Source organism: Nostoc sp. CALU 546 (assembly GCF_048836525.1).
This window is the reverse complement of record NZ_JAWJTF010000014.1, coordinates 1-57,671: the sequence shown is the minus strand read 5'-3', so window position 1 is coordinate 57,671 and position 57,671 is coordinate 1. Positions and strand designations below refer to the sequence as shown.

41 protein-coding genes and 1 CRISPR repeat array are annotated in these 57,671 nt (G+C 42.2%); of the genes, 17 read left to right on the top strand and 24 right to left on the bottom strand.

Annotation, left to right across the window (positions count from 1 at the left end; genetic code table 11):
- The first annotated feature begins 55 nt into the window (after nucleotides 1-55).
- Together RRG12_RS09705 and RRG12_RS09700 are read left to right on the top strand one after the other, a co-directional pair.
- Nucleotides 56-895 (top strand): sulfurtransferase, encoded by an 840-nt coding sequence (locus tag RRG12_RS09705; RefSeq protein WP_420759111.1) that lies wholly within the window; start codon nucleotides 56-58, stop codon nucleotides 893-895.
- A gap of 161 nt (nucleotides 896-1,056) precedes the next feature.
- Nucleotides 1,057-2,181 (top strand): site-2 protease family protein, encoded by a 1,125-nt coding sequence (locus RRG12_RS09700; protein WP_420759110.1) that lies wholly within the window; start codon nucleotides 1,057-1,059, stop codon nucleotides 2,179-2,181.
- 468 nt (nucleotides 2,182-2,649) lie between these two features.
- On the opposite strand, the gene RRG12_RS09695 is transcribed toward RRG12_RS09700, so the two are convergent.
- From RRG12_RS09695 to RRG12_RS09675, 5 genes are all read right to left on the bottom strand, one after another.
- Nucleotides 2,650-4,863, bottom strand: coding sequence for a tetratricopeptide repeat protein (locus RRG12_RS09695; protein ID WP_420759109.1), 2,214 nt, complete (start codon nucleotides 4,861-4,863; stop codon nucleotides 2,650-2,652).
- A 437-nt stretch (nucleotides 4,864-5,300) separates the two neighbouring features.
- On the bottom strand, nucleotides 5,301-5,480 hold the full coding sequence (gene psb34, locus RRG12_RS09690) for a photosystem II assembly protein Psb34 (RefSeq protein WP_181931693.1): 180 nt from the start codon (nucleotides 5,478-5,480) through the stop codon (nucleotides 5,301-5,303).
- 235 nt (nucleotides 5,481-5,715) lie between these two features.
- A complete protein-coding gene (gene thiO, locus RRG12_RS09685) occupies nucleotides 5,716-7,707 on the bottom strand; it encodes a glycine oxidase ThiO (RefSeq protein ID WP_420759108.1) in 1,992 nt (663 codons plus the stop codon).
- 217 nt (nucleotides 7,708-7,924) lie between these two features.
- Nucleotides 7,925-8,320 carry a hypothetical protein gene (locus RRG12_RS09680; protein ID WP_069071025.1) on the bottom strand — a complete coding sequence of 132 codons (396 nt, stop codon included), beginning with the start codon at nucleotides 8,318-8,320 and terminating at the stop codon, nucleotides 7,925-7,927.
- A gap of 17 nt (nucleotides 8,321-8,337) precedes the next feature.
- The gene (locus RRG12_RS09675; RefSeq protein WP_069071031.1) at nucleotides 8,338-8,676 is read right to left on the bottom strand and encodes a 2Fe-2S iron-sulfur cluster-binding protein; all 339 of its coding nucleotides are present in this window, start codon (nucleotides 8,674-8,676) and stop codon (nucleotides 8,338-8,340) included.
- A 75-nt stretch (nucleotides 8,677-8,751) separates the two neighbouring features.
- Between RRG12_RS09675 and cimA the strand changes: the two genes are divergently transcribed.
- From cimA to RRG12_RS09660, 3 genes are all read left to right on the top strand, one after another.
- Nucleotides 8,752-10,443, top strand: coding sequence for a citramalate synthase (gene cimA / locus RRG12_RS09670; RefSeq protein WP_420759107.1), 1,692 nt, complete (start codon nucleotides 8,752-8,754; stop codon nucleotides 10,441-10,443).
- A 781-nt stretch (nucleotides 10,444-11,224) separates the two neighbouring features.
- Nucleotides 11,225-12,094, top strand: a complete 870-nt coding sequence (locus RRG12_RS09665; RefSeq protein WP_420759106.1) for a bile acid:sodium symporter family protein — start codon at nucleotides 11,225-11,227, stop codon at nucleotides 12,092-12,094.
- Nucleotides 12,095-12,132: 38 nt separating this feature from the next.
- The gene (locus RRG12_RS09660; protein WP_420759105.1) at nucleotides 12,133-14,487 is read left to right on the top strand and encodes an arylsulfatase; all 2,355 of its coding nucleotides are present in this window, start codon (nucleotides 12,133-12,135) and stop codon (nucleotides 14,485-14,487) included.
- A 280-nt stretch (nucleotides 14,488-14,767) separates the two neighbouring features.
- Here the strand turns inward: RRG12_RS09660 and RRG12_RS09655 are convergent, their stop codons facing one another.
- The 3 genes from RRG12_RS09655 to RRG12_RS09645 all read right to left on the bottom strand — a co-directional run bounded on the left by RRG12_RS09655 (nucleotide 14,768) and on the right by RRG12_RS09645 (nucleotide 19,068).
- Nucleotides 14,768-15,019 (bottom strand): hypothetical protein, encoded by a 252-nt coding sequence (locus RRG12_RS09655; RefSeq protein WP_141699737.1) that lies wholly within the window; start codon nucleotides 15,017-15,019, stop codon nucleotides 14,768-14,770.
- Nucleotides 15,020-15,067: 48 nt separating this feature from the next.
- Entirely contained in the window at nucleotides 15,068-17,998 is a 2,931-nt protein-coding gene (locus tag RRG12_RS09650; protein ID WP_420759104.1) for a tetratricopeptide repeat protein, read from the bottom strand.
- 836 nt (nucleotides 17,999-18,834) lie between these two features.
- Nucleotides 18,835-19,068, bottom strand: coding sequence for a hypothetical protein (locus RRG12_RS09645; RefSeq protein WP_069071020.1), 234 nt, complete (start codon nucleotides 19,066-19,068; stop codon nucleotides 18,835-18,837).
- A 161-nt stretch (nucleotides 19,069-19,229) separates the two neighbouring features.
- On the opposite strand from RRG12_RS09645, the gene RRG12_RS09640 reads away from it, so the two are divergent.
- The gene (locus RRG12_RS09640) at nucleotides 19,230-21,374 is read left to right on the top strand and encodes an NAD(P)/FAD-dependent oxidoreductase (RefSeq protein WP_420759103.1); all 2,145 of its coding nucleotides are present in this window, start codon (nucleotides 19,230-19,232) and stop codon (nucleotides 21,372-21,374) included.
- A gap of 140 nt (nucleotides 21,375-21,514) precedes the next feature.
- Here RRG12_RS09640 and RRG12_RS09635 read toward each other — a convergent pair whose 3' ends face one another.
- Entirely contained in the window at nucleotides 21,515-23,038 is a 1,524-nt protein-coding gene (locus RRG12_RS09635) for a hypothetical protein (RefSeq protein WP_420759102.1), read from the bottom strand.
- Nucleotides 23,039-24,049: 1,011 nt separating this feature from the next.
- Between RRG12_RS09635 and RRG12_RS09630 the strand changes: the two genes are divergently transcribed.
- From RRG12_RS09630 to RRG12_RS09620, 3 genes are all read left to right on the top strand, one after another.
- Entirely contained in the window at nucleotides 24,050-25,504 is a 1,455-nt protein-coding gene (locus RRG12_RS09630) for an aminotransferase class V-fold PLP-dependent enzyme (protein WP_420759101.1), read from the top strand.
- Nucleotides 25,505-25,812: 308 nt separating this feature from the next.
- Complete coding sequence (locus RRG12_RS09625) at nucleotides 25,813-27,108, top strand: sulfite oxidase (protein ID WP_420759100.1); 1,296 nt, start codon at nucleotides 25,813-25,815, stop codon at nucleotides 27,106-27,108.
- A 67-nt stretch (nucleotides 27,109-27,175) separates the two neighbouring features.
- A complete protein-coding gene (locus RRG12_RS09620) occupies nucleotides 27,176-28,027 on the top strand; it encodes a sulfite exporter TauE/SafE family protein (protein WP_420759099.1) in 852 nt (283 codons plus the stop codon).
- A 319-nt stretch (nucleotides 28,028-28,346) separates the two neighbouring features.
- On the opposite strand, the gene RRG12_RS09615 is transcribed toward RRG12_RS09620, so the two are convergent.
- From RRG12_RS09615 to RRG12_RS09590, 6 genes are all read right to left on the bottom strand, one after another.
- The gene (locus RRG12_RS09615) at nucleotides 28,347-29,846 is read right to left on the bottom strand and encodes a hypothetical protein (protein ID WP_420759098.1); all 1,500 of its coding nucleotides are present in this window, start codon (nucleotides 29,844-29,846) and stop codon (nucleotides 28,347-28,349) included.
- A gap of 80 nt (nucleotides 29,847-29,926) precedes the next feature.
- Nucleotides 29,927-30,700: a TIGR03943 family putative permease subunit gene (locus RRG12_RS09610; RefSeq protein WP_069071015.1), complete on the bottom strand. Its 774-nt coding sequence runs from the start codon at nucleotides 30,698-30,700 to the stop codon at nucleotides 29,927-29,929.
- Nucleotides 30,701-30,763: 63 nt separating this feature from the next.
- Nucleotides 30,764-31,816 (bottom strand): permease, encoded by a 1,053-nt coding sequence (locus tag RRG12_RS09605; protein ID WP_069071014.1) that lies wholly within the window; start codon nucleotides 31,814-31,816, stop codon nucleotides 30,764-30,766.
- A gap of 849 nt (nucleotides 31,817-32,665) precedes the next feature.
- Entirely contained in the window at nucleotides 32,666-33,673 is a 1,008-nt protein-coding gene (locus tag RRG12_RS09600; protein WP_420759150.1) for a WD40 repeat domain-containing protein, read from the bottom strand.
- 136 nt (nucleotides 33,674-33,809) lie between these two features.
- A complete protein-coding gene (locus RRG12_RS09595) occupies nucleotides 33,810-34,103 on the bottom strand; it encodes a hypothetical protein (RefSeq protein WP_420759097.1) in 294 nt (97 codons plus the stop codon).
- Between the two features lie 375 nt (nucleotides 34,104-34,478).
- Nucleotides 34,479-34,649 (bottom strand): chlorophyll a/b-binding protein, encoded by a 171-nt coding sequence (locus RRG12_RS09590; RefSeq protein ID WP_012410338.1) that lies wholly within the window; start codon nucleotides 34,647-34,649, stop codon nucleotides 34,479-34,481.
- Between the two features lie 436 nt (nucleotides 34,650-35,085).
- Between RRG12_RS09590 and ald the strand changes: the two genes are divergently transcribed.
- Together ald and RRG12_RS09580 are read left to right on the top strand one after the other, a co-directional pair.
- On the top strand, nucleotides 35,086-36,177 hold the full coding sequence (gene ald, locus RRG12_RS09585; RefSeq protein ID WP_420759096.1) for an alanine dehydrogenase: 1,092 nt from the start codon (nucleotides 35,086-35,088) through the stop codon (nucleotides 36,175-36,177).
- A 273-nt stretch (nucleotides 36,178-36,450) separates the two neighbouring features.
- Nucleotides 36,451-36,582: a hypothetical protein gene (locus tag RRG12_RS09580; protein ID WP_420759095.1), complete on the top strand. Its 132-nt coding sequence runs from the start codon at nucleotides 36,451-36,453 to the stop codon at nucleotides 36,580-36,582.
- Nucleotides 36,583-36,993: 411 nt separating this feature from the next.
- Here the strand turns inward: RRG12_RS09580 and RRG12_RS09575 are convergent, their stop codons facing one another.
- The 3 genes from RRG12_RS09575 to RRG12_RS09565 all read right to left on the bottom strand — a co-directional run bounded on the left by RRG12_RS09575 (nucleotide 36,994) and on the right by RRG12_RS09565 (nucleotide 41,478).
- Complete coding sequence (locus tag RRG12_RS09575) at nucleotides 36,994-37,821, bottom strand: IS982 family transposase (protein WP_069074888.1); 828 nt, start codon at nucleotides 37,819-37,821, stop codon at nucleotides 36,994-36,996.
- Between the two features lie 459 nt (nucleotides 37,822-38,280).
- Nucleotides 38,281-39,558, bottom strand: a complete 1,278-nt coding sequence (locus RRG12_RS09570; protein WP_420759094.1) for a sensor histidine kinase — start codon at nucleotides 39,556-39,558, stop codon at nucleotides 38,281-38,283.
- Between the two features lie 30 nt (nucleotides 39,559-39,588).
- Nucleotides 39,589-41,478, bottom strand: coding sequence for an ATP-binding protein (locus RRG12_RS09565; RefSeq protein WP_420759093.1), 1,890 nt, complete (start codon nucleotides 41,476-41,478; stop codon nucleotides 39,589-39,591).
- Nucleotides 41,479-42,209: 731 nt separating this feature from the next.
- Between RRG12_RS09565 and RRG12_RS09560 the strand changes: the two genes are divergently transcribed.
- A complete protein-coding gene (locus tag RRG12_RS09560) occupies nucleotides 42,210-43,037 on the top strand; it encodes an IS982 family transposase (RefSeq protein WP_069074888.1) in 828 nt (275 codons plus the stop codon).
- A 190-nt stretch (nucleotides 43,038-43,227) separates the two neighbouring features.
- A CRISPR array of direct repeats spans nucleotides 43,228-43,553; the repeat unit is 37 nt; unit sequence ATTGCAATTCAACAAAATCCCTATTAGGGATTGAAAC.
- An 81-nt stretch (nucleotides 43,554-43,634) separates the two neighbouring features.
- Here the strand turns inward: RRG12_RS09560 and dusB are convergent.
- From dusB to RRG12_RS09540, 4 genes are all read right to left on the bottom strand, one after another.
- A complete protein-coding gene (gene dusB, locus RRG12_RS09555; RefSeq protein WP_420759092.1) occupies nucleotides 43,635-44,690 on the bottom strand; it encodes a tRNA dihydrouridine synthase DusB in 1,056 nt (351 codons plus the stop codon).
- Between the two features lie 201 nt (nucleotides 44,691-44,891).
- Nucleotides 44,892-45,725 (bottom strand): Rpn family recombination-promoting nuclease/putative transposase, encoded by an 834-nt coding sequence (locus RRG12_RS09550; protein WP_420759091.1) that lies wholly within the window; start codon nucleotides 45,723-45,725, stop codon nucleotides 44,892-44,894.
- A 121-nt stretch (nucleotides 45,726-45,846) separates the two neighbouring features.
- The gene (locus RRG12_RS09545) at nucleotides 45,847-46,266 is read right to left on the bottom strand and encodes a hypothetical protein (RefSeq protein WP_420759090.1); all 420 of its coding nucleotides are present in this window, start codon (nucleotides 46,264-46,266) and stop codon (nucleotides 45,847-45,849) included.
- 97 nt (nucleotides 46,267-46,363) lie between these two features.
- On the bottom strand, nucleotides 46,364-47,221 hold the full coding sequence (locus RRG12_RS09540) for an acyl-CoA desaturase (protein ID WP_069074576.1): 858 nt from the start codon (nucleotides 47,219-47,221) through the stop codon (nucleotides 46,364-46,366).
- Between the two features lie 173 nt (nucleotides 47,222-47,394).
- Between RRG12_RS09540 and RRG12_RS09535 the strand changes: the two genes are divergently transcribed.
- Nucleotides 47,395-48,624, top strand: a complete 1,230-nt coding sequence (locus tag RRG12_RS09535) for a TetR family transcriptional regulator (RefSeq protein WP_420759089.1) — start codon at nucleotides 47,395-47,397, stop codon at nucleotides 48,622-48,624.
- Between the two features lie 81 nt (nucleotides 48,625-48,705).
- Here RRG12_RS09535 and RRG12_RS09530 read toward each other — a convergent pair whose 3' ends face one another.
- Nucleotides 48,706-50,625 carry a DUF1565 domain-containing protein gene (locus RRG12_RS09530; protein ID WP_420759088.1) on the bottom strand — a complete coding sequence of 640 codons (1,920 nt, stop codon included), beginning with the start codon at nucleotides 50,623-50,625 and terminating at the stop codon, nucleotides 48,706-48,708.
- Nucleotides 50,626-50,760: 135 nt separating this feature from the next.
- Here RRG12_RS09530 and RRG12_RS09525 point away from each other — a divergent pair, with 135 nt between their 5' ends.
- From RRG12_RS09525 to RRG12_RS09510, 4 genes are all read left to right on the top strand, one after another.
- Complete coding sequence (locus RRG12_RS09525) at nucleotides 50,761-51,507, top strand: TIGR04283 family arsenosugar biosynthesis glycosyltransferase (protein ID WP_069074579.1); 747 nt, start codon at nucleotides 50,761-50,763, stop codon at nucleotides 51,505-51,507.
- 278 nt (nucleotides 51,508-51,785) lie between these two features.
- On the top strand, nucleotides 51,786-52,544 hold the full coding sequence (locus RRG12_RS09520) for a TVP38/TMEM64 family protein (RefSeq protein ID WP_420759087.1): 759 nt from the start codon (nucleotides 51,786-51,788) through the stop codon (nucleotides 52,542-52,544).
- Nucleotides 52,513-53,307 carry a TVP38/TMEM64 family protein gene (locus tag RRG12_RS09515; protein WP_420759086.1) on the top strand — a complete coding sequence of 265 codons (795 nt, stop codon included), beginning with the start codon at nucleotides 52,513-52,515 and terminating at the stop codon, nucleotides 53,305-53,307. The genes RRG12_RS09520 and RRG12_RS09515 overlap by 32 nt, the downstream gene beginning before the upstream one ends.
- 440 nt (nucleotides 53,308-53,747) lie before the next feature.
- Entirely contained in the window at nucleotides 53,748-55,298 is a 1,551-nt protein-coding gene (locus RRG12_RS09510; protein ID WP_069074581.1) for a mercuric reductase, read from the top strand.
- Between the two features lie 53 nt (nucleotides 55,299-55,351).
- Here the strand turns inward: RRG12_RS09510 and RRG12_RS09505 are convergent.
- On the bottom strand, nucleotides 55,352-57,671 hold a 2,320-nt coding region (locus RRG12_RS09505), incomplete at its 5' end, for a Calx-beta domain-containing protein (protein ID WP_420759085.1).

Genomic DNA, 57,671 nt, shown 5'->3' with positions numbered 1-57,671 from the left:
TTACTGAGTAAATATAACTTTCAATTCTTTTCGCACTATTACAGGAGAAATACAAGTGTCTCAATACGCTGATTCATCTTCATCTGTTCTCGTTGATACCCAGTGGCTTGCAAATCATCTCCACGATCCAAATGTCCGTATTATTGAAGTGGATATCAGCCCAAAGCCATACAAAAATGCTCACATACCTGGTGCTGTCTTCTGGAACTTCTTTAGAGATTTACTATTGCCTGATTTGAAGGTGAATTGGTATGCGATCGCTTTTGAGAGGCTAATGGCACGTTCAGGCATCACCAATGACACTACAGTGATTGCCTATGGCAGTTATCCTGGAACCGGAGCCTGGATTTTCTGGTTGTTACAAGTCTTTGGGCATAAAAATGTAAAAGTTTTCAATGGCGGCTATCAGAAATGGAAGTCAGAAAGTCGTCCGCTAGCAACTGAGTTATCCACGTTTTCTGCTACTGATTACCGTGCCAAAGCTACTGATCCTAGTCTGAGAGTATTACATGATGAAGTTAAAGCATCAATTGGTCGAAGCGATTGCGTGTTGTTAGATGTCCGAACACTTCAAGAATACTGTGGTGAGTGGTTTTTCGATCAACCACCAAAAGAAGGTGAACGTACTGGACATATTCCAGGTGCAGTCCATCTTGAGCATATCTTAACTCTCAACGAGGATGGAACTTTTAAATCATTCAACGAATTGAAAAATCTTTATCACAGTAAGGGGATTACGGCTGATAAAGAAGTGTTTCCCTACTGTGCCATCGGCGGGCGTTCTGGATATACCTGGTTTGTCTTAAAGTATTTATTGGGCTATCCGAATGTTCGGAATTACGATGGCTCTTGGAATGAGTGGAGTCGCCTGCCTGATGTAGCGATCGAGAGGTAGTGAGAGTTAGTTGGATGATCCCAATATTACCAATAACCGCACCTTTACAGACGGACACCACTACCGTCACGAAGATTAAAATATCTTAACCTTTCGTTACACTAGAGACATCGAGAAGAACGAAAACGAACTTCTCAAAGCTGAAATCAAAGGTGAACGACATGAATGGCACAATTCGCGTTGGCAATCTCTTCGGAATTCCCTTCTATATCCATCCGTCCTGGTTTTTAGTTCTGGGTTTAGTAACTTGGAGTTATAGCGGTGGACTGGCGGCACAATTTCCCCAATTATCTGCGGGATTAGCTTTGCTACTAGGATTGATGACAGCGCTGATGTTATTTGCCTCTGTCGTCGCCCATGAATTAGGCCACAGTTTCGTTGCTATTCGTCAGGGGATTGATGTCAAATCCATCACACTGTTTATATTTGGCGGTTTGGCGAGTTTAGAAAAAGAGTCGAAAACCCCAGGTGAGGCTTTCTGGGTTGCGATCGCAGGGCCTCTAGTAAGTTTACTATTATGCGGTATCGTTACAGCGATTGGTGTTACTACTACTGCATCAGGGCCGTTAGCTGCAATTCTTGGTGTTTTAGCTTCTGTTAACTTGGCATTAGCTCTATTTAACCTGATTCCTGGCTTACCTTTAGATGGCGGAAATATACTGAAAGCCATCGTTTGGAAAATTACAGGTAATCCTTATAAAGGTGTCACCTTTGCTAGTCGAGTTGGGCAAATCTTTGGTTGGGTAGCAATTCTTTCAGGTATAGTTCCCCTACTATTGTTTGGCAACTTCGGTAACATCTGGAATTTGTTAATTGGCTTCTTCTTGTTGCAAAATGCTGGTAATGCGGCTCAATTTGCCAGAGTGCAAGAAAAACTCACAGGTTTGACAGCCGAAGATGCTGTAACTCATGACAGCCCGATTGTATCTGGTAGTCTTAGCTTAAGAGAATTTGCCGATGAGCGAGTCATCAGTGGGCAAAACTGGCATCGATTCTTAGTGACTGATGATGATGGACAATTAGTAGGTGCGATCGCAGTTGATAATTTACGAAGCATCCCAACAGGAATGTGGTCAGAAACTCAAGTTAAGGAAGTCATGCGACCAATTACTGAATCTACCACAGTTCAATCCGATCAACCTCTGCTGGAAGTCATGCAACTACTCGAACAACAAAAGCTATCTGTACTTCCCGTAATTCGTGAAAATGGCGTTCTAGTTGGAATCTTAGAAAAAGCTGCAATTATCCAGCTACTTCAAAGCCGAACTCAACCTAACCCTGCATAGTTATAGCAGGAGGCAGGAGGTAAAAGTATTACTATTCCTAGCCTTGGGGTTTTCAAAATGTCCTAACCTATGTGGCTACGGCTATATCTCAAAAAAATAACAAACCTTTGTAGAGAAGCGATAAATCAATCGCTTCTCTACATTTTTATCGAACAGAATTCAGAATTCAGAATTCAGGAGTCAGGAGTCAGGACAATACGGTTCGATTAAGGTTTTTTGATGAAAATTCTAGATCCAAAGACGCGATAAATCGCCGTCAATACGAAAGATTGATCCTTGTAGAGACAGCGATTTATCGCGTCTATTGCCTTAACCGAACCCTATTCGGAGTCAGGAGTCGGAATGAATTATATACGACTGGCTGTGCTTCGCAGCTTTAGCGAGTATTTTCGAGTCACGTCTTGATTCTGAATTCTGTTAGCGATAGCGGGGCGTTTAGCCCATTCTGACTCCTGAATTCTTCTTAAATTATAATTTTGACAAAATCTCTGGTAACAACTGACTAGGAACTTTAGATAAAGCTAGATTTTGTCCCTGTATCCCTAATTCATTATGAAAAGCACGAATAGTTTTCACTACATAAGCGAAGGTTGTTTGATAAGCCTCTGGTTGTTTACTTAATCCCTTTAAGGCTTGCAAATGGTTATCTAATGCTATTTCTAAGTGTTGAGAACGTACTGCTTTCTCGCCATTAAAAGACTTATCTATTACTAGCTGATAATGGGCTAGACCCAAATTATTATAAGAGGCAAGCAAATCAAAACTTAAAGAAGTACCGCTAAGAGAGTGAGCTAAAGCTATAGCTTCTTCATAAGCACTGATACATAATTTCAGATACTTTTGCCGTGCCTCTTTAGTTGTCTGAGATAGGTTTGCTAGATGCCAGTAGGCAGTACCCAGATTATTTTGTGTAGCGGCGCAAGCACTAGGAACGTTAGCTGGAGTGCGATACTTGAGAGCATCGCTGTAGACAACTATAGCTCGCTGGAGATTTTGGGCAGGTTGTTCGTATTGTGCCAGATTCCAACAGGCAGTACCGATATTATTTTGAATCATGCCATACTTGAGCGGCTCCTCTTCGGGGTTGTAGTGTACAAGTGCTTCATTGTAAGCTGCGATCGCTTTCTTTAAATGCACAATCGGTTGATTATATTGACCCAGATGCCAATAAGCAGTACCCAAATTGTTCTGGCAAGCGGCATACTTTAATGAATCCATATCGGCTGTACGATAGCTGAGTGCTTCACTGTAAGCTAAAATTGCTTGCTGCCAATTTTCAGATGGGTGAGAAAAACGAGCTAAGTCACCATAAGCCGTCCCCAAATTATTTTGCACACGAGCGTAAGTTTCCAAATGTGTCTGGGGCGAAATCATCTTTAACGCCAACTGATAAAATTCTATTGCCTGGTCTATATAAGTTTGTCCTTCCTCCGAATTGGGTGGTGTACGGTATAACATCCAGTAAAGTGTACCCAAATCATTCAAGATATCTGGGAGTTGCGGTGAGCTTTCGTCATAGCTTATTGCCTCCTGATAGGCAATAATTGCTACCATCAGGTTTTCTAAGGTTGACTCTCCTTGCTCAATCCGAAGACGGTATAAAGTACCCAAGCGATGATAAGCTTCTGCCAGTATCTCCGCCGAAACTTCCTTTTCGTGTAATTTTTCAATCTCCAACAAAATCTGCTGCGGTTGTAAGTAACCCTCAGTATTTTGAGCAGTATTTGTGTTGATTGTTGCGATTACTAGCTCCGTTAACTCGCTGCTAACATAAGATAAAGACGACAGCGATTGATTATTACTCCCACCACCATATCTAGTAGTAGCTTCCTGCTGTTGTGGCGCAACCTTCAATAAATCTGCTGTTGATGGCGAAACTTCCTGAGTTTTATGTATGCCATTCCCTTGTATCTCTGCGGAAAAATCGGAATTACTCTCAAAGTTTAACCCGGTGGTTGCGGTTCTAAGTTCTTCTTGGTTAACTGATTCATCTAAAATCGACTGCTCAATATTTCCTAAATCCAAACTTCCAGAACGTGAAAAACGTTCTGGATAGCCGGAATTCTGAGTTGCTGGTGTGGGTTCTCCAGCAAACACAAATACACCAGTCCGGGAACGCCAAAATTGTGGTGCTGATTGCTTAATAGCAGATAACCAAGGACGCGGTATCCACAACAGCAAGTTAGATTCTAAGAATCGACCGGATTCTTGTGTAGAAAAATATTGTTCGCTTGAGCGGAGATAGTGCAGAAATAACCGCTGTGTCGCAACTGGTTCCTTGGTGAGATGCTCCACGCCTACAATCTGAAATGCTGGTACTGGAAAAGGTCTTCCAGGCGTATCTTTTGATGCCCCAACAATTGGCGGTGGATAGTTAGCCAACCATTGATTAATCTGGACTATGGGATCAGGATCATTTAAATTCAAACGCAACGTGACTAATCTCGGATAAGCTGGAGTGCTATTTTCCTGAGCATTTGATGACTGATATAGCACCTGTCCAACAGGATAAGCCAATGTAGAATGCAAACGGGCTGCTACCTGATTTCTTAAGTGTAAATCATCACATACAGCTAAAAAAAGTTGTCGTCGTAAGCCAAGACTTAGGGCAAGTTTCAGGCGGTGGTATACTTGCCGATTCCAAGTAGAATTATTGTTGTGTACAGTATCATTCACGCTCATAGCGGCTAAAGAGCCAAAACACAGTATATATCACCTTTCTGGGTGCATCCAAGCGGGCTAAACTCATAATAAAAATTATTTTTAAGTAGATATTGTGCTGCTCAGGATAAACTGAGCCTTCAGGTCTACATAAATAATAAAGTATGCAATTATACTTTAATTGCTAATTCAATTTTAACAAAAAATAAAACAGGAGTCAGAATACAGAATTCAAAATACTCTACCCATAAAGGGATAGAGTTTTAAGGCGAGAATATTTTAATTTTTTTTCGCGCCACTTGCGGGCAAGGTTTTAAACCAATATTCATTACCCAGTTGAACTCCAATTCAATTCTGAATTCTGACTTCTGAATTCTTCTTATAAAAAAGCAGGCCCCTCTTAAGAACGGAACCTGAAAAACTATAAAAAAGTTGAAATTTTATTAAAGTGGTTATTTTCAACTGCTTTTAGAAACAAAGAAGGCGACTAGAATCAAGCCGACAACCAAAGCTGTAGCAGCGATTCCTAGTAGGATGTAAGTTCGTTTTTGCCCTTCTGTGGGAGGTTCTGCTTGATAAATCTTTGGTTCACGGGCAAAATTATTCAGAAGACCGCCTTCTTCATTCGTATAGGGCATGAATTAATTCCTTTATCTTTATCGTTCATTTAATGTTACATAAATGCTAAATCCGCTCTTAAACTGCTAGATAAATCGTTACATTGGGGACTGGGGACTGGGCATTGATTGGGCATTGGGCATTGAAAAGAGGCAGAGGGGCGGGGTGCGGGGGAAAGAGGGGAAAAAACTCTTTCCCTCCTCCCTTGCTTCTTCCCCATTCCCCATTCCCCATTCCCCATTCCCCATTCCCTAACTAACTAGTAATCGTCCCAGTTAGAGGTGAACTAGGACTGGCGTAATCTTTGATTGGCATTCTGCCAGCAAGGTATGCTAGACGACCGGCAACTGTTGCTAAATTCATAGCACGAGCCATTGCTGCTGGGTTTGGGGAAAGTGCGATCGCACTATTAATCAACAAGGCATCTGCTCCCAATTCCATTGCCTGAGCGGCTTCTGAGGGTGAACCAATACCGGCATCTACCACCACTGGTACACCTGCATTTTCGATAATTATTTGAATATTGGCTGTTGTTTTCAGCCCTTGTCCAGAACCAATCGGCGATGCCAAAGGCATTACCGTAGCACAGCCTACTTCTTCTAAGCGCTTGGCTAACATCGGGTCAGCGTTGATATAAGGCAATACTGCAAAACCTTCTTTGACTAATTGTTCTGCTGCTTGCAGCGTCCCGATTGGATCTGGGAGTAAATACTTAAGGTCTGGTATTACTTCTAACTTGATAAAGTTATTGTCTTCCTGTCCCAACAATTTCGCCATTTCTCGCCCCAAACGCGCCACGCGAATCGCCTCTTCAGCAGTTTGACAACCTGCGGTATTGGGTAACATCCAGATTTTTGTCCAATCTAAGGCTTCAGCTAAACCTTCATGTCCGGGAGCCTTGGTTTGTACCCGTCTTACTGCTACGGTAACAATCTGGCAATCGCTAGCGGCGACGCTTTGCTGCATTTCCTCAATGCTGCGATACTTCCCAGTTCCCGTCATCAAACGAGATTGAAAGGTTTTCCCAGCAATAATTAGTGGTGAGTCTGTAGAGACGCGATTCATCGTGTCTAGGGTACGATGCCCATTGGAGAAATTGGCAGAGTGAGTCAGCATTGGCGTGGAGGTAGATGGCTTGGACTGGAAACGCGAATAGTGAAAATTAGCAAGTAGGGAGTCAGATTTTTGTTCCAAGATGAAATCGGCAATCAATGCGGCGGTTATGGGCGCAAGTAGAATTCCGTTGCGGTAATGACCAGTAGCAAGGGTTAAGTTTTGACAGTGGCTAGTGCCAAGAATGGGCAACTCATCAGGAGTGGCTGGGCGAAATCCCCACCAAAATTCTTGGATGGGATAATGCTTTAGTTGGGGATACAGCCGGATGGCAGCTTGTAGTAATTTTTGAATACCTTCTGGGGTATTGTCGGGGGTAAAGCCAACGTCTTCGCTGGTTGCCCCAAGAACAAGGCGATCGCGTCTTGGTACGATGTAAATATCCTGTCCAAATAAAACCCGCTTTAAGGGCAATTCCGGTACAAATTCCGGTACTCTCACACTCAGCATTTGTCCTTTTCGGGGACGCACAGGTAATGGTAACAATTCATTTGACCAAGCACCTGAAGCTAAAACATAGTGCGCGGCGCGAATTATTCCAGCATTGGTTTGCACGCCAACTACTTGTCCCTGCTGTTGTAAAAATGCTTCTACTGTAATGCCATCTTTGAGTTCAACACCAACAGACTCAGCCGCCGTCCACAATACCTGAGCTAGAGCCTGATTATCAACTTGTGCGTCTTCAGGATACCACCACCCACCAACTATATCTGCTCCCAATCCTGGCTGATATTGATGAATTGCCTCTTTGTTTAACCAGTAAGCCGGGGATGAAGGGGAAAGACTTTCCCCCCTGCTCCCCTGCTCCCCTACTCCCCTGCCCCCCTGCCCCCCTGCCTCCTCAAAAACAGGTGCAAGGATACCACAGGCACGGTAGCCAGTATTTAAGCCGGTCAGTTCTTCTAATTTGCGCGTCCAGTCGGCATATAAAGCACGCGATCGCCAACACAAGGAGCGCATTGCCTCATTAGAGATGTTTTCCGCATCTGGTGCTAACATCCCAGCGGCGGCGTGGGTAGCGGCAGCCTTGAAGTCACGACAAAGCACGGTGACCTGTGTCCCGCGCAGTTTTAGTTCAATGGCGATCGCTAAACCAACAACGCCGCCACCAATAATTACAGTCTCACTAGTCATTAGTCATTAGTCATTAGTCATCTATCATTAGCCATTTATCATTAGTACATAACTAATAACTCATAACTAATAACTCATAACTTATAACTTATAACTCGTAACTAAAGACGGATCTATCTTCATCAGGAATGCTGAGTGCAATTAATTTTATTTTTTACTCAGCACTCGGAACTGGCTTAACCCTAGCTATCCGCTAACAGAACTCAGCGCTGTTCAGTTACCACAAAGCTCGAATTGGTTCATTGCCTTGATTGACATCGTTTGATGGCGTGTCTGTTCCGGAAGTATCTGTGCCGTCTGTTGTATTGTCAGCAGGTGATGTTGAGTCATCAGAAGGATTTTGGGCAACGCTACTCCTGTTGTCAGGTCTTGGGGCTACAATAGTGCGTCTATTTTCGTTTGTTTCGGTTGTTTCAGTTCCTTCAGTTGCAGTTTCCTCATTCTTGCTGCCAGCACTGCTATTAACATTGATATTAGCTGGCAGGACTTGTGATTTCTTGTCACTGGGAGCGTTAGCGCTTTGTACGCCCATAGGAAAGTTGATGCCCAGTAATGTACCAAGCAGAATGGCTAAACCTCCAGCCATTAAAATTAAAGGTGTCCATCTACCCATCTTGTCTTAACTCCTTTTTAACCTTTTGGTGTCCACACTATTCGAGAACCTTGTCCCCAAAATCCATCAAACTTTGTCACTTTCACATCGCCCAAAACTTGAGTTTGACAGGCTAAACGCAAGTCTGTTGTAGGAGAATGGGGAGGAAGCGAACGCCGTGCTCGATCACGCCAATTCGCTGCTGATAGTTTGCCCTCTACCTTAACCGCGCAGGTACCGCAACTGCCAATGCCCCGACAGTTTATTACCTTAGCACCGTCATTGTAGAGTTCAATACCATTTTGCAGCAAAATTTTTCGGAGATTGGTTCCCTGTTCGCACTCAATTGTTTTACCTTGAGCTAGTATCTTAGGCATTTTTAAATTGCCAAACTGGCTTTTTGTTGTATATTGACACATTGCCTTGAAAGTTGTCTCGTCGGTCCCAGTTTTATGACCACAAATTCCTCACCTCAACTTTGGCTCTATGACACTACACTACGGGATGGCACTCAGCGCGAGGGGCTATCGGTATCGATAGAAGATAAGTTACGCATTGCCCGTAGACTTGATCAACTGGGAATTCCCTTCATTGAAGGCGGTTGGCCTGGTGCCAATCCCAAGGATGTACAATTTTTCTGGCAACTTCAAGAAGATCCGCTCAAACAGGCTGAAATTGTTGCTTTTTGTTCGACTCGACGCCCCAATTCCACTGCCGCCACCGAACCGATGCTACAGGATATTTTGGCTGCGGGAACTCGCTGGGTAACGATTTTTGGCAAGTCTTGGGATTTACACGTGACAACCGGACTTAAAACGACATTAGAAGAAAATTTGGCAATGATTCGTGACACTATTGAGTACCTCCGTTCTCAAGGGCGTCGCATTATCTACGATGCCGAACATTGGTTTGATGGCTACAAGCACAATCGAGATTATGCTTTACAGACATTAGAGGCTGCGATCGCATCTGGTGCTGAATGGCTAGTCCTCTGTGATACCAATGGCGGCACTTTACCCCATGAAATTAGCCAAATTGTTCAAGATGTCATCAGGGTAACTGGGGAATGGGGCATGGGGCATAGGGCATGGGGCATGGGGAAAGAATCTACCCAATCACCAATGCCCAATGCCCAATGCCCAATGCCCCAAATTGGAATTCATACTCATAACGATTCGGAAATGGCGGTTGCTAACGCAATAGCCGCCGTGATGGCAGGGGCAAAGATGGTACAGGGTACAATTAACGGATATGGTGAACGTTGCGGTAATGCTAACCTCTGTTCGTTAATTCCCAATTTACAACTGAAGGCGGGTTACAGTTGTATCACAGAAGACCAGCTCACACAACTTACAGAAGCTAGTCGTTTTGTGAGTGAGGTTGTCAACCTTGCACCAGATGAACATGCTCCCTTTGTGGGACGTTCGGCTTTTGCCCACAAGGGCGGTATTCATGTATCAGCAGTGGAACGTAATCCCCTGACTTACGAACACATTCAACCGGAACAAGTCGGAAATCGTCGCCGCATTGTGATTTCTGAACAGTCTGGACTCAGCAATGTTTTAGCCAAAGCCCGCAGTTTTGGCATTGAACTAGATCAACAAAAGGCAGAAGCCAGGGAAATTCTCCAGCGCCTCAAAGATTTGGAGAGTGAAGGATTTCAATTTGAAGCAGCCGAGGCTAGTTTTGTGCTGTTGATGCACGAAGCTTTGGGAGATCGCCAGAAGTTTTTTGAAGTCAAAGGTTTCCAAGTCCACTGTGACTTGATTGAGGGGAAAGAAACTAGCAATGCCCTAGCTACTGTCAAAGTCGCCGTTGAAGGGAAAAATATTTTGGAGGCAGCGGAAGGTAACGGGCCTGTTGCAGCTTTGGATGCAGCTTTACGCAAGGCTTTGGTGAACTTTTATCCCCAAATTGCAACCTTTGATTTGACAGATTACAAAGTACGGATTCTCAACGGACATACGGGCACTGCGGCGAAAACTCGTGTGTTGGTAGAATCGGGCAATGGTCGTCAACGCTGGACGACGGTAGGGGTTTCTACCAATATTTTGGCGGCTTCCTATCAAGCTGTGGTGGAGGGCTTGGAATATGGTTTGTTATTACACTCCCAAGCGGAAGCGGCGGTGAAAGCTTCTAGTTGACAAAAGGGACGTGTAGTGTATTGAAGGAGGCAGAAGGCAGGAGGCAGGAGGCAGGAGGCTCTTATGTTTTACCTCAGTTGGGGATTCAAACCCCTCCTGAAAAAGAGCCACAAAACTAGAATTTTTGGAGTTCTTGTCTTAAACCCTTGCTCCATTAGGTCGCGGGCTGTTACAGATAGCGCAGCGGTAGCTCAGGAAAGGAGCGTCGGGCAGTTTTCCTCTACTCTTGACTGCCCTCTGCCTCCAACATCCTCGATCAAAGTTTGCGTTTTTGGATGAGAAGAGGAAGCGATCGCACATTGGCGATCGCTTTCTCCGATTATTTATCAACAATTGGGTAATCATCAGCCAGATAATTTAACCGTCTAGTACAGCACGGCGGAAATAAACCACCCATTCCCAATCAACAAAACCCTTACGCTGTTTTAATTTTTAATTTTTAATTTTTAATTCCGCCTTGCGGTACTAGCCACCATTTATAACTGCTTTGGGGTTAATCTTTTACACTAGCTGGTATATTATTTCTCTGCAAGTCCCTAATGCTAGTTTTTATCAACCTCAAGATATTGCTAAATTAGTTACCTAAGAACTTCATAACTTTCTACTAAAGTTTTTAGCCGCATATAATTCGGATTACAACATCATTAAATTAGTCTGATTTTTGTGTAAATAATGCATTGATTATCGTCTATTTCAATTAGTAGATGAGTTGAAATATTGACTAGATAAACTATTGATTCAGGGTGAGTTGACCACACCCAATATCAGGCATTTTAAAGGTATGCATCATCCTTTACTATTGATTCTCGTTAAAGTCACTATTTTTTCTCTGATGTTAGCCATAGGGAGCAACCTCTCTTTTGAAAAGATGCTTTCCTTCTGGCGAAAACCTGCTTTAGTATTCCGTGTGCTTCTAGCCGTTATTGTGCTAGTTCCTCTAGTGGTTATTTTCTTGCTGAAGCTGTTTAACTTACCATCAGAAGTGATGATAGGGTTGGCTTTGTTAGCAGCTTCACCAGGTGCGCCTCTAAGCACAAAGCGATCGCAAACGGCTGGAGGCAGGTTATGCTATGCAGCGAGTCTTCAGGTAACCCTGGCAATACTTGCGGTTTTTGTTACTCCCCTCACTTTAGAGATTTTCGCCACTTTATTTAAAAATATTTCGCAAAAGGTGGCAATTTCAGAAGTTGCCCAGCAAGTCATTCTGGTACAGTTATTGCCTGTCAGTCTCGGTCTTTTGATTCAAAAGTTCGCTCCTACATTTGCTAAAAAGATTGCCCAACATTTAACTTTTATTGCTAACGGTGTTTTTTCGGTATTGGTCGTTTTAGCTTGCATCTTAGGGCTTCCGCTGTTTTTCCAAGTTGGGGAATTACCACTCGTTGCGATCGCGATTATGGTGATTGCTTCTTTAGGAATTGGACACGCTTTAGGCAGACTTGATGATGATACGCGGTCTATCTTGGCAATTTTCTGTATTGCTCGCAATTTTGGTTTAGCTTTATTTATCGCTATTTTGAATCATATACAGCAGCAGGTGATTCCGACACTGGTAGCTTATGTAATTTTGGGAGCTTTTGTAGGTCTTCCTTACTCAATCTGGAATAAGCGCAGATTAGCCGGATTGAGTCGGGAAATTAACTCGTTATGAGTCAGCCACTCGTCAACCTAGATAAGGAGTTTAGGTTTATGTCTCTTCGTGAATACAAACCCGGAAATACTTTCCCTGGTGTGATTGGACGGACAGTTGATAAATCCAGTCCTGCTTGGCCAGAACCTTTGCGAGCCAAAGAAGGCACACCAAACGTGCTATTTATCGTCTTCGATGATACGGGCTTTGGCCAATTTGGGAGTTACGGAAGTCCGATCAAAACACCCAACCTAGACACATTAGCCGCCAATGGCTTGCGCTACAACAATCTACACACGACAGCGTTGTGTTCACCCACCCGTTCTTGTCTGCTGACTGGCCGCAATCACCATTCCAACGCCATGTCCTGCATTACAGAAGGTTCTACCGGTTATCCAGGTGGTAATGGGAATATTCCCTTTGAAAATGGGTTTCTCTCGGAGATATTACTACAGAAGGGTTATAACACCTATGCGATCGGGAAGTGGCATTTAACACCCTCAGACCAGCTTTCTGCCGCCGGTCCCTACGATCGCTGGCCTCTCGGTCGCGGTTTTGAACGTTTTTATGGTTTTCTGGGAGGAGAAACCCACCAGTATTATCCCGAATTGGTTTATGATAACCACACCGTCAAGCCAGAAAAGACCCCCGCAGAAGGCTACCATTTAACCGAAGACTTAGCAGATAAAGCAATTAGCTTCATCGCTGATGCCAAGCAGGTTGCCCCCGATAAGCCCTTCTTCATGTATTTCTGTCCTGGTGCGATGCACGCCCCTCATCATGTGCCAAAAGAATGGGCTGATGCCTACGCCGGACAGTTTGATGATGGTTGGGAAGCTTACAGGGAAAAGGTTTTTGCCCGTCAGCAGGAAATGGGTATCGTCCCCGCCGATGCCGAACTCTCCCGCCATGATCCCGATGTCTCTCACTGGGATACTCTCTCAGCAGCAGAAAAACGGCTTTATGCCCGTATGATGGAAGTCTTTGCTGGCTTTTTAACCCATACTGACTACCACATTGGTCGCTTACTCAACTTCCTCAAATCTATCGGCGAGTTCGACAATACTGTAATTATGGTCATCTCGGATAATGGGGCAAGTTCGGAAGGTGGGCCCACTGGTTCGGTTAATGAGAACCTCTTTTTTAACAATGTGCCAGAATCCCTAGAGGAAAATCTCAAGGCACTCGATAAGCTAGGCAGTCCAGAAACCTTCAACCATTATGCGTGGGGCTGGACTTGGGCAGGTAATACGCCTTTTCGTCGTTGGAAACGGGAAACTTATCGGGGTGGAATCAGCGATCCTTTGATCGTCCATTGGACTAAAGGCATTGAGGCAAAAGGCGAAATCCGTACTCAGTATGCCCATGCCATTGACCTAGTACCGACGGTGCTTGACCTACTAAAAATTGAACCACCCACAACTATCAAGGGTGTTACTCAATCCCCCCTTGAAGGTGTAAGCTTCGCCCATACTTTTAATCATACTGACGCACCCACTAAGCATCTTACCCAGTATTTCGAGATGATGGGACATCGCTCTCTTTACTATGATGGCTGGCGGGCGGTTTGTCCTTGGCCTGGTCCATCATTTACAGAAGCAGGGCAGTTTTTTGGTGCGTCAATCTCAGCCCAAACCCTTACAGACTTGGATACCCATCATTGGGAACTGTATCATGTCGCATCAGATTTTGCGGAAAATCACGACATTGCTGCTGACAACCGCTCTAAGCTAATTGAGATGATTGCTACTTGGTATGTAGAGGCGGGTAAATATAATGTGTTACCTGTAGATGGACGTGGTACGCAACGACTGGCAGAAGAACGTCCTCAGATTGCTGTCAATCGTACCCGGTATATTTACTATCCCGATACTCAGGCGATTCCAGCCAATAGTGCCGTCAGAGTGCTAAATCGTCCCCATAGTATTACGGCTGATGTCGAAATTCCCATCGGTGGCGCAGAAGGAGTATTACTTGCTCACGGGGGTAATGATAGTGGCTACTCTTTCTATGTCAAAGATGGCAAACTTCACTGGGTTCATAACTATGTAGCGCGATCGCTCTATCATGTAGAGTCTGTAGAGTCAGTCCCGGAGGGTCGCCATCAGTTGCGCTTTGAGTTTAAAGTGACGGGTCAGCCGGATTTAGCGAAGGGGAAAGGAGCGCCAGGTCGCGCCCAACTTTATATCGATGGGAAATTAGTCGGACAAGCTGATATCCCTGTAACTACTCCCTTAGCACTAGGTCTGACCAGTGGCGTGACTTGTGGGATAGCCCCTGGTGCACCTGTAACACCCGATTATGAACCACCCTTCAAGTTTACAGGCAAGATTTATCGTGCGATCGTGGATGTTAGTGGAGATTTGATTCAAGACACAGAAGCCGAGATGCGTACTGTTATGGCACGACAGTAGGTGGATGCCGTCGCAATACGGTTCAGTTAAAGGGGAAAGGGGAAAGGTTTTAAATACAGCTACCCCTTACCCTTTAACCTTTTCCCAGACCACAAGAAAAGTGAAGAGTGCTTATCCGAACAGTCTTGGATGCCGTCCCTGTCTTATTGGCATTTAGATACCATCTGTGTACTGCTGTTGTGCGAGAATGGCTCAAAAAATCCGTTTTGCCAAAAAAAGTACAAATATTTACATCAAAAATGCAGATTTTTTAATAGCAATCAACTGCAAAAACTGAACTTCATTTTTTTGCGTTGCTCCCTTCTATATCGCGCCAATTAGCAACCCATCTCTTAACTCCAACAGGCTCTCCACCTCCTGTAGAAATATCTCCACCAAAATAAACCCCGTATGGCATCTTTACAGAGGATCGTTTGCTATCACAACTTTCACGAGGAAGATTATAGATATTAATTCCCATGCTTATTGATGGATCTGTTTCGCTTATATCTTCTTTTTGGGCACTATTGGGAGAATACATTGTGATGTTCATGACTACAAATCTTCGCTTTTCATTACAAATTGAATATACTTAAATGACTCAATCCTTTGGAAGTCCCTTTAGAAAATCAGAAACTTCTACTTTGAGTTGGTTAATCTCTACGAGATAGCTATATCTAGAAGATTCCAAAGATGTCATTTCACTTACTATTCTATCAGATTCTAAGGCCTTCTCTCTTGCTTTGTCTATATTGTTAGTAATATAATATGCCACTGCTAAATTGAAGAAGGTTTCGGGTCTTTTATCTCCTAGATCAATTGCTTTTTCATAGTTTTTTATGGATTCTTCATAATCCTGTTTGGCAACTGTATTATCCTCAGTCATTCCTGTGTTCTTAAATTGCCCCCATTGAAAATAAACTTCAGCTAGATTTGCGTAGATTATGTAATCTTTAGCTCCTTGCTCAATTGCTTTTTTGTAGTAATCAATAGCTTTGTCATATTTCCCTTCAAATATCTTGAGATACCCATAGTGAATATAAGTGATAGTAAGCTCTGGAGACAGTTCAATGGCTCTATCAAAATCACGACTAGCTTGCTTGGCATATTCCGAGGAATAATTTAACTTTTGCACCTTCGCTTCCTTACTCAATTCTACATAGGCAAACCCCCGTCGCGCATAGTGTAGTGCCGGATTTTCATCGCTAAGAGCAATAGCTTGACTAATTTTTTCAACTGCCTTTTGATAATGCCCTGTGTTAAGCAAGACTAATCCCCAAGTTGCCCATAGTGCAGCAGGACGATAGCCTAATAAATACGCCCGTTCCAGGTCAAAAGCTGCTTCTATAAAATTCTTTTCTGATGTTCCTAGAGTGTTTCTAATTGTTCCTCGATTGTAGTAAGCAGTAGCAAGGCTATCATTATGCTGTAATGCTATTTCAAGATTTTCCAAGGCTGTAATGAAGTTACCTTGTTCCATGTAAGCTACTGCACGATTATTAAATGCGTCTGCATTATAAGGCACTATTCTGATAGCAAATGTGTTGTCAGAAATAGCTTTTTCATAATAATTTTGAGCGTTGGTATAATGAAATAGGATTTCGTTTTGCAATTTTGTGATTTCATTGGTTGCATTTACAGGTATATCTTCATTTGGCTTTTGTTTTACCAGAACATCTTTCTCTTTCTCCTTCTGTTTTTTCAGGGCATCTTTCAAGTTTCCCTGATCTCTTTCTTGATTTCCCAGAGCAATGTATATCAAACTCCGTCCGATATAAGCCCCAACTTGAAGGTCAATTTTTAAAGAGCGTTCATAAGCCTCTAGAGCATTCTCTAATTTATTGAGCAAATAATATCGTATTCCCAATTGCACCCATCCCTCAGCGGTTGAACGAGTCGGGCGGCTGAATTGCAATTGAGCATAAATTCTACTAACTTGATTTTCAATTACTTCTCTTTGCTGCGGAGTTAAGCTTTCTCCATAACTACCTCTGGTAAAATCAACAACTTCGCCACCGAAATCTATAGAGCGTATTATTTCCTTTGCCCCTCGCTTTGCTTGCTCACGCGTAATATTTTCAAGATTCTTGTAATACTCCTCTATCCGCACATAATTAGGATAATTTGAGTAATCACAAAGACGTTCTAATTCTGTTAAGTTAAATCCTAATCCAACTAAAAGTTTGCTGTAATCCTCTTGAAGTGAAATTTTATTCGGCGTTGCTTTAACGTGAGAACTAATTTCATTTAAAATATCTAATAGCTTGTGTTTCTCATCTATTCGATTTTGTTGAGTTTTATTTGGAATATTTTGACTATAATTATTTCTCCCTTCTTGTTTCACTTCTGCTTCGTATACTTTTAATTTTATTTGGTTGAGTAGAGTATATAACTCGTGATATGTTGTAATTTGAAACGCAATAAATTGTTCAGTTCTTGTTCCTGCTTTCATGTGCAAGATTGCCTGGTCAATCCAATTTATTACTTGCATAGTATCAAATTGGGTAGTTAAAAGCAGTTTGGAAATATCAGCAGTCGCTAAACTTTGAGCATCATCAATTCCCAATTCTTCTAATCGCGCTTGATGCCATTCATTGATACCTAAAATTTTTCTTAAAGGAAGCTCATTATATTGATAAAGTGTTGGATCTCGAAAAGCGCGTTTACCAACAAGAACAATCCAGCGTAAACCTTGTTCTGGGAAAAATCCAATCAGAAAAGCTAATATCTGCCACGGAAGAAGTTTTTCTGCATAATCATTTTTCCGATTGATATTTGATTTATCTTTATCAGGTATCTGTTGTTCAGAAGATGGATTTTGTTGTTGTACGATACTACTGTCAGATACCTTCGCAGTGCTTGAAATAGGGGATAATGATTCCTGGGGCATTTCTGATATCAGATATCCTTGTTCAATTAATAACCCTATTCCAAATGCTATTGCTCCAGAAACTAGAATACGTAGGACGATAGTGGCATAAACTTGAGGTTGTAGGTCAAATGTATTGTAACGACGTATTACAAGCCGAATTCCAAACAAATAAGCTCCTAAGAAAGAATAAAAAATTATTCCTAATTGAGTACTAGTAAGCAAATTTTTAATTGGATTATCTGGTTCTATTTTACTGATATAATAAACTGTCAGAACAAGTGTTGATATTGAAGTAAGTAGAAGTATAAAACTTCCAAACTGAATTGGATCGTAAACTGTTTTATATAGCTGATCAAAATTATTATATTCATCTTCAGTAACCAAGCCTAATAGCTTCAAATCATTTTTAATACGTTCAGCTTGAGTTCGTTCTCTTCTATAAAAAAGATAAGCAAAATATGAAGCAGGAAATATTCCTACTGTTGCTATGATCACAACTAAAAAGCTTATATAAAAGCCACTGTTATTAATATCTAAAATATTCTTATTGGTCAGAGAAAAGATTATTGCAAGGCTCAAGCCAATAGCGTAAAGTGTTGTCAAAAAAACAACTCCGCTATTGTATGCAAAAGTAATAGAGAAAAGTGATAGCTTTTGCATCTTTTTGAAAAAACTGTATATCTTTTTAGGTCGGGAGTTATTTCGTCGAAACTGTGAGTCTGGCATAAATATTATATAGGAATCCGATTTTATTCCTGAACTTATTTGTATAGGGAGGGAACTCTGAACAGCTAAGAAGGAAATAGATATGTAGTGAGTTTTTTCAAAAATAAAATAGGATTTATATGTTGGATTGCAATATATAAAAATGTATTATTTGATACTAGCTATTGCGTAATAGTATATTGAATTTTTTTAAACATTAATATATTACACAAGATGAATTGATAAGATTTCGGAAAAGAGCTTCCCGAATTTCGTAGGTGATTAGGCATGGGTTTTTAGACCACAAAAAAGCCTCAAGTATGGTAATTATTTATTATTAAGTAAAAAATAAAGCTTGCTTTAATAAGCATTTTCCGAAGCTTATCTAAGGAAATCTCGCTTGGGTGAGGTACAAGAACCCCACCCCAACCCCCTCCCCGCAGGCAAAGAGGGGACTATTAGCTCATGTGATTAGGAAACGCTATAAGCTGAAATGGTTTAGCTAAAATTCTTTTTCAAGCAATCGAACTCAATTTAAAAAGGTAAAAGTAATTACTTTTACCTTTCGCCTTTTCCTGATTAGTGCCCGGTGCTGATATGGTTAATTTAGTGGCTGCTGTGCCATAAATGTAAAAATAGCAAACCTATTGCCAATCCATGCTGGCAACTATTGTTACTTTATACCTAAAATGCGTAGGCGCAGCCCGCCGCAGGCATCGCCAATATTCCAATATTTAGGTACAGACCTAGAAATCTAATGCTGCGACAAAAACTTTATCATATACAAGGTTTTAGGAGAAATTTTCCCAGGATTGAGCAACTAATTGGCTCAACCAGCGACGTTGTTGCTGATCCAGCAGTGAATCATCTGCTAGCAACTGAGCGGTTAATTCTTCCAAAGATTGACCTTGAGCGCGGACAATTTTAATAACTCCAGCGATCGCACTAGCAACTAGTTCTTCATCAATCGGCTGTTGTCTTAGGTCAATAATTTCTTGGGGACTGTCTGGAATGGGATAATTCATGGCGTGGGTTTACAGAAATACAAAATGAACAATAAATTTGACAAACTCTTAAAATTTCTTCACTGAATCTTTACGAAGCTAGTTAGGGCGGAGTCTACATTACTTCGTGCCTTAATAAAATCTGTCTTAGTGAGTAGATTGATGGGAGATGTCAGGAAAAGATGAGAGAAATCCTTTATTTAGAAATTCCAACTCCGGATATAGCAACTGTGCGTAGCTGGTTACAAACAGATTTTGAACCCGGAAATGGAGAAAAACTGCTTACCTCAGAAGGCTTTCGCCTCAAAATACCCAGTGCTACTACAACTGCTGGAGTGGCTCTTTCCGAAAACTTACCTGCGGAACTTTCGGTATTTGTCTGGTCGGTGCAACGAACTACCTATCTAAAAGTGTTTCGTTGGGCAGAACAACCCTTTCCCAGTGAGGGAGAAATCCTGCAACGCTTGACTAAAGAAATCAGAAGCCGTTTTCCGCATCATTACCCAGAACCGCCAGCAATTGATTTATCCCAGCAATCGATTTTTGCAGCTCTAGGCTCTGCTTACCCCCTCACCGTCAAGTATTTTCAGAAAATGCCCAACGGTGAATATGATCTAACCCGTGCCTACTGGTGGGAACAACGATGGCGCGAAGGGGTACGGAATCCGCAGCAGCCCCGGCAAGTTGTGTTTTCTAGTCCAGGGGACAGGGGACAGGGGACAGGGGACAGGGAAAAAGGTAATTCTGATACCCAATCCCTAATTACTAATCCCCAGTACGACATCATTTACATTGGTGGCGCACTAGGCGTAATCCATGCAGCACTGATGGCAAAACTGGGATATAAAGTCCTGCTGGTGGAACGAATGCCCTTTGGACGGATGAACCGAGAATGGAATATTTCTCGCGATGAGATTCAAAGCTTGGTTAACCTGGGTTTAGTCACCCCCGCTGAGTTAGAAACCATCATTGCCAGAGAATACAAAGACGGATTCAATAAGTTTTTTGATGCTAATAATCCAGCCAAACTGCGATCGCCCATCCTCCACACACCCACAGTCCTAAATTTAGGTTTAGATTCCGAAAAATGGCTCCAAATGTGTGGGCAAAAACTGCAAGCGGCAGGCGGTGAAATTTGGGATGAAACAGAGTTTATCCGTGCAGATATTGATATATCACAAGTAGTTTTGCAAGTCAAGCACTTGCCCAGTCAGATTGAAAAGCAAGTAAGTGGGCGACTGCTAATAGATGCAATGGGAACTGCGTCTCCCATCGCTTGGCAATTAAATGGTGGTCGTGCCTTTGATAGTGTCTGTCCGACAGTGGGAGCGGTAATTGAGAGCGGATTTGAGCCGGGAGTATGGGATTCCCAATATGGGGACGTTCTTTACAGTCATGGGGATATTTCGCGGGGAAGGCAGTTGATTTGGGAATTGTTTCCCGCAGCAGATGATGAACTGACGATTTATTTATTTCATTACCACGAAGTCAATGCTGAAAATCCCGGTTCTTTGCTAGAGATGTACGAAGACTTTTTCACAATTTTGCCAGAGTATCGCAGGTGCGATATGGACAAATTGGTGTGGAAGAAGCCGACATTTGGGTATATACCAGGGCATTTTAGTCTGGGAAGTCGCGATCGCACAGTTGCCTTTGATCGATTGATTGCGATCGGTGATGCTGCATCACTTCAATCTCCCCTCGTTTTCACTGGTTTTGGTTCCCTAGTTCGCAACTTAGAGCGCTTAACAACGCTGTTGGATACTGCCCTCAAACATGACTTGTTGAGTTTCCGCCACTTGAACCAAATACGCGCTTACCAAAGCAACGTTTCCGTGACTTGGCTATTTTCCAAAGGGATGATGGTTCCCACAGGGAAATTTTTACCACCCCAGCGGATTAACTCTATGCTCAACACCTTTTTTGGGCTGTTAGCAGACGAACCGCCAGAGGTGGCAGATAACTTTATCAAAGATCGGTGTGATTGGTTAACCTTTAACCGCCTAGCACTCAAAGCAGCTAGGAAAAATCCTGCCTTGCTTTTATGGATTTGGGAACTTGCTGGGCCCAGGGATTTGCTCAGATGGCTTGGTAGTTATTTCAACTTTGGTCGTCATGCCCTAGTTAGTGCTTTATTAAGTCCGTGGTTCCCGCACTTCTTGAATCGGGTAGGTTTTTGGCTAGAACCCCGGAATCCAGGCTTGTGGCTGTGGCTGTTGGCGATTAATTATGCGATCGCCACAGGCAAACCGCGATCGCACTCTCAGGTAGTAAAATCCAACCCAGAAGCCATAATTCCGAAGTCAGAAGTCAGAATTAGTCATTAGGCATGGGGTATGGGGCATTACTCACTTGACTCCTAACTCCTAACTCATCAAGTAATAAGTAGTGAGTAATGAGTAAGGAGTAATGAGTTTCATAGTGGATCAGAAATGGGCATTTACTTATTACTTATTACTCCTAACTCCTAACTCTTGGGGCGAAAATTCGGCAGTTCTACAGATGCCAATGACTTACGCCCCTTGGGTGGACGCTGGGGATAAACTACTGGTGAAGGTGACTTGTCATCATTGGTATTATCACCTAATAACTCTGAAGACAAATCACTTGCTGACAATTGCGAAACTTCTGACCAGTAGTCTTCAGTTTCTCCAACAGGCGTCTTGGTGTGAGGTGGAGTGGAGGAAATCGGTAAGTTATTGGCTGGTGAAATCACAGAATCCGTCGTCCAAGAATTAGAGGTAGTTGCAGGGGAATCTATTTCTGCCTCCAACTGCTCCTTCTGTGGATTTTCTAGTTCTTCATCGTCTTCTAAGATTGTTGCTAAAGTCTCCCAGATGGGCGCATCACCTACATCCGTTGTCGCAGTAGGTGGTGGTGATGCCGATGTAGGCTGGGAAGTAAAAAACATTTGGATTAGACTATCTAATTGTTGATCTAAATTTGATGAACCCAAAGGTGAAACAACTTCCGTTGTATCTGAAGAATCATCAATGTCTGGAGATGATCCTGGCTGTGTTGGTGCTGGCGTATCTTTCTTAACTGTCCAGTTCCAAGGAGATGATGGCGTCGGAGTGGCTTCATTTCTTTGGAATGGGATTGGTGCTGAGGGTTCGCCCCAAGAATTATCTAGATTATCAGTCAAAGATTCTGATTCTGCTGACCAAGGTTGAATTGGATGTGCATTCGGAAACAAAGACCGAGCTTTTCTAGAGAATCTTCCTTGTCCACTAGTTATATCTTTAGGATGTTTTGCAGCATCCTCTAGGGAGTCATAGCTAGGAACCGATGTATCTAAACATTTTTCTAGAGCTGCTTTGAATTGCAACGTCTGGCGTTGTTGTCGCATCAGTCTAGTACGTAACTCCCGACAAGCCGTTTCTGACTGTAATAGCTGCTGGGATTGTTCGCTATTGTTAGTGTGTAACAACGTACATTCTCGCTCTAGCTGGGCAAGGCGTTGTTGGCTAATTTGTAACTGTGCTTTATAAGTATCAATGAAAATTTCCTGGCGTTGAACAGTTTGTACAGCAGTTTCTAATTGTTGAAATAGAGACTTTATCTGTTCTTGAGCCGCCGCTAGTTCCTGAGTATGTTGGTTGAGCATCGACTCACTAACGCTAGAACGCGTTTTCTGCCACTGCAAAACCTTTTCTGACTCAGTTAGGTTGTCTTTTAGCTGCTCTACTTGTTCATACAAGTTATTGTTAGCTGCACGTAATTCTTCGTTCAATGCCAGCAGGTTTTGAAATTCCGAGTCAATAAGTGCTTGTTTGCCGCTTTCAGGCTCTGCAACCCAGTCCTGCTGGGCGGTATCTTGTGAAAATTGTGTATCTTCAGCTGGCATGAGGAGTGGCAGTTTTCTAACTGTCATATTGTCATTAGGCACAACTGAGTAAAAGGGACAACTCGCCTGCTCTGATTGTGGCGAATTAGCAGAATTTAGGGATTCCATCACAGCCCCCTTGTTTGAGGTGTCAGCTTCATTCATCACTCTTGACTCACCCGCTTAAAAATATTCAGCAGTGCTGGCATTAGCATTGCTTATCAACTGTGTCTAATCAGGGTTTGCTCTAGAAGCTAAGTTTAACTCTCTCCAAGCACCAGCAATTAATCATCAATTGGTGTTCCCCATTTTGTATCTAGACTGATGCCGTTATAACACTATGATGCTCTGCCCCGTCAAGAAGAGGTGGAAGGGGAACTCGGGCCGCCTTCGAGGATAGGTGGGAGGGAGAAGAAACCCGATACGTTAAAAACGAAACTTTATTAGCTAATGAAATTTTTCTACATGAAAAACTGCCTCACCTTATAGTTTATTTTTTACAACCGCATCCGTCTTAAGACACAAATCAAAAATGTCTCCTTCAACACAATTTTGTACTGACTTATTTCTTACTTAAGATAGATGTCCGTACAAGTATCTACTATTCGATGATAATTCTGTCATCTGAGCGATCGCTATTTAATGTCGGCAAACAACTAAGAGCTTCTGCCATAACTGCAATGTTAGGAAATAATAACAAATACGAATATATACTTATAAGTTTTTCTTAAAAGGGTAATAAATAATATAAGTAAAATAATGAATTTTTTTTAAAGACTAATTTCAACTTGGTACGGGCTTTTTTCTCGGTAAATACAGCCCTAGCAAGCAATTCCAGCCTTAGTTAGTGAGGGGCTTTTTGTATTAACTTGCCTTCAATATGTCAAGTTTGTTTAATGAGTACAAGAAAATTGTCTAAAGTATACTTGACTACTTATCAATATTATTTACATTGTATATTTATTAGCAAAAACTTTATTCTAATCAAGTATTAATACGGATATCAATTTTAATTGACTTATTAAAGAATAATTGTATTAACCGAGTTTTCCACTAGCAATAAAGTAGTTATAAAGACCATAATTACTGCCTATTTATATAAATGTGGCGCGAAACAAAGCGTTGTGGCAGTTAGGTTTTTCCAAAAAATCCAAATTTAAAATAGGGGTGCTAAAGATGACTGACGTACTTGCAATGGGCGCAAATATACAGCAAAAAACCGCACAATTACCGCTGGTTGCAGAAAATTTTGACAGTTTTTGGGATAAAGAAATCAGACCGTTATTCACAGATGAATCTCTATCTTTTAAGGTGAAAACTCTTAACGGAAAATATGTCAAGTACGTCAACTTGGATAATGGAGCTACAACCACTCCCTTTGCAACCCTTAAGCAGCATGTGGACGAAATGCTTGACACTTATGGCAGTGTGCATCGAGGTTCTGGGCAAAAGTCCATCATAACTACACGAGAATATGACGCTAGTCGGAACGTGATTCGGGACTTTGTAGGGTCATCTTCAGACAACTATGTAATCTTTGCGAAGAATACAACAGAAGCAATTAACGGAGCCGCCACACTGTGGGCAAAAAAACCTGGGAAAATCTTAGTTTCTGATATCGAACATTCATCCAACCTACTACCTTGGGTCACTAGAGATGAAGTTGTGCAGTACAGAACCCAGCCGGATGGAAGTGTAAGTGTTACAGAAATTGAAGATATCTTCAAGGCACACCAAAATCTCCCCGAAGCCGAACAAATTAAGTTAGTAACTATTACAGGTGCTTCAACAATTACAGGTTACAGACCCCCGATTTACGAAATTGCAGCTTTAGCACATCGGTATGGTGCAAAGATATTTGCCGATGTGTGTCAGTTAATTCAGCATGAACAAGTAAACATGGGTGCAGATGATGACCCATGTCATTTAGATTTTGTAGCTTTTTCTGGACACAAGATGTATGCGCCCTATGGAACTGGGGTTTTGCTGGGGCCAAAGGAATTTTTTGATAGTTCCTACCCTTATCAAATCGGGGGTGGCAACCTGCCTTATATCACCAGAAATCTAGAAATCAAGCGTTTTTATACAGAACGGGCCCATGACCCCGGAACACCAAACGCAATGGGTGCGATCGCCATTGCCAAGGCAATTGAAATTATTGAAGGATTAGGGCGCGATCGCATCGCTCAGTATGAACACTCTCTAGTTGAATTCACATATACACGGCTTCAAAGTATTCCTGGCGTTAAAGTACATATTCCCGGAGATAATTTAGCCCATGTTATTCCCTTTGATATTGATGGGTTTGATGGACGCTTAGTGGCAGAAATTCTGGCACAAGAATACGGCATTGGGGTTCGGGCTGGGGCTTTCTGCACTTATGAATACATTCGCAAGCTCAAGAATATTTCAGACGAGCAAGACTGTGAGATTGCCAAGGAAGTAGACAGAGGAATTACGCGCAACATTCCTAGTATTATCCGAGCCAGCTTTGCTGTATATAATACATTGGAAGACTGCGATCGCTTTATAGATGCGATCGCTCAAATAGCTAAAAACGGATTGACTCATTATTTGCCCAACTACACACAAGATCAGACAACTGGTGTTTGGACAGCGATAGACAGCTAGTAGTCTGCCAACCCAAAAATGCTAAGTGAGGACTGGGGAAAGGGGAAAGGGAAAAGGGTAAGGGATTTAAACCCTTTACCCATTCCCCCTTCCCCTTTAAAGAGCCAAGTTCACTTGGCGAACTACTAGTATTTTTAGGGCATGGGGCATGGGGCATTGGAAAGAGACAAGTAAGAAGCTTGTTCAATAATTCTTCCTCATCTCTTCCTGCTCCTTAGTTTTCTGTGTCTTAATTACGAATTACGTTAGCGCAGCGTTAGCGACGCAGGAGCGTCATTACGAATTACGAATTAAAAGGGGGTAATAGCTTGAGCGATGAAAACCTCTTTGACCAAGAGGATTATCTACAGGCACGGGTTGATCAGTGCATCTGGCAAAAAAGTACAGATGCAGGTATTTCGCGCCAGCACTTTCTGAAAATACTAGCCACTATGGTTGGCGCAACAGCCATTGGAGGATTAGCTAAACCCGCACCGGCTCATAGTCAGGCAGCTATTAAAACTAAAGGCAGCAAAATACTTAAGCCATTGCCTCCAGGGTATATCTCTCATAGCAAAGGCACATTAGAGATGAACTGGGAAGCGATGTATGGGCGTGGTTATTTAGTACCAAATGATTGGTTCTATGTTCACAACCGCCATACGCCTCCCCCTTTTGACCCGATTACATGGCGTTTGCAGATTCACGGAACTGGCGTTTCTGCCCCCTGCGAGTTCACTTACGATGAAATCGTTGCGATGCCGTCCATCTCAGTCACTTGTGCCATTGAGTGTGCTGCTAATGGTCGGCGCTTCTTTGAAGAGGCTTACAACACACCACTCTCTGGAGCAAAATGGAGACTTGGAGCTATTGGCGTAGCTGAGTGGACTGGTGTACCGCTTGGTATGTTATTAGAGCGAGCTGGATTGAAAACCACAGCGAAAGATGTACTAGTTGAGGGTGCAGATGTGGATTCGCTGGACTCAAAGGGGACGAATAAATCCAAGTTCAGCAATGTAGTTCCAATTAGTAAGGCATTAGCAGATAATTCCCTCGTTGTCTATGCAATGAATGGAGAAGCATTACCTCCAGATCACGGTCAGCCTTGCCGTGTCTTATTCCCTGGTTGGGGAGGAAACGCCAACGTTAAATGGATTGAGCGGATTGAAGTTTCGGAAACACCGATATATACCCAGTGGGTGACAGAGCAAATGGTGCTGGTTGGTGCAGATTATCCAGCGATCGCACCATATAAAGGTAAGCTGATTACCTACCAAAATGTTAAGAGCGCTTTCGAGTTGGCTTGGCCGGCTACGCTTTCGGCTCGAACTCACTTGCTGCGTGGACGTTCTTGGTCTGGGAAAGGAAAGATTGTACGTGTGGAAGTTAGCCTAGATGGCGGTAAAACTTGGCAATTTGCACGACTGAGAGAACCAAACTTTCCATTTGCATGGGTACGCTGGGACATTGAATGGAACCCAATTCCTGGGGAATATTTTCTCCAAGCTCGTGCTACTGACAACTTAGGTAATACACAACCGACTACAGTTCCGTGGAATGATTCTGGATTGCTATACGGAGGCATTGTTAGCCATCCGGTGACAGTACAGGGAGTTAGTCATTAGTCATTAGTCATTTGTTGATGCTCAATGCCCACTCAGCACTATCAGTTCTCTAGAAAAAGACCTATTTATGATTGATTATAGTTGGTTGATTTTAGTGACGGGGGGTCTCATATCTGGAGTCATAGCTGGACTTTTAGGAATAGGTGGCGGTATTGTCACAATTCCTCTTTTAGTCACACTAGGTTATACTCCCGTTCAGGCGATCGCTACTAGTAGCCTTGCTATTGTGATTACTTCAATTTCTGGAAGTTTGCAAAATTGGTGGATGGGCTACTTTGACTTTAAACGAGTAATTTACTTAGGAATTCCAGCTTTTCTAACTACTGGAATAGGTGTATATTTCGCCAATAAAATTCCATCTTATATAATACTTTTTACATTTGGTATCATACTACTTGCTAATATTTATCTGATTGAGCTTCGCAAGCAATTGGCCTTCAAGGAAACAGAGGATACAGCCCCAGCATTTAACCCATTGGTTTCTAAAATCGGCACTGGGGGAGCAGCAGGAATTTTAGCAGGTTTATTCGGTTTAGGTGGCGGTACAATTATGGTGCCACTGCAAATGTTGCTATTAGGAGAAGACATTAAAGTAGCAATTCAAACTAGTTTGGGTGTAATTGTCATAACTGCTTTAGCTGCCTGCACAGGACACACACTAGAGGGAAATATTCTGTTTGTTCAAGGTATAGTTTTGGGATGTGGAGGTCTTTTAGGCGTTCAGATGAGTACTCGCACATTGCCAAAACTACCAGATTCCACAGTGAGTTTAGGACTTCGTATTTTCTTAGGAATACTATCAATCTATATTTTTTGGGAAGCTTGGACAAATTATCAATTCATGGTTTTAAAATCTCCAGTAAATGAAAATTTGTTAGCTTTTTACCAAGAAAGAGTCATGATAATTCGTAGTTCGTAGTTCAAAACTGTTACTAACAAAGGCAGGAGTAGGAGAGATTTATCCCTTCTTCTAAATGCCCGAACCTTCTAACTACTGTCAGGAGCGAATGGCACTAAGTTAAGACATAGCCCTTGTTCTGACTGGTTCCCAGCCTGGAGGCTGGGAATCCATTCTGGGAGGCTCCGCCTCCAGTAGCTTGAATTGAGGCAGAGCCTCTTTTAAATACATTCCCAGCCTGGAGGCTGGGAATGAGACGACACAAGCTTTTGGGCTTCTTAGTGCCATTCTGTCAGGAGCAAAGTTTTAATTTTAAGACCCTCCTCTCCTGCCTCCTTCGTCAAGGTAGCCACCGGGGATGAAACCCAGCTAAGGGAAGTTGTTCTGGTCTAATTTCAACTGTCGCAGCATCGGCGATGGGTAACAAAGGCATTAACCACAGGCTACTGGTATCGATCGCATCTCCATCATCAGTTTTCAAAGTGTTGGGGGGCAATGATGCTGGGGGATTTGTCTGCGGTACTACTTGGTCAAATAACAAGCCCAAACCGTCGGCAGATAAACTCATTTGCACATTCCGTTGAGCGGGAGGCAGTACTAGCAGTGGTTTTTGTTGTCCGCTTTTCAGATCAATTGCCACCACATAAGGCTGTTCTATATATTGTTCCTTGGATACTAGCTGTGTTAGCAAGCAGTAGAGAGTGGGTGAGGCAATGTCAAATTGGCAGCTGAGAATTGAGCCTGTAGTTTTTAATAGTTGTTTCTGCACACCTTGGTTTGTCACTAAAAACAAATCTCGTGTGTAATCTGTATTAAACTTTACCATCGCGGCTTGAGAGCCATCTTTGGAGAAAGCCTGTACCAAACCAAACTGCGGCAGAAAATCTAGGGGTTTACTAGCATCACCTTGCAGTGGTAGAATTGCTGCCCCTTGTCCTTGAGCAACTGCTACGGCTTGACTATCGGGTGTGATCATAAAGTCTCCCCCAGGTTGGCTTTGCAGACGTTTAGGGGTGGGTTTTTCTGCTGAACCGTCGCTGTTTGCTGGCATAAACCATAGTCCAAAGTCGCCGGGATTAGTTTTGTTTCCCCGCTGGATGACAATAGTTTCCCCATCAGGTGATAAGTCAAATTTGAGATTTTGATAATCTTTACTATCTAAAATCAGGTCAACTCTACCTGCTGGTTCTACTTCTTCTCCAGATTTACCAGAAACGCCTGTTGTCACTGTGTACAGCTGGGCTGAAAGTAAGTCTTGGTTGTTGCTGGTGCGAGCAGAAAATAAAATTTTCTCGCCGTCAGGAAACGATTCAAAGTCCATTACTACCAAATCTTTGGGGGTAAGTACCCTTTTTTGCTCTTCGGTTAAGTTGTAAAGAACTAATCTTCCCTGTTCTTCTTGATTGGTTCCGATGTAAAGGATGACGCGATCGCGTGTGCGGAAGCTACCTGTAAAGGCCTGTATCACCCGATTTTTGCCTTCTTGCTGGGCAAACTTATCTTTGGCTCCCTGTAACTGCACTTTATAATTCGTGCCATAAGGTGCTGGTGTCACCAGCGTATAAACCATCCGCCGCCCTGCCCAACTGAATTTACCTGCTAGAGGTGGCTCAATTTTTAAGTTCTCCTCTACGCTTTTTACTTCCATTGGGCGGCTAAAGGTGAGAGTGAAGGAGTTATCTTCTGCCCCAATTTGTTGATTTTGCCAGGTAAAGTCCCGGACACGAGCAGTCACCACATCACCTTGCAATATGAGTAACCCAATCAGCACACTCAGCAGTAGCATTAGTGCGATCGCTATCCGATCCAGTGGTTGGATAAATGCTTTAGATTTAGTCATTGATTATTGGGCATTGGGCATGGGGCATTGGGCATTGGTCGTTAGTCATCAACAAATGACAAAGGACTAATGACAAATGACTAATAACTATAAGGATTCTCCGGTTGAGGAATCTTTTTGAGAGAGGTAGCGGCAATGGTAAGTTTGCGTTTATCTCCCAAACTTTCTGTCACCATTTGTCCTTCGACTTCCAGCCAGGTATCAGCGGGGTAACGCTCTTGATTATTTTGTAGTTTAACGGGCAATCCCACAGGGTAAGCATCTGCTGCACAGCAAGTTAGGACAAATCGTGCTAAAAACAAATATTCTTTTCCTATATCGGGTGGGTGGATCACAAATCCCTGCACCTTGACTTTTTGCCCTGTATATGCGTCTGGTTCTGGATAGACATTGAGGGTGCGTACCCAGTCTACGAGCGATCGCTCTTCTGGACGAACAGTAACCCGAAAGGCTTGAGGTTTAACACGTGTGCTTCCCAATAAATCAGTAGTCACACCCCCTTGGAGTGCTTTATCACTAGCAAAAACTTGCGGTGTAATAATAAAACCCAGAATCACTGTAATCAACAAAAAAGCACTGCCCCAACCAGGGGGAAATAAACTAATATGCTGCATGTTTGGCGTCACATCACGGCGACGCCGTTTCCAAAGTTCCTGCATCTTGAATAAACCAATAATGATGAAGCCGATACCAGCCACAATCACTAACCCAAAGAAATTTGGGTGAATCAATAGGTTAAGCTTGTTAGTTTGCCAATATCTCAACATCAAAACACCCCAAGCTGTAATTGCTAGGGCATCCAGCCAAGGGAGTAACAGATTTAGGATTTTAGATTTGGGATTTTTGTTAGTCATTGGTTATTAGTCATTGGTCATTAGTCATTAGTCATTAACAAAGGACAAATGACTAATAATTTCTTAAAAGACGTGCAAGTTCAGGAAAAGAGTGAACAAAAATGTCAACTGTGCTGCTATGGCAAATAAGTAAAAGATAGTTTTGGGTTTAAAAATAGATAACATCAAACCAACGCTTTTGATGTCAATCATTGGCCCAAAGACGAGAAATGCCAACAATGAGCCACTGCTAAAGGTTGAGGCGAAAGATAGAGCGAAGAAAGAATCAACTGTAGAACAAATTGACACCACTACTGCTAATATCAGCATCACCAGAATTGAGGTAATAGGCCCAGCACCCAAACTGAGGATTAAGTCACGGGGGGCTAGGACTTGAATAGCCGCAGCGATCGCACTTCCTAAAATCATCACTCCGCCCAATTCTCGCAATTCTTGGATGCTATTATCCACCACTAGGCGCAGTTTATCTCCAAGCGGTTTACTGGCTGTAGAGATTAAGGTAGGCGGTACTAAATTAGGATCTATCCGCAGAGGTATACCTGCTTTTCCTCCTAAGATATAAGTCCCGGATTGCAAGAGATTCGGTACAGGTGCTTCCTGTTGTACTTGATAACGCTTACCACGGCGTTTGGTTTCAGGTTGTGCGGGTGGATTATACTTCAAATAACGAGCGATCGCAGGTTGGACTATGGGATTTAAGTCCTTTTGAAAACTGAAAACAAAACCGATAATTGTGGCAATGGATAAAGAAAATACAACTCGTAAGACCACTATTTCGGGCTGATCTCGAAATGCTGTCCAAGTTGCCCAAATTACAATTGGGTTAATTGTTGGTGCTGCGAGCAAAAAACCAATTGCGACTGGTGTGGGTACTCCCTGCATTAAGAACCGCCGCGCTACCGGTACATTCCCGCACTCACACACCGGAAATAAAAAGCCGATCATGCTGCCAACTAAAGCACCCAGCAGCGGATTTGTGGGCATTTTTTCTACTAATTTGCGCTCATCAACAAAAAATAGCAGCAAACTGGAGAATAAAACCCCAAGAAGCAAAAAAGGCATCGCCTCGACTAGCAGACTTAAAAATAGCGTAAAACCATTGTTCAATTGATTCATGGGCGTCGCAGTCAAAAGCGGTTTTGAGTTTTAGGGTTCTGCCTAGTCATTCTATCGAAATGGGGATCAAAAGCAGTTCGGGAAAATTAAACATCATTTAAGTAGCAAGTTATCCTACGTTTCAAATAGCGCTTAAACGCTACAAACCTTTGCTTTAGCCAAGATAGTAATTTTTACCTGAGTGCATTTACTGACGATGACCATTTCTAAGATTGTCTAAGTTCAGAAATTGTTCCGATCTAGAGGGCAAGTAGCTGCATAGATTATTTTAAGTTACCTATGTTTATACTTACAGTAATTTGCTGGATAAGATATTAGCTTGGCTGTATTTTCATCAAGTATTTACAGTTATTGAACATTTGCGGTAGGCGTAGCCCGTCGTAGGCATCGCTCTTGGTTGTTAGGTTCATTGATTTTGGCTAGTTATGGCAAAATCTGATCTGAGCTTTGGTTGATTTTTTACTATAAAAACTCTAAAAATGCAAGACCACAGTTTAGCAAACACAAAATATAGCAGGAGGCAGGAGGCTGGAGGCAGAAGGCAGAAGGCTGGAGGCAGAAGGCTGGAGGCAGAAGGCTGGAGGCTGGAGGTAAAAGTATTACTATTCCTAGCCTTGGGGTTTTCAAAATGTCCTAACCTATGTGGCTACGGCTATATAACAATATGGTTCAGTTAAGGGCTAAGTGTACAAAATTGTGGGTTTTCTATACGCGATAAATCGCCGTCTCTACAAGTATTTTGGTCTTATCTGAACCGTATTGGGCTATATAAGACAATTTAGATCCCCGACTTCTTTAAGAAATCGGGGATCTACTTCACTAATTCACGATTATTTTGTAGCATCGTGATTATTTACGTTTTGGTGGAATTCCCCAAATCTTGATTTGTTGGTCAAATCCACCACTGGCAAGAATTTTACCATTTGGACTAAAAGCGATCGCACTTACCCAGTCTGTATGTCCACTTAGTGTATTTACCAACTCGCCTGTAGTTAAATTCCACAATTTAATCCCATCCCTGCCAGCACTAGCAAGGGTTTGTCCATCGGGATTAATGGCGATCGCATTTACCCAGTTATTATGTCCTGTAAGGGTACGGACTATTTCTCCAGTATTAATATTCCACAGTTTGACTGTGCGATCGCGGCTTGCACTAACTAATGTTTGTCCATCTGGTGTAAACATAACAGCGCTAACACCATTAGAATGAGCTGTCAATTCACTAATTAATTGACCAGTACTCAAATTCCACAGCTTAATTACACCCTTATTATCACCACTAGCCAAGGTCTGTCCATCTGGACTAATAGCTAGGGTATAAATCAAATTATCAAAGCGTACTAGAGTTCCTAGAGGGCGTTGCTGTAGCAAATCCCATATCCGAATCCCATCCAAAGCTCCACTAATGAGAACTTTACTATCAGGAGACACCGCTAAAGATAAGACGTTACTGGTATGTCCGACAAAAGAGCGGCTAAATTTAAAATTTTTCAGGCTCCAGAGGTTAATCGTGTTGTCATTACTACAGCTAACGAGGGTTTGACCATCTGGCGAAATAACTAAAGATTCTACAGATGTTTTGTGTGCTTTGTTAATATCCGCCAACTTTTTGCCGTTTGCTGAATTCCAGAGGCGAATTATACCCTCGTTTTCTGCACCTCCACTCACAAGTATTCTGCTATCTGGACTAAAAGCGAGGGATTTAACGGTTCCTTTATGTCCTTTGAGTGTGTAAAGTAATTGGGCATTACCAAAGCTGCTGGTAACTTGGGAATTTGGCGTTACTTCAACAGCAGCATGAGCTTGATGAATGTAAAACCCTCCCCAGGTAGTCACTGGAAGGGCAACAGCTGCCATAAATGCCAGGATAATATACGGACGCAGAAAATTACCCCCACCTCTTCCCTCACTACTCACTCTTTTTCCTCACTTTTATAGATACGTTTACCCCAATACATTTTGCAGAGTTATTTCATCAATAACTCTGCATATCCTAAAGAGGTGGTTTTTTCTTAGAAATGCTTAACATTGGTAAAGGCGGACTAGAAGAACGAGAGGGCAAATAATGTTGCACTACGGGTTCCTCTGGTAAGGGACGACGCTGCTGGACACGCCACAACTTAAAGCCGAGCGCTATCCCTGCTGTTCCCAAACCAAAAGCGAACAATGACCAGCTATCATTCAAACCGCCAATCAGGGCATCCATAACGCCCATCGTCATCAATACACTGACTATTGGCTCTTTTCGGTAAGTTGACTTCAAAAAACGAGGTAATACAGCATTCATCACAGCTTGGTTGGTTCCAGTTCACCTTTTGTGTATATTTACCCAGAATACCTCACCCGTCATTTGCCTTTCTCATCGAAGGCAGGGATTAATTATGATTTTCTTTAGTAGGGGAGGAAGTTTACTCATTAATTGCCTTGCATATACCTTGCATATATTAGTTGCAAGTCTATGATATTTCAATCACTAATAGGTATTTCCATTCCTCTCTTGCTTACATTCTAGGTCAATTATTTATAAATAAGTCTAATTAAAGTATCTAGGGTGAAGTACTTGGCTATCAATTGTTAAAGTCAAAACCAACTGGTTGTTCCAGCTGGTTGAAACTCTTTTAATTACTAGCTTACAACTTCAATATCGTGCTTGTTGATGGCACTACTTCAGACCCAGCCATGATAGCACCCCTTGATTGGTGACATATTCAATCACTAACATCAAAGCGAAGCCAATCATTGCAGCTCGACCATTCAAGCGTTCGGCATATTCGTTAAAGCCAAACTTAGGCTCCTCTAGTTTAGGTGTAATCGTTGGTTGTGTTTGTGTCATTTTTAAGAAACCTTTTTCGGCAAACGGGACATGATATCAGACTTCGCAGCAGAAGTCGGGGAAAGTGGTGATAAGCGGTAAAGGTTAAAGGAATAGATTCGTTTTTCCCCTTAACTTTTACCTTACACTTGGTAGCTTAAAAGCTGATTGCAGTGCTTGAATACCAAGATGACTTGAGAAATTCAGCAATAGCTTCCTAGTCGGGAGCTATACAATCGGTCTTTTAATAAATTGTTACTATTCTTTATATATTGTATAAATACTGGGGCAATAGTCAAGGGCAAGAGTTTGGGCTACTCAGATTGAATTGAGAAACTTAGAACAGAGATTAGCTATCTCTAATACAGCTATCTCTAATACTGAAGTAGCAAGACAGAAGTAGCAAGCTTGAGATTGGCAGGCTACAGTTAAACAAAAAAAATATCAGAGGCGATATATGGAAATCGGCGTTCCCAAGGAAAATAAGGATCAAGAATTTCGTGTAGGTTTAAGTCCTTCTAGCGTGCGGGTGCTGCGAGAAAATGGTCATAGCATCTTCGTCGAGACGCAAGCAGGTAATGGTGCTGGATTCTCTGATGACGACTACAAAAGTGCTGGAGCCGAGATTGTCCCGACATCAGAAACGGCTTGGAATCGGGAATTGGTTGTTAAAGTTAAAGAGCCACTGACATCTGAGTATAAATTTTTGCAGAAAGGGCAGATATTATTTACTTATTTACATTTAGCAGCCGATCGCAAATTGACAGAGCATTTAATTGATTGTGGCACTTGTGCGATCGCTTACGAAACTGTAGAACAACCTGGTGCTAACAAACTACCCTTGCTCACGCCCATGAGCATAATTGCCGGTCGGCTAGCAGTACAATTTGGGGCCAGATTCCTAGAACGTCAGCAAGGTGGTAGAGGCGTCCTTTTGGGTGGTGTCCCTGGAGTTAAACCAGGAAAAGTAGTAATTTTGGGTGGCGGCGTTGTCGGCACAGAAGCAGCTAAAATTGCCGTGGGTATGGGTGCTAGCGTCCAGATTTTAGATGTGAGCGTCGAGCGCTTATCTTATTTAGAAACCTTATTTGGCTCTAGAGTCGAATTGCTTTACAGCAACTCAGCCCATATTGAAGCCGCAGTCATTGAAGCAGATTTGCTCATCGGTGCAGTTTTAGTGTTAGGACGCAGAGCGCCAATATTAGTATCTCGCCAATTGGTCAAACAAATGCGTCCTGGTTCTGTAATAGTTGATGTAGCCGTTGACCAAGGTGGTTGCATAGAAACCTTACATCCCACATCCCACACTAATCCGGTATACATTGAAGAGGGCGTGGTGCATTATGGCGTTCCCAATATGCCAGGAGCAGTACCTTGGACAGCAACTCAGGCACTTAATAATAGTACATTACCTTATGTTGTCCAGTTGGCAAATTTGGGAATTATGGCACTGGAAGTTAACCCAGCATTAGCTAAGGGTGTGAACGTGCGGAATCATCATTTAGTGCATCCGGCTGTGCAAGAGGTATTCCCTGATTTGGTAAAGTGAACTACTCAACCTTGCCTACGGAGCCGAGTCTGAGCTTCCCAATTCACCGGGAATAGCCTCTAAAACTCTGTAGTTTTTTTGGTCTGACATTCCCTCCAAGGGCAGGAGTCCTGGTTCCCAAGACCCAAATTTTTCTCTTGCAACATATACCTATTAGCTTGGTTTTCGCTTGCGGCATTGATGGTCAAGACAATGTATATCTTACCAGAAAATTTTGGGGATTCGTCATACATCCAGAAGAGAGTTTTTACTGATGTTTTAAATCAATTCCAGATGTTATCCTTATCCCCCGCTCACAATCCCCACAGAGATGAGTACATTGAAGGTGGGGACTTCCACGACTCGTTAAGGTTTGCAAGTGCTAGGCGATCGCTTATTTTTATAGTGGTAGCGATCGCTAGTTAGACTAATTTTCTTGCCAAATGCGCGGATGGGTAGGTGTACAAAATTAGATGGGGCAAAAAAGCCTGTACGCCCCATCTATACAAAGCTTTGAGGGCAATGGTACTTTTAAAACATCCGCGCACCTTATGGGGAATGGTTTTCAGCGATTTGTATCTTGTGTTATGACTATTCCCTGTGTTATGATTCACTCATTCGCGCAACTGCACCTTGAAAACCAAATACAGCAAGGCTTTTGGATGCCAGCGATTGCAATTCATCAAAATCCCTATTAACCCAAGTTGCGGGTAATAGAATACAAAAGAGGAGATGGAAAGTGTAGGCACAGTAAATAAGGGTTGTACGAACTCCAACCACTATAAAAATGCCATTAGGAATGTTCAGTGTAGTTTAATAGAGAGTAACATTTGCAACTTAGTCAATAAAAGCTTGTTGCAGAGTGTAAGCAAAAATAAAAGCTTGTAACTTCAGTAAAAACCCCTCAAATGTTACGGCATGAAGCGATTTTTGGAAGAAACGAGTGATGCCGCTAAACACGGTTTCAATGTAATGACGAATAGACTGTTTAATGTATTGATTCCACGGTGCATCTTGGCGTTTAGAGTTACTTTTTCGCATGACCTGCATCGAGATTTGACTAGTTTCAATTAAGTCATCTTCCACAGTGTAATCAAGATAGGCAGAATCGGCGTAAACTTGACTCCCAGGCATTAAATTCAAGGGTAAAGCACTCAATCCCCGTATATCTGTTGCGCTAGCTGGCATGAACACAAATTCGACAGGAATACCTGTTTTGGTAGTCAATAACTGTACTCTCACTCCATAAAAATAACGTTTCTTGGATGCGATATAACCCCGATATTCTTCCGAGTGAATTAACTTCGCATTAAAGATGCGAATATTATCACATATTGGTACGGGGAACGAGTCTAAAAGATATTCCGTATCTTCACTAATTTCTTTTAGTGCTGTTCCCATTTGATGAAATAAATCGTTCATCAACATCGATACCTTGTGTAATCGCCGATTAAATCGTGATTTTTCTAACATTCCTGGTATCAAGTTATGGTCTTTCATATAGCTGCAAGCCTTGCTATGATTCCCACCAAAAAACATTGCCGCTATCATTGCCGTGGTGATAATTTCTGCATCACTCATTTCACGACGAATATCCTCATCATGTCCAATCGCCTTCAATAGGTCATCTATGACAGAATAGATAGTAACTATTTCATTTAACATATTTCCCTCCTAATTTTCTGTCTGGAGGGATTTTATTGTTTTTATACCCCTATGTCATCTTTCTTGGTATGTAACTAGCAACTTGAGTTATTAGGGAATAAATTTCCTGTAGAGACGGCGATTTATCGCGTCTCTCTAAAAGTTTGTTTGAAAAGTGGTATGTTGTGATTCTAATCGAATTATTACCCCCCTTAATCCCCCCTTGGAAAGGGGGGAAATAGAAAATCTAGTTCCCTCCCCTTTGCAAGGGGAGGGTTAGGGTGGGGTAAAAAATATTTGATGCATCAATCATGACTTTTCAAACATCCTCGAACCGCCAAAATGAATTTGACAAACTACTTGCAATTTTTGCGAAGGATACGCAGACTCCAGGAATTTAAAACCATTGTCATGTGGGTTTTGTCTGTATAGTCCCGAATTATATTCGCCCTTTAGTATTAACCATAACAAGTGCGGTTTTTAATCTGCGGTACTTATGATTGGAATTCTAATCGTAAATTCAGTTCCCATTCCCATTTGAGAATTCACTTCCAATGTACCATTGTGTTTTTCCAAAACTATTTGATGGGCAATTGATAAACCGAGTCCAGTGCCTTTACCTACAGGTTTTGTGGTAAACAAAGGTTCAAACAGGCGTTGTTTCACAGACTCAGGAATGCCGGTACCATTGTCTGCAATCCGAATTACAACCCATTGTTCGGAATCTACTTCTGTCGTAATCTGAATTTGAGGAATTTGATCACTGATTTTGCCTAATATCAAAGCTTCATCAAGAGCATCAATTGCATTAGCTAGAATATTCATAAATACTTGATTCATCTGACCGAGATAGCAATTTATCTCTGGTATTATTCCATAACTCTTAATAACTTCAATAGCAGGACGATCGCCATTACCTTTGAGGCGGTGCTGCAAAATCATTAATGTGCTATCCAGTCCTTGATGCAAATCTGCAAGTAATTTTTCATCACTATCCGAGCGGTAAAAGTTGCGTAGTGAGGTAGAAAGGTTTTGAATCCGTTCACTACCTAGCTTGAGTGAATTCAGGATTTTTGTTATATCTTCAAGAATAAATTCCAGATCCAATTCATCAATAGCAGTGCTAATTTTAGCTGTCGGGTTGGGATAATCTTGTTGATACAGTTGGATAATTTTACTTATTCCTGCAAAATATTCCTCTAAAGGTGGAATATTGCTAGTGATAAAACTGAGAGGATTGTTGATTTCATGGGCGACACCAGCAATTAATTCTCCTAGTGTTGAGAGTTTTTCTTGCTGGACTAGTTGGACTTGGATTTGTTGCAAAGCAGCGGTGCGATCGCTCACTTGTTTTTCTAAAGATTCAGTCAGTTGTTTGACTTGTAAATGCACACGCACTCTCGCGATGACTTCCTCTTGGGCAAAGGGTTTGGGGATATAGTCTACTGCACCAAGAGAAAATCCCTTGGTTTTGCTCTCCGTATCCGCTAAGGCTGTGGTGAAAATAATAGGAATGTTTTGAGTAACAGGATTGGCTTTGAGGCGGCGACAGGTTTCAAATCCATCAATCCCAGGCATTTGTACATCCAGCAAAATTAACTCTGGTCGATTACGTTCTGCAAGAGCGATCGCACTTTCTCCATCCACTGCAACACGAAAACGAAACCCCTCAATACTGAGCGCTTCGCACAGGACAGATAAATTTGTCGGATTATCATCCACAATCAAAAGAAATCCAGTATTTGAGGTCTTGAGCATGATGGATTAAAAAGCGAAATTTGATTCTAATTAATTAATATGTTGTTGAATGAAACTTTCCAAACGTTTAAGTTGGAAATTACTAGCAAGCTGGATGATTTGCTCAGTAAAAGCACTAAGCTGCTCATCAGATACAGAAAGTTCCTGAACTGATTCTAAAAGTAGTTGAATATCGCCGTCTTGTGCTAGTTCGAGTAACTGTTGTAAAACCTCATTACTAGGAGAAATCATCTTCTCTAGATGATCCATACTACCTGTATCAGTTTTTTTGATTGTGTCTGCTTTGCCATCAAAAATCCATTGCAGTTGCAAAAGTTTTCGTAATAACTCCAGCAGAGCTTCAGCTTCTATAGGCTTTGGTAGAAATATATTTGCACCAGCATCAACACTCTTGTACTGATCGGCTGCAAATACACTAGCTGACGAAGCAATAACAGCAATCTTTTTAAATTGGTTAGACCAACGTAAACGTTTGATGAACTTAAATCCATCATTTACAGGCATAACTAAGTCAGTGATAATCAAGTCTGGTTTATGAGCTACAGCTTGTTCCCATCCTTCCTGACCATTACTAGCTTCTATAACTGTAAACCCAACTGGCTCTAGTAAATTTACAATTACCGAGCGGTTTTCCCATTTGTCATCCACAATCAAAATCGTGCGTTTTTGTCCCTGATAACCAATAATAGTTCCCTGCTCTATCACTCTAGAAACCTTTGCCCAATCTTTAGATTCTGGCAATTGCACCTCAAACCAGAAAGTGCTACCTTTGCCAAGCTCACTCTGCACCTGAATTTGACCACCCATCAGTAAAACAATTTGTTGGCTGATTGCTAATCCCAAGCCAGTACCTTCACTTTGTCGTTTCTGATTTCCCACTTGCTCAAAGGGCTGGAAGATTTTCTCGACTTGCTCAGGGGTTATACCCGCGCCGGTATCTGCAATCTCAAAACGAATTTTGTAGTTTGTTATTTTTCCATCGGCATTTAATTCTTGACTAATAACCTTAGCCTGAAAGCTAACGCTACCTTCATGAGTAAATTTGATGGCATTACTAAGCAAGTTTATCAGCACTTGTCGCAAGCGTTTTTCATCAGCATAAATGCCTGTTGGTAAATCAGGATCTAAGTTGACATGAAATGCAATGACCTTTTGTTCCGCCTGGATGCGGCAAATTTCAACCACACTATCTATAAAAGCAGGTAAGTAGAAACCAACACGATTTAATTCCAGTTTCCGGGCTTCAATCTTAGAGAGATCCAAGACATCATTAATCAGGTTTAATAGATGAGAACCACATTGGTAAATGACGCTGACTCCTTTGCGCCCTTTCTCGCTTAAAGATTCTGTGCGTTGGAGAATTTGTGTATAGCCGAGGATGCCATTAAGAGGTGTGCGTAATTCATGGCTCATATTGGCAAGAAATTCACTTTTTGCTTGGCTAGCATTTTGAGCAACTTCCTCAGCTTTCCGCAGTTCTTGCTCTATATGCTTGCGCTGTACAATTTCACTTGTGAGCGCTCGATTAATTACTTCTAACTGGGCAGGGCTAGGCAATGTTAGAGCTTGAGGCATGAGATAAAATAAGGCAAAAGCTGTATATATTGAAATAATCGCAGTTAAAGCTTTGAGACTACCTGCAACCCAGTAATCTGGATGCCAAAGCGTCCAAATATCTATCAAATGTCCAGTACCGCAAGCAATGATAAAAGCACCAAATAATACAAAGACTCCATTAAAAGGAACGTCTTGGCGTTTGGAAATAAAATAGATCAGTAGGAAGGGAATAGAATAATAAGCGAGTGCGATCGTGGCATCAGAAATAATGTGTAACCAAACTAGCCCCGTTTGCCAAAGATAACAATGTCCGTGGGGAATAAAACCAATTGATTGCAAAGGATAGTTTAAAAGTGTCAACATGATCTTAAAGGTTACTGGATTTGCAATATATACCTCTAATCTCAGTATTCCCAAATCATCAAGTAGTAAGCTTAGTTCTCAGCAATCTGACTAATTTACTTGCAAAATGCGCGGATGGGTAGGTGTACAAAATCAGATGGGGCAAAAAAGCTTGTACACTCCATCTATACAAGACTTTGAGGGCGATGTTACTCTAAAACCATCCGCGCACTTTATGGAGACTGGCTTTCAGCGATTTGTATCTTGTAGCATGACTATTCGCTGTGTTATGATTCACTCATTCGCGCAACTGCACCTTGAAAACCAAATACAGCAGCGCTTTCAAACGCCAGCGATTGCAATTCAACAAAATCCCTATTAGGGATTGAAACTTTGCATCGCCTGATTTTACAAAAACTCTTAGATTGCAATTCAACAAAATCCCTATTAGGGATTGAAACTGGTAATGCTTGGTACTCAGCCTATGGGAATCAATTGCAATTCAACAAAATCCCTATTAGGGATTGAAACATCACAAACTGGCTGGGTAATCCCTTTAGCCTTTTATTGCAATTCAACAAAATCCCTATTAGGGATTGAAACATAAAGGGTTTCGGCGTCAGGTAAAGGAGGTAACTATTGCAATTCAACAAAATCCCTATTAACTCAAGTTGCTAGTTACATACCAAGAAAGATGACATAGGGGTATAAAAACAATAAAATCCCTCCAGACAGAAAATTAGGAGGGAAATATGTTAAATGAAATAGTTACTATCTATTCTGTCATAGATGACCTATTGAAGGCGATTGGACATGATGAGGATATTCGTCGTGAAATGAGTGATGCAGAAATTATCACCACGGCAATGATAGCGGCAATGTTTTTTGGTGGGAATCATAGCAAGGCTTGCAGCTATATGAAAGACCATAACTTGATACCAGGAATGTTAGAAAAATCACGATTTAATCGGCGATTACACAAGGTATCGATGTTGATGAACGATTTATTTCATCAAATGGGAACAGCACTAAAAGAAATTAGTGAAGATACGGAATATCTTTTAGACTCGTTCCCCGTACCAATATGTGATAATATTCGCATCTTTAATGCGAAGTTAATTCACTCGGAAGAATATCGGGGTTATATCGCATCCAAGAAACGTTATTTTTATGGAGTGAGAGTACAGTTATTGACTACCAAAACAGGTATTCCTGTCGAATTTGTGTTCATGCCAGCTAGCGCAACAGATATACGGGGATTGAGTGCTTTACCCTTGAATTTAATGCCTGGGAGTCAAGTTTACGCCGATTCTGCCTATCTTGATTACACTGTGGAAGATGACTTAATTGAAACTAGTCAAATCTCGATGCAGGTCATGCGAAAAAGTAACTCTAAACGCCAAGATGCACCGTGGAATCAATACATTAAACAGTCTATTCGTCATTACATTGAAACCGTGTTTAGCGGCATCACTCGTTTCTTCCAAAAATCGCTTCATGCCGTAACATTTGAGGGGTTTTTACTGAAGTTACAAGCTTTTATTTTTGCTTACACTCTGCAACAAGCTTTTATTGACTAAGTTGCAAATGTTACTCTCTATTAAACTACACTGAACATTCCTAATGGCATTTTTATAGTGGTTGGAGTTCGTACAACCCTTATTTACTGTGCCTACACTTTCCATCTCCTCTTTTGTATTCTATTACCCGCAACTTGGGTTATTAGGGATTGAAACATGTAAAATTCTGCCTTACTTTTGAGATTTACACAATTGCAATTCAACAAAATCCCTATTAGGGATTGAAACTAAATACTTGAGATGTAATTGTAATTATGATATCTGATTGCAATTCAACAAAATCCCTATTAGGGATTGAAACTCTTAAGGATTTAACTCAAGTTCGCCATCAAAAACATTGCAATTCAACAAAATCCCTATTAGGGATTGAAACTTCACAGCAATAGCGGATTATGGATTCCATATTGGATTGCAATTCAACAAAATCCCTATTAGGGATTGAAACTTTTCTAGTCATTGATGTTGATAAGCTGTCTCTCATTGCAATTCAACAAAATCCCTATTAGGGATTGAAACAACTGGGCACGTCCCCTCTAGCGATCGCGTCACTTTTCGCAATCACCAATATCATCCCAAGCTAATGGTAAAATCAATTTTTTAAAGCATTACCAAACTACCTTCTGCTTCTTCTTCAAGTTCATAACCATTGGCCAGTTTTTCAATTGCTTGGTCAATCATTGCCAAACCTTGATCTACTTTTTCAACTAAACTTAGCTGTCCTCGAAGTTCGGCAGCACCAACGAAACCCTTAGCATACCAAGTCATGTGCTTACGGGCTTGACGCACACCGCGATCGCCTTTATATTCCCACAAGGCTTGTAAATGATCTCTTGCACATTCCAACCGCTGAATCGGGGTAGGTTTCGGTAATATTTCCCCAGTTTTCAGGAAATGATCAATTTCTCCCACCAAAAACGGATAACCCAAAGTCCCACGGGAACACATAACGCCATCAGCGCCAGTTTGTTCTAAACATCTCACCGCCGCTTCAACGGAAAAAATATCTCCGTTCGCAATCACTGGGATAGAAAGCACTTCTTTTACACGGGTAATCCATTCCCAACGAGCATTGCCATTGTATCCTTGGGCGCGGGTACGTCCATGTACCGTAATCATTTTTGCCCCGGCATCTTCCATCCGCTTGGCAAAGTCGAGAATAGTAATTTCGTTGTCATTCCAGCCAATACGGGTTTTTACTGTCACAGGGACATCAACAGCTTTTACAACTTCCCGCACAATTGCTTCTGCTATTTCTGGTTGGCGCAACAACGAAGAACCGCCACCATTTTTAGTGATTTTATTTACCGGACAACCCATATTAATATCAACAGTATCAGCACCTTCGGCAACTGCCTTGATTGCTGCTTCTGCCAGGAAATCTGGACGACAGTCAAATAGTTGAACGCTAATTGGGCGTTCGTTGGGATCTACCTCCATGATTTTGGGTAACTGCTTGACATAATGCAACCCGGTAGCATTCACCATTTCGGTATACATCATCGAATCTGGGGCATAGCGACGCACCAGACGGCGAAACACCATATCTGTAACCCCAGATAGAGGCGACTGGAGAACCCGACTTTTTACCTCGAAGGAGCCAATTTTGAGGGGTTGGGAGAGTCTAGCTTGGAGAATGGGAGAGAGCGAAATCATAGAAAAAATTAAAAATTGTGCGGATGAAAAATAACAAGAATATGTAGGGATGCCTATGATAAACGATACAGCGAATTTAAATTTAGTGAGATACACAAGCTAAGTCTCAAAGCCAGGTATAAAGCCTGTTTCACTTCTCTTAGCGCAGCGTGGCGTAGCCCATTCTGACTCCTGAATTCTGAATTCTGCTGTAATTGTAGGTTACGTATCCTGACTTGGAGGCTGTTTTTGCATTTCTTGCTGAATCTCTTCTAGACTCAAACCTAACTCTCTCGCTGTTTCTTCAAAACTCAATCCCAATCTCAACAACAAAGGTATCATTCTCAGCTTTTCTTCACGCGCTCCTTCTTGTCTACCTTCTTGTTTGCCCTCTTGCTTGCCTTCTTGCTTACCTTCTTGATAAACTCGTGTTTTTTTCAAATCACTTAACCCAAACATACCTTCAATTTCCTCTCGACTCATTGCCGGAAACTTATAAACCAAAATTGTCTCTATCAATTCTAGTAACTGCCGTCGTTGTGGTTCAATGTTAATTTCTTGCTGGGTTCTGTCTATTAACTGCCTAGCAGATTTAATTGCTGTATCCTCTTCATCGACTACTAACTTCATAGTAGCAATTCCAACTGGCAGTGATGCTGTTTCACCTAATTCATTAAGATAAATGCGACTGATGCGCTGGCTAGTGAAAAATTCGCTGTAATTCTTGATATCTGCTGTATCTAGACTGCGATTGGGATAAATAACTACTCCTCGCCAAGAATTTTTAGGTTTATTTTGGCGTAAGTATAAAGAAATTTCTGAAAATAGGCGTGAATAAATTTCTGTGTCGGTTTGAAATTGGACTTCAACAAAGTAAATCGGATTTTCTTCTCCTTGGGTTGGGAGAAAAACACCATCTATACGAAAGGCAGTTTGCTTGATTTCAATTGAGGAGAATTGATAAGTCTCTGCGGTTTGGGGTGGATTACCAATTAATTCAAAAAAGATGCCAGGAAGTTCTTGAAAAAGGCGATAAAAAATGCTGTCAGTTTTCACGCTTGATGTATTGCGGTGATTTAATCCGTTAGATTTTACCGTGAAATAGCTAGCAACAGATTTTGTTTAATTAGATTTAAGAAAATTGGGGGCGATTTCAGTTATATATATATATGTTGTGTCAATTTCTAGCTAGTGTACTACGCCACTCTTTCAATATAAAACTAGACCACAGCAAAAAAACTATCAGTAACAGTCCCATAACTCCATCGAGCCAAATTAGGCTATGCATTTTCAAAGACATGGGAGCAACCATCGGGAAGAGATAATGGACTGGACTGGAGATACTAGTGATTGAGTATAAGCCTAATAAAAAGTACGCTAACCAAAACATGCCTTTGGTGTAAAACCAATATCCCAATATTCCTACTAGAGTCATTACAATTACAGTACTAATTACTCCAACAGAAGTAAACCAGGTTGGGCCAGGATATCGACTCAAAAATAATGCATTATCTATGTAGTGTAGCCAAGTAGAAATGAGGTTGAGTATGATGATACCTAGCAGAATTGTCTGGCGAAAATTAGAAGTATTAATCATGATCTAAATATCAATTAAAATGCTTAACAATTTATTAAGCCGACTGCGGGAAGCAATCGGCTTAATAAATTCATGATAATTTCGTTGCAATTTAAATTTAGCCGTGACTTGCACCTTGAGGGGGACGCGAGACAACCTTTTTGGCTAAACCCAAAGTCTGCAAAACTAGGATGCTCCACCAAGTAACATCAATTTCCCACCAAGACAACCCAGATTTTGCCATGTGGGGATAAGTATGATGGTTGTTGTGCCATCCTTCTCCATATGTTACGAGAGATACCCACCAAAGATTACGAGCGCCATCATTGGCATCAAAGGTGCGATAACCCCACAGGTGTGATGCTGAGTTTACAAACCAGGTTGAGTGCCAAAGTAAGACACACCTGAGAAACACTCCGTAGAACACAAAAGGCCATCCTCCCAGGGCATAAAGCAGCAGCGCGAAGGGGATTTGCAACAGCAGGAAGTAGCGATCTAGCCAGCAATAAAATGGCTGTCTTGCTAAGTCAGGGGCATATTTTTTATAGGTGTCATAGTCAAAAAATTCTGGGCGTGGGTAGAAAATCCATAGTATATGGCTCCACCAAAATCCTCTTTGAGCAGAATAGGGGTCTAAATTGATGTCTTCTGTGTGGGCGTGGTGTTGGCGGTGTCCACCTACCCAAAAAATTGGCCCGCCTTGCAAAGCCAGCGCTCCTATGAGGGCGATCGCATACTCTAACCACTTAGGAACCTGGAAACTCCGATGGCTCAGTAGTCGGTGATATCCCAGGCAAATACCAATGCTCCCGAATAACCAGTGGAGAAACACTAGCAAACCTAATGCTGACCAGGAGAAAAACCAAGGAGACAGAAGTGCTAATGCATGAAATGCAGCAAAAAATACTACATTCGTCCATCTGAGTTGAGGTGAGTTGCCTCTCTCAGGGGCGATCGCCCCAAAATTTGCGGTCATAAAAATTCCTGTTGATGGATGATGAAGCGATTTGCTTTTTCTCGGATGCCCTCCCACAAGGGATTTACCCGCCCTGTATACTAGTTTGTTACAGTAGAGTGAAGCAAGTACCACTTACATTTGTTATGCTAGCAGAACTGTGATATCCGTGCAAGTGCCACTTGCATTTTTCTATGTCATCTCACCTCCTTTCTACTCGTCAACGCCTGATTCAAGCTGCTCTTGAGTTGTTTTCTGCTCACGGAGTCAGCGCCACTACAACCCGCCAAATTGCTGAAAAAGCCGAAGTCAACGAAGTAACTTTATTTCGGAATTTTGGCAATAAGCACGGACTGCTTTTGGCTGTGCTGGAAGAGTCCGCAGCCTTCAAGGATTTAGGTGAGTCGCTGGTGCGACGAGCAACGCCTCCGGGCAATGTTTACCAAGCTCTTAAGGATTATGCAAGTGACACTTTACATGCATTAGAGCGAGTGCCAGAGTTCGTCCGGTCTGTGGTGGGTGAAGCCGACCAATTTCCGGCAGAAAATCGCCGCGCCCTAGGCAGGGGAGTAACAGAGGCAAACCGTTATGTAGCTCAGTATTTAGCTACTGTAATCCAGCAAGGACACCTAAATACTTATTTACCCGCAGAAAAATTAGCCAGTTTGCTGAATGGCATGATTTTGGGATATGCCGTAATTGAGTTCACTAGCGAATTTCACGAACTTTGGGACGATCGCGACGATTTTCTGGAAAATTTGGTGGAGTTGTTTTTAAATGGAGCCATGTCATCTTCAGCAGAATTAGCAACAAACTGCTTACAAGGAGGCTTGATCACCACAGAAGTAGCTGATTTGCCTGCTAGTTTAGTTCACGAAATTCTGCAACAGTCCAGAAAATTGGGAATGCGAGATTATGCTTTAGCTTATGTATTATTTGGGGCTGGGTTATCCGCCACAGAAATAATTAGCTTGCAGCGATCGCACCAAATCTACGATACTCAAGGGCACTTCCTACAAATCACAATTCCCGGATTTGTCCGTCAAGTACCTGTGAATCAATGGATTTTGGGCAAACGCTACGGCTCTTTTACTAATAATCCTTTAATAAAATGGCTGAAAAGTCGTAAAGATGCTCAAACAGCCATGTTTTTGAATGAAACAGGCACACCCATCTCACAATCAGAGCTTGAGACACGTTGGCAAGTATGGAGTGAGGGATTGTTAACTCCCCAAGGACAAGCGCCAGCTTTAGCTCAGGCACAACAAACCTGGCGTGTAGAAATGTTAATGCGGGGGATCACCTTGGAAAACTTGAGTATTTTAACAGGTTGCGATCGCTCCCAATTACAACCCTATGTCCGCCGAGCTAAAGAAAAAGCAGCCTTAGAGCAAGCAACCCATTTGGATCATAAGCCGGGATAGGTTTTTCAGGAGCAGGGGAAGCAGGAGAAGATGAACTATTGATTATTGACCAATGCCCAATGCCCCATGCCCAATCCCCAATTAATTCAACGGCTCCACAATAGCTCTTAAACCTTTGCTAGAAAGTGTTTTAAGCATTTCTTTAGCGTTATATTCACTGTTAAATACTCCTGCTTGCATAACTTTTTGACCTTGCCAAACTGTGGGAAACGCATCAGGAGCAAGGAATCGCACTAAATCTTGATCTCTCTCAGTTGCTAGTGGCACTACCACGCGATAACGTATACCGAATTGTGTCGCAGTGTTACCGCCATAAGGAATACTTGCAGAACTTGTTCGCATATTGCGAGTCTTGCTTATGGGGATATTGTGACTAGGAAGTGGTAAAAGTGCTGAAGCTCCTGGGGCAGAAGTTTCTAGTATTGGTAATGACTGCTGTGCAACTGGATTGGATGGGTACTCAGGGGCAGTAAACTCAATCGTATTAGGATCAATCCGTACATAATTTAACTGTCGTGTGTCAGACTGCGGTGCTGGACTGGAATTTGCAACTCTTGAAGTATTAGTTGGTGTTTGTCTACCTGACAAGCTGCTAGGAGTAGGAAAACCCGCGACTCCAGAGGTGGGGAGTTGTTGATTGGATCTAGGTGTGGGAACTGATATATTGGCTGGCGCTAATGGCAGCATTTGACTGTTTAATGGTGTAGAAACAAGATTATTTGCTGAAATGCTGTTGTTGCTTTGCCCATTGGTAGTTTCAGAGATTTCAGGAGCCGAGAAAGTGATTTCTCCAGTTGGTGGTATTTCTCGTAACACGTTGTTGGGAGCGGGTTGAGAATTTTGGGTTGCTATTGCTGTTGTACCATTAATATCTACTTTGCCAGTGATGCGATCGCTTACAAGGTTGTTACCAGCAGCAACAATTACCTGTTTAGCAGCGCTAGCATTAATGTCGTAGCGACCATTATTTTGAAATTGATTACCCCCAGGTTCGGATGCACTACCCAAATCTGGCATTGATTGAGCGATCGCAACTAAACCATCTTCTTTATTATCTTGAATAGAATTATTCCGCAAAATCGGGCGGGCATTTGCTTGCACCACAATTCCCGATCTATTGTTTTGAATTTGATTGCCGATGACTACAGGTGTGGCATTTTGAGCAATATTAATCCCAAAACCCGTTTGGTGAAAGATATTTTCCTTCACTTGGGGACTGGAGTTACCGGAAATTGTGATCCCATTGGCTCCATTGCGATCGAAGTAATTCTTGGTAATGGTGGGTGCAGCATTACCACTGACGGAAATCCCATCTTGAGTATTGCCAGTAAATGTATTTTCTGTGACTACTGGATTGCTAGATTCAATCCATAAACCGTAACCACGGGGGTTAGAGTTTGTCACCGTTACCCCAGTGAGTAAAGCTTGATTTGCTCCAACAATTGTGACATTTTGACCGGCAAAGCTCCGACTCAGATAATCACCGCCTCCCTGAATGATAATATCCTTACCTTGATTGCTAGGGTTGCCTTGAATTGAAATACCCGGTTTGAGCATTAAGGGAAATTCCTCTCCTGTCTCGGCGCTATAAGTGCCCGTGGAGAGGATAATTACAGTATTGGCGTTAGCTAATCGCAACGCTTGAGTAATCGTTTTCACAGGAGCGGATTCGCTGCCATTACCTGCGCTGTCATCTCCAATACTAGGGTTGACAAATAGCACATTAACTTGAGAGGGTGCTGTTTCACCAGAAGGCATAGAATCTGGTGTCGATGGTATTTGAGCGATGCCTTCTCTACGAGAGGCTTTGCCAACGGCGAGCTCTGCTAACGCACTACCCAAGCTTGTACCCAGGAACGCCATACTTGCCGCTCCCACACTTACGGTAAAATATAATACTGAAGTGCTAAAAAATAAAAGCCTTGCTGATTTTAGAAACTTAAGCTTTGCAAGCATAATATCTACTCTACGGTACTTAGGAACCACACGATAGTGAATCATCTTTAACACGACTCCTTAGAAGTATCAATAAATTTTTATACTCTTAGAGAGTATTATGTCGATAATATTACTCACAATATTGACCGATTGGCGATTTTTAATACAGAGTAATAAATTACAGTAAATTCAGCAATTATGAGTCAGAATATTGGCGCTGTCACGATTTCTATTATTATTCCAGTACTCAATGAAGCGGAAAATATCAAAGAAGCAATATCTACGACAGCCTTCTCTACAAAATGCGACGCCAACGCAACTACCCAACCCAGTACAAATATAGAAGTGATTGTTGTCGATGCTGGCTCAGAGGATGACACTGTGGAAATTGCTCAGTTATTAGGTGTTAAAGTTATCTTGTCATCTCCCGGTCGTGCTGCTCAAATGAATGCGGGTGCTGTTGCAGCTAGCGGTGATATTCTGCTATTTCTTCATGCAGATACACGTTTGCCGACTGGATTTGATGAGATGATTTGTACAGCACTACAACATTCGGGGACTGTGGCTGGTGCATTTAACTTGCGAATTGATGCGTCACTTTTAAGTTTACGATGGGTGGAGTGGGGAGTAAAAATGCGATCGCATTTTTGGCAAATGCCTTATGGCGACCAAGCAATTTTTTTAACAAAAGACGTATTTCAGCAAATTGGTGGCTTTCCTGAATTGCCCATCATGGAAGACTTTGAACTCATACGCCAGTTAAAACACATTGGACGCATTGTAATTATCCCCACACCAGTTGTCACCTCAGCCCGTAGATGGTTGCAAAAGGGAGTATTCAAAACTACCCTACTTAATCAAATAGTAATTGTTGCTTATTTACTCGGCGTTTCACCTGAGCAAATTCGTAGCTGGTATCGCCGAGAAAAATTTAAGAGGCTTTAAGCTGTTTCTCATGTGGGTAGCATATCTTAGGGGCATTGGATTTGAGGGTAAGTTTCAAAGTTGAGCCTCAGAAGGTCAACGTCGAGCCTCGGAAGGTCAACGTCGAGCCTCAGAAGGTCAACGTCGAGCCTCAGAAGGTCAACGTCGAGCCTCAGAAGGTCAACATTGAGCCTCAGAAGGTCAACGTCGAGCCTCGAAAGGTCAACATTGAGCCTCAGAAGGTCAACATCGAGCCTCAGAAGGTCAACATCGAGCCTCAGAAGGTCAAACTTATAAAAATGAGAAAGCGCGTATTAGATTCTAAACTCAAATTACTGCTGCTAAGTTGCCTGATTGTCACTCTAATAATTGCCGCTAAACAGTTAAATATTCAGGGACTTTTACAAACCTCAGTCATTTGGGTTGAGAGTCTTGGAATGTTAGGGCCTATCGCTTACATAGTCATTTATAACTTGGCAACATTACTGTTTGTACCGGGTTCCCTACTAACGCTCAAAGGTGGTTGTCTGTTTGGAGTATTTTGGGGATCAATATATGTGCTAATTGCTGCAATAGTCGGAGCAACCTTAGCTTTTATCATTGGACGTTACCTGTCGCGGGATTGGGTTTCTCGACAAATGGACAAACATCCTAAATTTAAAGCGATTGATTTAGCAGTTGCCAAAGAAGGATGGAAAATTGTCTTTTTGACTCGTCTCTGTCCCATTTTTCCCTTCAATTTATTAAATTATGCTTTTGGAGTTACACAGGTTTCTCTCAAAGACTACATATTAGGTTCCTTTGGTATTATTCCCGGTACTGTGATGTACGTTTATATTGGTTCTTTAGCTGGTAATCTTGCCACGATTAACACGTCTCATCAACCAATTACTCCAGAAACTCAAGTTTGGCAATGGATAATGCAAGTAGTTGGGTTGATTGCTACTGTTGCGGTGACTGTGTATATCACAAAAATTGCTCAGAAAGCATTAGCTCAAAGTATAGCAATAGAAGAAATAACAACTCATGACAAAATTAACAATCATTCAGATATTTAAAAGTATTGATGTCAGAAACTTGCAGAAGTTTTTTAGCCTAAGTATATTAACATTGCTGATATTGGCGATGTCTACGACGGGCTACGCCTACGCTTTCTCATTAAACACAGACCCAGCTTTAGCACAAGAATCTGCAAATCCAAATTCTTTTAATCCTCAAGCAATTTTACGCGATGCCTTGCAGTGGATTGATAGCCTGGGTGCGGTGGGAGCTTTAGCTTTTATTGCCCTTTATATTATCGCTACCGTTGCTTTTTTTCCAGGTTCTATTCTCACCTTGGGTTCTGGTGTGATTTTTGGTGCAATTTGGGGTTCTCTCTATGTATTTATTGGTGCAACCCTTGGCGCTACCGCTGCTTTTCTTGTGGGACGTTATTTAGCAAGGGGTTGGGTTGCTCGGAAAATCGCAGATAACAAAAAATTTGCCGCTATTGACCAAGCGGTAGGTAAAGAAGGATTAAAAATTGTCCTGTTAACGCGACTGTCCCCTATATTTCCTTTCAATTTGCTGAACTATGCTTTTGGTATCACAGGAGTTTCACTTCAAGATTACTTCATCGGTTCTGTAGGCATGATTCCTGGAACTATTATGTACGTTTATATTGGTTCTCTTGCAGGTAATCTGGCCATGATTGGCACTGAGGCTCAACCTAGCAACCCGACTTTACAATGGGTGATTCGCATTTTGGGTTTGATTGCGACGGTCGCCGTTACAGTTTATGTCACCCGGATTGCACGCAAAGCTTTAGAAGAAGAATTGTAAGGTAGTACCACTTGTACACACAAGTTGAATTACCCCCCTTAGTCCCCCCTTTCCAAGGCTACGGTGTACACACAAGTCGTATCACCCCCCTTAATCCCCCCTTATAAAGGGGGGAAATGAGATTTCCGGTTCCCTCCCCTTCACAAGGGGAGGGTTAGGGTGGGGTAAAACGCTGGTTAATCAGCTATTTTCAGACTTATGTGTACACCGTAGCTTTCCAAGGGGGGAAAAAGAAATCTAGTTCCCTCCCCTTCACAAGGGGAGGGTTAGGGTGGGGTAAAACGCTGGTTAATCAGCTATCTAAGACTTGTATATACACCGTGGTGGGGTGGGGTTCTTGTAGCTCACTCAATCGAGAACCGCCATAAACAAGCATAAAAAATGCAAGACTGAACTGCCTAAATTAATCGGGATTCTTAATTTTAAAAGAGGTTTTGCCAATGACCAATTCAGATTTAGAGAGAGTCACAGTTCGCCCAATTGACGAGTATAACCAAAAGTTGGTGTCTTACGTCCATCCGCCAAATTGGGTTAATCCTCAACCTGCCGATGTTTACGACTTGGTAGTAATTGGGGCTGGTACGGCGGGATTAGTAGTGGCGGCGGGGGCGGCGGGTCTGGATTTGGGTTTAAAAGTGGCGTTAATTGAAAAGCATCTCATGGGTGGAGATTGCTTAAATGTTGGTTGTGTACCATCTAAAACTATTATTCGGTCTGCCCGTATCGTTGGTGAAATTTGGGATGCTAAAGACTTGGGAGTTAATATTCCCCAACATAATATAGATGTTGATTTTCCTAAAGTCATGGCCAGGATGCGACGGGTAAGGGCCGATATCAGCCATAATGACTCGGCGGAACGGTTTCAAAACTTGGGTGTTGATGTATTTTTAGGTAATGGTCGATTTGCAAGTAAAAATACTGTGGAAGTTGGCGACAAAACTCTACGGTTTAAAAAAGCTGTAATTGCGACTGGTGCAAGAGCTGCACAACTGTCGATTCCAGGAATTGAAAAGGCGGGTTATCTAACGAATGAGACAGTTTTTTCCCTGATTCAACGACCGGAACATTTGGCGGTGATTGGCGGTGGCCCCATTGGTTGCGAATTGGCGCAAGCTTTCCGGCGTTTGGGTTCTGAGGTGGTACTTTTCCATAGCGGTTCTCATCTTCTAAATAAAGAAGACAGTGAAGCTGCTGAAATTCTCCAAAAGGTTTTGATTAACGAAGGAATTCGCGTAGTTCTCAATTCCAAGTTAGAAGAAGTGGTAACTGTCACTGAGGGGAAACGGCTTTACTTTTCTTCCAATGGTTATCGAGATTCGGTGACAGTAGATGAAATTTTAGTCGGTGCGGGGCGATCGCCAAATGTAGAAAATCTAAATTTAGAAGCAGTGGGTGTAGAATACGACAAGCGCCAAGGTGTGAAGGTAAATGATTACCTCCAAACAACCAATCCCAAAATTTATGCGGCTGGCGATATCTGCATGAACTGGAAGTTTACCCATGCTGCTGATGCCGCCGCGCGGATTGTGATTAAGAATACGCTGTTTTCTCCCTTTGGCTTAGGACGCTCGAAACTCAGTAGTTTGGTGATGCCTTGGGTAACTTATACTGACCCAGAAATTGCCCATGTAGGGATGTATGAACATGAGGCGCAGAAATTGGGTATTGAGGTGACAACAATTAAGATAGCTTTTAATAGTGTAGACCGAGCGATCGCAGATGGTGAAGAGTTAGGATTTCTCAAAATCCACCATAAAAAGGGGTCTGATGAAATTCTTGGTGCAACTATTGTCGCCAGTCACGCAGGTGAGATGATATCAGAAGTGACTACGGCAATGGTGAATAAAATCGGTTTGAGTAAGTTAAGCAGTGTAATTCATCCTTATCCCACTCAAGCCGAAGCCATTAAAAAAGCAGCTGATGCTTATCGCCGAACACTCCTGACATCAAATACCAAAAAATTGCTGGGATTTTTAACAAAGTTATCTTGAGCAAAATCAGTGAACAGTTAGACAACTGTTCACTGATAATTTCTAACTGTTATCTAAACAGATCGGAAGCGATTAATCTTGCCTCCTGTCAAGTCTGCGTAGTAGACATTGCCATCGTCTCCAGTGGTCAATTGTGTAGGCACTCCTAAATTAGGTCTGTCTGCTGAGGAAGCAAAGCGACGAACTGAGACAAGCTTGCCCTGACTATCAAATTTCAAAGCATCGATAGTTCCTTGACTGAAATCGCCAACTAATAAAGTATCTTGATAGATCGAGGGGAAAGTATTACCTGTGTAAAAGTCACCCAGAACAATCGAATTAGGCCCAGAATGCTTGTAAGTATAAGCTGGTGCTGTTACAGTTTTGCCACTACTATAGAAGTCTTTCGCAGCATCTAGGTTAGCATAGCTTGGTTGTTTCAGGTTGATGATATTGTTATTTGCATCCAGCCCACCTTCATAAAACGGCCAGCCAAAGTTAGCTCCTGGTTTTCCGATATTGACCTCTTCGTAAGAAACAAAGCCAACATCACCAATTACAGGGTTATTGGTGTCTTTATCAATTGTGAAACGGAAGGGGTTACGCAAACCTAAGTTGTAAACTTTAGAACGATTGCTATCGGCATCACCGTTGTAGAAAGGATTACTTGATAAGCCTTTACCAGTAATAGGATCAATCCGCAGGATTTTACCAGACAGATTATCGATATCCTGGACGCGATCTGCTCGTGGATCTACGCCATTGTAGGAAGTGCCATCGCCTATGCTGACAAACAGGGAACCATCGGTGCCAAATCGCACAGAACCAACTGAGTGAGATTCACTATCGGTGGCTATAAAATCCGGGATATTTTCGACTTTATCGAGATTATTGAGATAATCTTGCAAGCTAGTAAAAGGCTTACCTGTATCTTTGTTGAGAATTCCTGATGGTGCGTAGCCAAGTGAGACATTTGTGCTGTTGCCATCGGGACGAATAATATTATCCCAAGTGCTATTCTTACCTAGCAGCACAACTTCGCTGCCAGCAATGGCAGTAGTGTAATTAGTGTTGGGGTTAGCTGTCACCCGAATTAGCCGTCCAGCCCGATTCCCATTCTGATCGGGATTGTCTAATGTGCTATTGGGATTGTTCTTAGAATTGGTTGTACTGGTTTCTGCTGGATCGTAGGTAAACAACAAGTAAACGTAGTTGTTGCCGGTTGGACTTTTGCCAAAATCTGGATGTACAGCAATGCCTAAAAGACCGCGATCGCGTGTATTATTTACCTGTCCAGAAATATTGATAAATGGTGTTGCCAATAATGTGCCGTTGTCCAAGACTCGCACTACCCCATTTTTCTGGGCAATGAACATCTGCTTCTGGTCAGATGTCCAGTCAAAAGCTGTAGGTTGAGTTAAACCAGAAGCTACTGTATCTAAAGCAAAGTTACCAGGGTCATTATCAACAATAGTGATATTTGTTTGTTGAGTAGCTAGCTGTAACCCAACTGCATTACTGAACCTCAAATTAAATGTTTCATTTGGTTCCCCAACGGTGTCATTAACAATGGGGATCACAATGTTTTTAGTGGTTTCTCCCGCTGCAAAACTCAAGGTTCCAGATACAGTCTGGTAGTCAGATCCAGCTTTTGCAGTCCCATCCACGGTTATGTAGTCCAGACGAGCAGTCCCCACACCGCTATCCCGTGTAACTGTCACTCTCGCAGAACCATCATTCTCGTTAACTACTGGCTGAGTGAAGTTGAGGCCACCAACGCGATCGTTATCTTGAATCGTAATTCCGAGAGTTCTTTGGAGTCCTAGTGTTGCTCCCTCTGCCTGATCAATGACAAAACTAAAGGTTTCATTTGTTTCTGCCAGAGAATCGTCATTGATCGGAATGGATACTTGTCTGCTACTTTGTCCCGGTGCAAAAATAATTGTTCCAGCTGTTTCGACGCCTTCACTTCCATAGTCCGATCCTGCTGTAGCAGTGTTAGCTACGGTGGCATACTTAACTGAAGATGTGCTGCTTAAATCACCACTTCTAAGCAGAGTGATGGTGACACTACCATCACCTTCGTTCACAGTTGTGGAAGATGATCCTAATGTGATGGTGGTCTGAAGTTCTGGTGAATACAGCTGAGACTGAGGAATAATTTCCTTGGCTTGAGAAGTACTTGACCAAGAAAGTCGAGAAACGGCATCGTATGTCTTATCGTAGTATTCGAGTTTAATATCATACTTTTGACCAGCAACCAGTGCGATCGCGCCACTGTGTTCTGTGGCTGATTGATCGACAAACTTGTTGATGATTTGTTGACCATTTACCCACAGTCGCACACCATCATCAGTAGTGGTGTAGAAATTGTAAGTTTCGCTGTACTTGGCT

Bases quoted from the DNA above. Each gene is read 5' to 3' on its own strand.
- RRG12_RS09700 (WP_420759110.1), top strand. From the start codon at position 1,057: ATGAATGGCACAATTCGCGTTGGCAATCTCTTCGGAATTCCCTTCTAT.
- RRG12_RS09695 (WP_420759109.1), bottom strand. From the start codon at position 4,863: ATGAGCGTGAATGATACTGTACACAACAATAATTCTACTTGGAATCGG.
- psb34 (WP_181931693.1), bottom strand. From the start codon at position 5,480: ATGCCCTATACGAATGAAGAAGGCGGTCTTCTGAATAATTTTGCCCGT.
- thiO (WP_420759108.1), bottom strand. From the start codon at position 7,707: ATGACTAGTGAGACTGTAATTATTGGTGGCGGCGTTGTTGGTTTAGCG.
- RRG12_RS09680 (WP_069071025.1), bottom strand. From the start codon at position 8,320: ATGGGTAGATGGACACCTTTAATTTTAATGGCTGGAGGTTTAGCCATT.
- RRG12_RS09675 (WP_069071031.1), bottom strand. From the start codon at position 8,676: ATGCCTAAGATACTAGCTCAAGGTAAAACAATTGAGTGCGAACAGGGA.
- cimA (WP_420759107.1), top strand. From the start codon at position 8,752: ATGACCACAAATTCCTCACCTCAACTTTGGCTCTATGACACTACACTA.
- RRG12_RS09665 (WP_420759106.1), top strand. From the start codon at position 11,225: ATGCATCATCCTTTACTATTGATTCTCGTTAAAGTCACTATTTTTTCT.
- RRG12_RS09660 (WP_420759105.1), top strand. From the start codon at position 12,133: ATGTCTCTTCGTGAATACAAACCCGGAAATACTTTCCCTGGTGTGATT.
- RRG12_RS09655 (WP_141699737.1), bottom strand. From the start codon at position 15,019: ATGAACATCACAATGTATTCTCCCAATAGTGCCCAAAAAGAAGATATA.
- RRG12_RS09650 (WP_420759104.1), bottom strand. From the start codon at position 17,998: ATGCAAAAGCTATCACTTTTCTCTATTACTTTTGCATACAATAGCGGA.
- RRG12_RS09645 (WP_069071020.1), bottom strand. From the start codon at position 19,068: ATGAATTATCCCATTCCAGACAGTCCCCAAGAAATTATTGACCTAAGA.
- RRG12_RS09640 (WP_420759103.1), top strand. From the start codon at position 19,230: ATGAGAGAAATCCTTTATTTAGAAATTCCAACTCCGGATATAGCAACT.
- RRG12_RS09635 (WP_420759102.1), bottom strand. From the start codon at position 23,038: ATGAATGAAGCTGACACCTCAAACAAGGGGGCTGTGATGGAATCCCTA.
- RRG12_RS09630 (WP_420759101.1), top strand. From the start codon at position 24,050: ATGACTGACGTACTTGCAATGGGCGCAAATATACAGCAAAAAACCGCA.
- RRG12_RS09620 (WP_420759099.1), top strand. From the start codon at position 27,176: ATGATTGATTATAGTTGGTTGATTTTAGTGACGGGGGGTCTCATATCT.
- RRG12_RS09615 (WP_420759098.1), bottom strand. From the start codon at position 29,846: ATGACTAAATCTAAAGCATTTATCCAACCACTGGATCGGATAGCGATC.
- RRG12_RS09610 (WP_069071015.1), bottom strand. From the start codon at position 30,700: ATGACTAACAAAAATCCCAAATCTAAAATCCTAAATCTGTTACTCCCT.
- RRG12_RS09605 (WP_069071014.1), bottom strand. From the start codon at position 31,816: ATGAATCAATTGAACAATGGTTTTACGCTATTTTTAAGTCTGCTAGTC.
- RRG12_RS09600 (WP_420759150.1), bottom strand. From the start codon at position 33,673: ATGGCAGCTGTTGCCCTTCCAGTGACTACCTGGGGAGGGTTTTACATT.
- RRG12_RS09595 (WP_420759097.1), bottom strand. From the start codon at position 34,103: ATGAATGCTGTATTACCTCGTTTTTTGAAGTCAACTTACCGAAAAGAG.
- RRG12_RS09590 (WP_012410338.1), bottom strand. From the start codon at position 34,649: ATGACACAAACACAACCAACGATTACACCTAAACTAGAGGAGCCTAAG.
- ald (WP_420759096.1), top strand. From the start codon at position 35,086: ATGGAAATCGGCGTTCCCAAGGAAAATAAGGATCAAGAATTTCGTGTA.
- RRG12_RS09580 (WP_420759095.1), top strand. From the start codon at position 36,451: ATGTTATCCTTATCCCCCGCTCACAATCCCCACAGAGATGAGTACATT.
- RRG12_RS09575 (WP_069074888.1), bottom strand. From the start codon at position 37,821: ATGTTAAATGAAATAGTTACTATCTATTCTGTCATAGATGACCTATTG.
- RRG12_RS09570 (WP_420759094.1), bottom strand. From the start codon at position 39,558: ATGCTCAAGACCTCAAATACTGGATTTCTTTTGATTGTGGATGATAAT.
- RRG12_RS09565 (WP_420759093.1), bottom strand. From the start codon at position 41,478: ATGTTGACACTTTTAAACTATCCTTTGCAATCAATTGGTTTTATTCCC.
- RRG12_RS09560 (WP_069074888.1), top strand. From the start codon at position 42,210: ATGTTAAATGAAATAGTTACTATCTATTCTGTCATAGATGACCTATTG.
- dusB (WP_420759092.1), bottom strand. From the start codon at position 44,690: ATGATTTCGCTCTCTCCCATTCTCCAAGCTAGACTCTCCCAACCCCTC.
- RRG12_RS09545 (WP_420759090.1), bottom strand. From the start codon at position 46,266: ATGATTAATACTTCTAATTTTCGCCAGACAATTCTGCTAGGTATCATC.
- RRG12_RS09540 (WP_069074576.1), bottom strand. From the start codon at position 47,221: ATGACCGCAAATTTTGGGGCGATCGCCCCTGAGAGAGGCAACTCACCT.
- RRG12_RS09535 (WP_420759089.1), top strand. From the start codon at position 47,395: ATGTCATCTCACCTCCTTTCTACTCGTCAACGCCTGATTCAAGCTGCT.
- RRG12_RS09530 (WP_420759088.1), bottom strand. From the start codon at position 50,625: ATGATTCACTATCGTGTGGTTCCTAAGTACCGTAGAGTAGATATTATG.
- RRG12_RS09525 (WP_069074579.1), top strand. From the start codon at position 50,761: ATGAGTCAGAATATTGGCGCTGTCACGATTTCTATTATTATTCCAGTA.
- RRG12_RS09520 (WP_420759087.1), top strand. From the start codon at position 51,786: ATGAGAAAGCGCGTATTAGATTCTAAACTCAAATTACTGCTGCTAAGT.
- RRG12_RS09515 (WP_420759086.1), top strand. From the start codon at position 52,513: ATGACAAAATTAACAATCATTCAGATATTTAAAAGTATTGATGTCAGA.
- RRG12_RS09510 (WP_069074581.1), top strand. From the start codon at position 53,748: ATGACCAATTCAGATTTAGAGAGAGTCACAGTTCGCCCAATTGACGAG.